This is a genomic window from Dietzia sp. NPDC055340 (assembly GCF_053645335.1).
In genome coordinates this window covers 57,672-98,579 of the sequence record NZ_JBSHML010000016.1, presented here as the reverse complement: position 1 = coordinate 98,579, position 40,908 = coordinate 57,672, and the positions used below count along the sequence as shown (strand labels likewise).

The 40,908-nt window shown below is 69.4% G+C and carries 37 protein-coding genes; 36 read left to right on the top strand and 1 reads right to left on the bottom strand.

Translation table 11 applies throughout. The features are described 5' to 3' along the window. Nucleotides 1–36: 36 nt before the first annotated feature. Complete coding sequence (locus ACWIFB_RS12930; RefSeq protein ID WP_452099063.1) at nucleotides 37–1,347, bottom strand: alkaline phosphatase family protein; 1,311 nt, start codon at nucleotides 1,345–1,347, stop codon at nucleotides 37–39. 170 nt (nucleotides 1,348–1,517) lie between these two features. Between ACWIFB_RS12930 and ACWIFB_RS12925 the strand changes: the two genes are divergently transcribed. From ACWIFB_RS12925 to ACWIFB_RS12750, 36 genes are all read left to right on the top strand, one after another. Then, complete coding sequence (locus ACWIFB_RS12925) at nucleotides 1,518–2,885, top strand: replication-associated recombination protein A (RefSeq protein WP_454058449.1); 1,368 nt, start codon at nucleotides 1,518–1,520, stop codon at nucleotides 2,883–2,885. Nucleotides 2,886–3,012: 127 nt separating this feature from the next. Continuing rightward, entirely contained in the window at nucleotides 3,013–5,673 is a 2,661-nt protein-coding gene (gene alaS, locus ACWIFB_RS12920) for an alanine--tRNA ligase (protein WP_454058448.1), read from the top strand. Continuing rightward, on the top strand, nucleotides 5,670–6,170 hold the full coding sequence (ruvX, locus tag ACWIFB_RS12915; protein WP_295648208.1) for a Holliday junction resolvase RuvX: 501 nt from the start codon (nucleotides 5,670–5,672) through the stop codon (nucleotides 6,168–6,170). The genes alaS and ruvX overlap by 4 nt, the downstream gene beginning before the upstream one ends. Before the next feature lie 156 nt (nucleotides 6,171–6,326). Further along, nucleotides 6,327–7,436 (top strand): endolytic transglycosylase MltG, encoded by a 1,110-nt coding sequence (locus ACWIFB_RS12910; protein WP_454058447.1) that lies wholly within the window; start codon nucleotides 6,327–6,329, stop codon nucleotides 7,434–7,436. 16 nt (nucleotides 7,437–7,452) lie between these two features. Further along, on the top strand, nucleotides 7,453–8,304 hold the full coding sequence (locus ACWIFB_RS12905) for a shikimate dehydrogenase (protein WP_452099062.1): 852 nt from the start codon (nucleotides 7,453–7,455) through the stop codon (nucleotides 8,302–8,304). Between the two features lie 46 nt (nucleotides 8,305–8,350). Beyond that, a complete protein-coding gene (gene aroC / locus ACWIFB_RS12900) occupies nucleotides 8,351–9,565 on the top strand; it encodes a chorismate synthase (RefSeq protein WP_452098928.1) in 1,215 nt (404 codons plus the stop codon). Beyond that, on the top strand, nucleotides 9,562–10,113 hold the full coding sequence (locus ACWIFB_RS12895) for a shikimate kinase (protein ID WP_454058446.1): 552 nt from the start codon (nucleotides 9,562–9,564) through the stop codon (nucleotides 10,111–10,113). Before aroC ends, ACWIFB_RS12895 begins: the two co-directional genes overlap by 4 nt. A gap of 169 nt (nucleotides 10,114–10,282) precedes the next feature. Beyond that, nucleotides 10,283–11,410 (top strand): 3-dehydroquinate synthase, encoded by a 1,128-nt coding sequence (gene aroB, locus ACWIFB_RS12890; RefSeq protein ID WP_452098926.1) that lies wholly within the window; start codon nucleotides 10,283–10,285, stop codon nucleotides 11,408–11,410. Further along, the gene (locus ACWIFB_RS12885; protein ID WP_454058445.1) at nucleotides 11,407–12,507 is read left to right on the top strand and encodes a M24 family metallopeptidase; all 1,101 of its coding nucleotides are present in this window, start codon (nucleotides 11,407–11,409) and stop codon (nucleotides 12,505–12,507) included. Before aroB ends, ACWIFB_RS12885 begins: the two co-directional genes overlap by 4 nt. A 73-nt stretch (nucleotides 12,508–12,580) precedes the next feature. After that, a complete protein-coding gene (gene efp, locus ACWIFB_RS12880; RefSeq protein ID WP_454058444.1) occupies nucleotides 12,581–13,144 on the top strand; it encodes an elongation factor P in 564 nt (187 codons plus the stop codon). Nucleotides 13,145–13,146: 2 nt separating this feature from the next. After that, nucleotides 13,147–13,773, top strand: a complete 627-nt coding sequence (gene nusB, locus ACWIFB_RS12875; RefSeq protein WP_454058443.1) for a transcription antitermination factor NusB — start codon at nucleotides 13,147–13,149, stop codon at nucleotides 13,771–13,773. Between the two features lie 69 nt (nucleotides 13,774–13,842). Next, a complete protein-coding gene (gene pyrR, locus ACWIFB_RS12870; RefSeq protein ID WP_344991164.1) occupies nucleotides 13,843–14,433 on the top strand; it encodes a bifunctional pyr operon transcriptional regulator/uracil phosphoribosyltransferase PyrR in 591 nt (196 codons plus the stop codon). Then, nucleotides 14,430–15,371, top strand: coding sequence for an aspartate carbamoyltransferase catalytic subunit (locus tag ACWIFB_RS12865; protein WP_454058442.1), 942 nt, complete (start codon nucleotides 14,430–14,432; stop codon nucleotides 15,369–15,371). Before pyrR ends, ACWIFB_RS12865 begins: the two co-directional genes overlap by 4 nt. Continuing rightward, nucleotides 15,368–16,684, top strand: coding sequence for a dihydroorotase (locus ACWIFB_RS12860; protein ID WP_454058441.1), 1,317 nt, complete (start codon nucleotides 15,368–15,370; stop codon nucleotides 16,682–16,684). The genes ACWIFB_RS12865 and ACWIFB_RS12860 overlap by 4 nt, the downstream gene beginning before the upstream one ends. Beyond that, the gene (locus ACWIFB_RS12855) at nucleotides 16,681–17,229 is read left to right on the top strand and encodes a PH-like domain-containing protein (protein WP_454058440.1); all 549 of its coding nucleotides are present in this window, start codon (nucleotides 16,681–16,683) and stop codon (nucleotides 17,227–17,229) included. The genes ACWIFB_RS12860 and ACWIFB_RS12855 overlap by 4 nt, the downstream gene beginning before the upstream one ends. Then, nucleotides 17,226–18,437, top strand: coding sequence for a glutamine-hydrolyzing carbamoyl-phosphate synthase small subunit (gene carA, locus ACWIFB_RS12850; protein ID WP_454058439.1), 1,212 nt, complete (start codon nucleotides 17,226–17,228; stop codon nucleotides 18,435–18,437). The genes ACWIFB_RS12855 and carA overlap by 4 nt, the downstream gene beginning before the upstream one ends. Then, complete coding sequence (gene carB / locus ACWIFB_RS12845; protein ID WP_454058438.1) at nucleotides 18,437–21,799, top strand: carbamoyl-phosphate synthase large subunit; 3,363 nt, start codon at nucleotides 18,437–18,439, stop codon at nucleotides 21,797–21,799. Before carA ends, carB begins: the two co-directional genes overlap by 1 nt. Beyond that, the gene (pyrF, locus tag ACWIFB_RS12840; RefSeq protein ID WP_454058437.1) at nucleotides 21,796–22,647 is read left to right on the top strand and encodes an orotidine-5'-phosphate decarboxylase; all 852 of its coding nucleotides are present in this window, start codon (nucleotides 21,796–21,798) and stop codon (nucleotides 22,645–22,647) included. Before carB ends, pyrF begins: the two co-directional genes overlap by 4 nt. A 418-nt stretch (nucleotides 22,648–23,065) precedes the next feature. After that, on the top strand, nucleotides 23,066–23,389 hold the full coding sequence (gene mihF / locus ACWIFB_RS12835) for an integration host factor, actinobacterial type (protein ID WP_182633042.1): 324 nt from the start codon (nucleotides 23,066–23,068) through the stop codon (nucleotides 23,387–23,389). Nucleotides 23,390–23,396: 7 nt separating this feature from the next. Then, nucleotides 23,397–23,996: a guanylate kinase gene (gmk, locus tag ACWIFB_RS12830; protein ID WP_230928880.1), complete on the top strand. Its 600-nt coding sequence runs from the start codon at nucleotides 23,397–23,399 to the stop codon at nucleotides 23,994–23,996. Between the two features lie 90 nt (nucleotides 23,997–24,086). Continuing rightward, complete coding sequence (gene rpoZ / locus ACWIFB_RS12825; RefSeq protein WP_061228655.1) at nucleotides 24,087–24,371, top strand: DNA-directed RNA polymerase subunit omega; 285 nt, start codon at nucleotides 24,087–24,089, stop codon at nucleotides 24,369–24,371. A 26-nt stretch (nucleotides 24,372–24,397) separates the two neighbouring features. Next, complete coding sequence (gene coaBC, locus ACWIFB_RS12820; RefSeq protein ID WP_454058436.1) at nucleotides 24,398–25,612, top strand: bifunctional phosphopantothenoylcysteine decarboxylase/phosphopantothenate--cysteine ligase CoaBC; 1,215 nt, start codon at nucleotides 24,398–24,400, stop codon at nucleotides 25,610–25,612. Nucleotides 25,613–25,708: 96 nt separating this feature from the next. Next, entirely contained in the window at nucleotides 25,709–26,923 is a 1,215-nt protein-coding gene (metK, locus tag ACWIFB_RS12815; RefSeq protein WP_454058435.1) for a methionine adenosyltransferase, read from the top strand. 43 nt (nucleotides 26,924–26,966) lie between these two features. Further along, nucleotides 26,967–29,012 (top strand): primosomal protein N', encoded by a 2,046-nt coding sequence (locus tag ACWIFB_RS12810; protein ID WP_454058434.1) that lies wholly within the window; start codon nucleotides 26,967–26,969, stop codon nucleotides 29,010–29,012. 85 nt (nucleotides 29,013–29,097) lie between these two features. After that, nucleotides 29,098–29,652 carry a peptide deformylase gene (gene def / locus ACWIFB_RS12805; protein WP_452098912.1) on the top strand — a complete coding sequence of 185 codons (555 nt, stop codon included), beginning with the start codon at nucleotides 29,098–29,100 and terminating at the stop codon, nucleotides 29,650–29,652. 2 nt (nucleotides 29,653–29,654) lie between these two features. Beyond that, entirely contained in the window at nucleotides 29,655–30,608 is a 954-nt protein-coding gene (fmt, locus tag ACWIFB_RS12800; protein WP_452098911.1) for a methionyl-tRNA formyltransferase, read from the top strand. Further along, nucleotides 30,605–32,128 carry an RsmB/NOP family class I SAM-dependent RNA methyltransferase gene (locus ACWIFB_RS12795; RefSeq protein WP_452098910.1) on the top strand — a complete coding sequence of 508 codons (1,524 nt, stop codon included), beginning with the start codon at nucleotides 30,605–30,607 and terminating at the stop codon, nucleotides 32,126–32,128. The genes fmt and ACWIFB_RS12795 overlap by 4 nt, the downstream gene beginning before the upstream one ends. A 100-nt stretch (nucleotides 32,129–32,228) precedes the next feature. After that, on the top strand, nucleotides 32,229–32,897 hold the full coding sequence (gene rpe / locus ACWIFB_RS12790; protein ID WP_452098909.1) for a ribulose-phosphate 3-epimerase: 669 nt from the start codon (nucleotides 32,229–32,231) through the stop codon (nucleotides 32,895–32,897). A 2-nt stretch (nucleotides 32,898–32,899) separates the two neighbouring features. After that, on the top strand, nucleotides 32,900–33,979 hold the full coding sequence (ribD, locus tag ACWIFB_RS12785; RefSeq protein WP_454058433.1) for a bifunctional diaminohydroxyphosphoribosylaminopyrimidine deaminase/5-amino-6-(5-phosphoribosylamino)uracil reductase RibD: 1,080 nt from the start codon (nucleotides 32,900–32,902) through the stop codon (nucleotides 33,977–33,979). Continuing rightward, a complete protein-coding gene (locus ACWIFB_RS12780) occupies nucleotides 33,979–34,602 on the top strand; it encodes a riboflavin synthase (RefSeq protein ID WP_452098906.1) in 624 nt (207 codons plus the stop codon). Before ribD ends, ACWIFB_RS12780 begins: the two co-directional genes overlap by 1 nt. Nucleotides 34,603–34,677: 75 nt before the next feature. Beyond that, nucleotides 34,678–35,952 (top strand): bifunctional 3,4-dihydroxy-2-butanone-4-phosphate synthase/GTP cyclohydrolase II, encoded by a 1,275-nt coding sequence (locus ACWIFB_RS12775; protein ID WP_454058432.1) that lies wholly within the window; start codon nucleotides 34,678–34,680, stop codon nucleotides 35,950–35,952. Continuing rightward, on the top strand, nucleotides 35,949–36,425 hold the full coding sequence (gene ribH, locus ACWIFB_RS12770) for a 6,7-dimethyl-8-ribityllumazine synthase (protein WP_452098904.1): 477 nt from the start codon (nucleotides 35,949–35,951) through the stop codon (nucleotides 36,423–36,425). Before ACWIFB_RS12775 ends, ribH begins: the two co-directional genes overlap by 4 nt. After that, nucleotides 36,422–36,934, top strand: a complete 513-nt coding sequence (locus tag ACWIFB_RS12765; RefSeq protein WP_454058431.1) for a PH domain-containing protein — start codon at nucleotides 36,422–36,424, stop codon at nucleotides 36,932–36,934. Before ribH ends, ACWIFB_RS12765 begins: the two co-directional genes overlap by 4 nt. 6 nt (nucleotides 36,935–36,940) lie before the next feature. Continuing rightward, a complete protein-coding gene (gene uvrC, locus ACWIFB_RS12760) occupies nucleotides 36,941–39,022 on the top strand; it encodes an excinuclease ABC subunit UvrC (RefSeq protein ID WP_454058430.1) in 2,082 nt (693 codons plus the stop codon). Continuing rightward, the gene (rapZ, locus tag ACWIFB_RS12755; RefSeq protein WP_230928893.1) at nucleotides 39,012–39,899 is read left to right on the top strand and encodes an RNase adapter RapZ; all 888 of its coding nucleotides are present in this window, start codon (nucleotides 39,012–39,014) and stop codon (nucleotides 39,897–39,899) included. Before uvrC ends, rapZ begins: the two co-directional genes overlap by 11 nt. A gap of 7 nt (nucleotides 39,900–39,906) precedes the next feature. Continuing rightward, entirely contained in the window at nucleotides 39,907–40,896 is a 990-nt protein-coding gene (locus tag ACWIFB_RS12750; RefSeq protein ID WP_344991231.1) for a gluconeogenesis factor YvcK family protein, read from the top strand. Nucleotides 40,897–40,908 lie beyond the last annotated feature (12 nt).

Here is a 40,908-nt window from a genome sequence, read left to right as displayed (position 1 = left end):
GTCGTCTACCGCGGGATTCGGGCGGCCTCGCTGCTATCAGAGGTCGAAGGCCTCGACCGCCGGGGAGCCGTCCATGTCGTCGTGGCTCAGACCGAAGAGGTGGGCGACCGTCGGGGCCACGTCGCGGGTGGTGACCGGGCGGTCTATCACCTGGCCGTGGCGCACCATCCGGTGGCCACCGCTGATGAAGAACGGGATCGGCAACGTCACCTCGTGACCGTGGTTGCCGGGGATCGGGTTGGACAGCGGCGTCGGGTCGGAGAAGCGCCAACCCGGGTGGCAGGTGGCGACCAGGTCTCCGGCGCGGTCGCCGAGACGCAGATCGGCGGGGTCGTACAGGCTCTTGACGCCCGGGATCCCGGCGACCACCTGCCGGAGTCGGGCCAGCGCGGCGTCGCGCTCGGCCGGGTCGCCGAGGAACGTGAAGGTGTCGGCGCCCCCGTTCTGGGCGATCCCGAAGCGTCCACGCAGCGCCGGGTCGGCATCGAGTGCGCCCTGGGCGCTGATGACGTTCTCCGGCACCGACCAGTCCATGGAATGGTCGGCCAGGACCATGATCACCGAACGCTCCCAGCGTCCGGTGTCCCGCAGGAAGCGCTCGAACTGGTAGAGCTTGTGGTCGGAGTTCCACACGGCCTGGTTCCGCGCGGCGCGGAGGGAGTAACCGGTGAGGTCCATGTGCCCGAACCGGTCCATGTCGCCGAGGTTGACGAACGTGAACCGTGGGTTGTGGTCGGTCACCGTCCGCTTGAGCGCCTCGACCGTGAACTCGTCCAACGAGTGATCGGTGATGGGCACCAGCGGGAAGGGTGCCCACTGCACAGAGGCCCGGCCGGAGAAGATGCCGTGCAGGTAGTCCTTGCTCAGCACGCTCGCGGTCGTCAGGCCCGCCTCGACCCGGACCCGCTCCAGAACGGTCGGGTAGGTGATGTCATCGACCCGGTCCATCGTCCGGTCCTCACCGGCCGCGTGGTCCCAGATGCTGTTGGAGGGCACGCCGTTGCGCTCAGGGAAGACCCCGGTCATCATCGCGGCGTGGTTCGGGAGCGTCTCTGCGATCATGTGGGCCTGCGCCGAGGTGTATCGCGTGCCGTGCTCGGCCCACCGGTTCAGCGTGGGCGCCTGGGCGGGGTTGAGTTCGCCCGGGTTCATCCCGTCGGTGACGATCACGTACAGGTCCAGGTCGTCGGCCACCGGGCGAGTGGGTCGGGCCCACGCCTTCACCGGCGTACCGAGGACGGTCGCACCGACCGCGGCGAGCAACCCGGCACCGCCTGCGGCGAGGGCGGTTCGCCGCGTGATGGTCGTGAGGTCCCGGGGGGAATGGTGACGATCGATCTGGCACATGGTCTCGCCGCTGGCTTTCCTGTCACTGGTGAACATGGGGTCACCGATCCGATGCTCCAGTCAAGCGCATAGGCGTCATCTGCGGAAGCGTTCCGCCCGATAGTTGGACCAACGTTCACCTGTCGGGCACGTGGACGCGGCGTGTCGGAGCGGCCCGGTAACCTGACCGTGTGACTGACGAGGCCGGATTGTTCGCCACGCCCGGGTCGCCCGGAGCGGCCGGGACGGGTTCCGGCTCCCCGCTCAGCGGGGGGCGGGTCGTCGACCCCTCGGCACCGCTGGCCGTCCGCATGCGGCCACGTGCGCTCGAGGAGGTCATCGGTCAGGACCACCTGCTGCGGGACAACTCGCCGCTTCGACGCCTGGTCGAGGGCCGCGGTGGCTCGTCGGTGATCCTGTACGGCCCGCCGGGCACCGGTAAGACGACTCTGGCGAACCTGGTCGCGAGCACGTCGGGTCGGCATTTCGTGGCGTTGTCAGCGCTGAGCGCCGGGGTCAAGGACGTCCGTGCGGTGATCGACGACGCCCGGACCCGCCAGATCCACGGTCAACGCACCGTCCTGTTCATCGACGAGGTGCACCGGTTCTCCAAGAGTCAGCAGGACGCGCTCCTGGCCGCCGTGGAGAACGGGATCGTTCTACTGGTGGCCGCGACCACGGAGAACCCCCACTTCTCGGTGATCGCCCCGTTGCTCAGTCGATCGCTCATCGCAGAGCTCCGGGGACTCGACGACGAGGGGGTGCAGACCGTACTGCGTCGCGCGGTGGCGGACGAGCGAGGTCTGGGCGGGCAGGTAAACGTCACGGACGAGGCGGTCGCTGACATCGTCCGCCTCGCCGGAGGGGACGCCCGTCGTAGTCTGACGATCCTCGAGGCCGCCGCCGGCGCCGCGGAGGACGGTTCGGTGACGCCGGAGATCGTGGAGCTGAGCCTGGATTCGGCCCCAGTGCGATACGACCGCGACGGTGACCAGCATTACGACGTCACGAGCGCGTTCATCAAGTCCATCCGCGGGTCCGACGCGGATGCCGCGCTGCACTATCTCGCCCGCATGCTGGTCGCCGGCGAGGATCCCCGTTTCATCGCCCGCCGATTGATGGTGCACGCGAGCGAGGACATCGGGATGGCCGATCCCACGGCGTTGTTGGCAGCCACCGCGGCCGCGGAGATCGTCCAGAAGGTCGGCCTGCCCGAGTGCCGCCTGGCCCTGGCCCAGGCGACGGTTCACCTCGCGACGGCGCCCAAGTCCAATGCGATCATCTCCGCGATCGATGCCGCGATGTCCGACGTGCGGGCAGGGGGAGTGGGTGAGGTTCCCAAGCACCTGCGGGACGGGCACTATGCGGGCGCGAAGGGCCTGGGCAACGGGGTGGGGTACCGGTATGCACACGATGCACCGGCCGGTGTCGCCACGCAGCAGTATCCGCCCGACGAACTGGTGGGCAGGGACTATTACGCGCCGAGCGGTCACGGCCATGAGCGTGAACTCGCGGCCCGCCTGGCCAGGCTGCGTTCGATCACCCGGGGCGGGTCGTAGGGCCGAGAAGCCGGGCGCACACGGCTTTGCCGGCCGCGGCACCGGGCATCTCGGTCGTTCTCGGCGTCAGCGGTAGTCTGGGGAGTCGACCGATACGTCCTTTCGTAGACCCCAGCGAGGCTTCCCAGTGCAGACCCATGAGATCCGGCGCCGTTTTCTCGACCATTTCGTCAAGGCCGGACATACCGAGGTCCCCAGTGCGTCGCTGGTGCTCGACGATCCCAATCTGCTGTTCGTGAACGCGGGCATGGTCCCGTTCAAGCCGTACTTCCTCGGGCAGGAGACCCCCGCCTACGCCACGGCGACATCCATCCAGAAGTGTGTGCGCACCCTCGACATCGAGGAGGTCGGCATCACCACGCGTCACAACACGTTCTTCCAGATGGCCGGCAACTTCTCCTTCGGTGACTACTTCAAGGAGGGGGCGATCCGCCACGCGTGGTCGCTGCTCACCACGCCCGTCGACGAGGGCGGGTTCGGGATCGATCCGGCTCTGCTGTGGGTCACCGTCTATCTCGACGACGACGAGGCCTTCGGTATCTGGCGTGATGTGATCGGTCTGCCGGAGGCCCGGATCCAGCGTCGTGGGATGGCGGACAACTACTGGTCGATGGGCGTCCCGGGCCCCTGCGGTCCCTGCTCGGAGATCTTCTACGACCGCGGGCCGGCGTACGGGGTCGAGGGCGGCCCGGAGGCGGACGAGGACCGGTACATCGAGATCTGGAACCTCGTGTTCATGCAGAACGAGCGCGGCGAGGGCACCGGCAAGGACGCGTTCGAGATCCTCGGGCCGTTGCCCAAGCAGAATATCGACACCGGCATGGGCGTGGAGCGCGTCGCGTTCCTTCTCCAGGGGGTGGAGAACGTCTACGAGACCGACCTGCTGCGCCCGGTGATCGACACCGCCGAGCGCCTGTCGGGCGCGAGGTATGGCGTGGACGGCGCCGCGGACGTGCGGTTCCGTGTGATCGCCGATCACGCGCGCACCGCGTACATGCTGATCTCCGACGGGGTCACGCCGGGCAACGAGGGCCGCGGGTACATCCTCCGCCGGCTGCTTCGTCGCATCGTGCGCTCTGTCCGCCTGCTCGGGGCGTCCACGGAGACGATGGCCGAGTTCATGGCGACCGTCCGTGACGCCATCGGCCCCTCGTTCCCGGAGACGATCGCGGGCTACGACCGCATCGAGCGGATCGCAGTGGCCGAGGAGGCGGCGTTCCTCAAGACTCTCGAGTCCGGCACCCAGTTGTTCGAGCGCGCGGCGGAGGACGCCCGCGGTTCCGGCGCCGCGGTCCTCTCGGGAAGCCAGGCATTCGCCCTGCACGACACCCACGGATTCCCGATCGACCTCACGCTGGAGATGGCGGCCGAGGCGGGCCTCGAGGTGGACGAGGACGGATTCCGGTCACTCATGGCCGAGCAGCGTGCCCGGGCCAAGGCAGATTCGCGGGCCAAGAAGCATGCGCACGCGGACCTGTCGGTGTATCGGGACTTCCTCGACGCCGGGGAGACCGTCTTCACCGGGTTCACGGACCTGTCCGACGAGGCGACGCTGCTGGGCATCGTCTCCAGGGGCGTCTCCGTGCCGGTGGCGAGCGAGGGCGACGAGGTCGAGTTCCTGCTCGACCGCACCCCGTTCTATGCGGAGTCGGGCGGGCAGATCGGCGACCGCGGGCTCATCTCGACCGCCGGTTTCCAGATGCGCGTCGACGATGTGCAGAAGATCGGTAAGAAGCTTTGGGTTCACAAGGGCGTCGTGACCGCCGGACAGGCCGAGGCGGGGCAGCTCGTCACCGCCGCGGTCGATCGGGACTGGCGCAAGGGCGCCACCCAGGGCCATTCGGCCACCCACCTCGTCCACGCCGCGCTGCGCCAGATCCTCGGGCCGGAGGCCGTGCAGGCGGGCTCGCTGAACAAGCCCGGGTACATGCGGTTCGACTTCAACTGGAGCGGCTCGATTCCCTCCGACGTCCTCGCGCAGGTCGAGGAGGTCACCAACACCGCCGTCGATGCGGACTACACCGTCAACACGGTGGAGACCTCGCTGGACGAGGCCAAGCGGATGGGTGCGATGGCCCTGTTCGGGGAGAACTACGGGTCTCAGGTCCGGGTCGTCGAGATCGGCGGGCCGTTCTCGATGGAGCTGTGTGGTGGAACCCACGTGGCGAACTCGGCGCAGATCGGCCCGGTGAGCCTGCTCGGTGAGTCATCCGTCGGCTCCGGCATCCGTCGCGTCGAGGCCTTCGTCGGTATGGACGCCTACCGCCACCAGGCGAAGGAGCGGGCGCTCGTGTCCGGGCTCGCCGCGTCGCTCAAGGCTCCCACCGACGAGGTGCCGGATCGCGTGGCGGCGCTGGCCGCGAGACTGCGTGAGGCCGAGAAGTCGCTGGATGCGCTGCGTGCCGCCCAGCTCACCGCCCAGGCCGCGGGCCTCGCCGCCGCTGCGGAGGATCTGGGCGGGGTCCGCTTCCTCGCCCATAACGCGCCGGGGGCCGCTGCCGGCGATCTCCGGACGCTCGCTTCCGACCTCAAGGGTCGACTCGGCTCCGAGCCCGCCGTCGTGTTGCTCACGGCTCCGGGCGAGGGGAAGGTGCCGTTCGTCATCGCCGTCACCAAGACCGCGCAGGAGCGGGGTCTCAAGGCCGGCGACCTGGTCAAGGCCATCGCCCCGGCGATCGGGGCCCGCGGCGGAGGAAAGCCCGACATGGCCCAGGGCGCGGGTACTGATCCGACCGGGATCGACGCTGCGGTGGCGGCGCTGCGCACCGCTGTACAGGACGCCGTGTGAGTGCCGCCGGCCACGGCCCGGTCGGCGGGAGCGACGTCACGCCGGCGGCGGGATGGACGCGGGGTCGCCGGGTGGGTCTCGACGTGGGGACCGCCCGGATCGGGGTCGCCTCGTGCGACCCCGACGGGATCCTCGCCACTCCTGTAGAGACGATCCGGGTCGTCGACGGGGACCCGGGCTGGGGGGCGGAGATCCGCCGTCTGTCCGACCTCGTCGAGGAGTACGACGCGGTCGGGGTGGTGGTCGGACTACCGACCTCGCTGAAGGGGCGGGAGACCGCCTCCACCGCGATGGCCCGCTCGTTCGTGGCTGCTCTGTCCACGTCGTCCCCGGGGCTGCCGGTGGAGTTCGTGGACGAGAGGCTCACCACGGTGACCGCGGGGGCCGCGCTCCATGGAGCCGGCCGAAACACCAGGAAACAGCGCGATGTCATCGATCAGGCGGCGGCCGTGGTCCTGCTCCAGGCCTGGATCGAGTCGCGGCGCGCCCGAGGGTGATCGGCGCGTCGCACCTGCGGGCTGGATAAACTCGCCGCCGAGCACGATGCTGTCCGCGGGACAGCTCCCTCTAATCCCTGACCGAGGAGCATGATGTCTGCGGCACGAGGACGACCACGCACGGGGGGTACCACCCGGTTCCTCCTCCTGGCGGCCGTGATCGGAGTGGTCCTGGCATTCGGGTTCATGGCATTCCGCAATATCAACAACCAGACCGGTGCGGCTCCGGACTTCGACGGCTCGGGCACCGGGAACGCCTTGTTGCATGTCGAGGCCGGCGATTCACTGGGCATGGTGGGTGACCGCCTCTACGACGTCGGCGCCATCGCGAGCACGCGGGCATTCACCGCCGCGGCCACCGGGACGCCTGTAGAGGGCATACAGCCGGGCTACTACCAGGTGCAGCAGAAGATGAGTGCCGCCGCCGCGGTGGAGGCGTTGTCGGATCCGGAGAACCGTGTTGGATTCATCGACGTCAAGCCCGGTGGCCGTCTTCTTGACACCGTCGTCGTCGGTGGTGGTACGGAGAAGGGGATATACACCCTGATCGCGGACGCGACGTGTACCCGTGACCTCGATTCGCCGGACAGCGAGCCCGCCTGCCGACAGCCGCAGGAGATCGTGGACGCCGCGGTCCAGATCGACCCCGCAGCGCTGGGGGTCCCGGCCTGGGCGATCAACGAGGTCCAGGCGGCTCCCGATCCGGTACGTCGCCTCGAGGGCCTGGTGTCGCCCGGCGTGCACAACATCGATCCGCACGGCGAACCCGCGGAGATCCTCCGGCAGCTGATCGAGTCCTCCACGGCGTCCTACGACGCCACCGGCCTGACTCCGTCCGCCGAGAGGATCGGTCTGACGCCGTACCAGTTGCTGACCTCGGCTTCGCTCGTCGAGAAGGAGGGCACTCTCCAGGACTTCGACAAGGTGGCGCGGGTCATCCTCAACCGTCTGGCCGAGCCGATGCAGCTCCAGTTCGACTCGACGGTGAACTATGCGCTCGCCGATCAGGAGATCGCCACGACCGACGACGACCGCGCGGCGGCCACGCCCTGGAACACCTACGCGATGGACGGGCTGCCGTACGGCCCCATCGGCTCGCCGGGCCTCGATGCGCTGCGTGCGATGGAGAACCCGGCCGAAGGCGCCTGGCTCTACTTCGTCACGGTCGACATGCAGGGCACGACCAGGTTCGCCGACGACTACCCGGAGCACGAACGCAACCAGAGTGAGGCCATCGCGAACGGGGTCCTGGCAAGTGGGCGCTGAGCTGCCGCCCGACGTCATCGGGGCGGGCGGCGGCCCGGTCGCGCCGGGGGGGCCGCGGTCTGCAGCGGTCCTCGGCCACCCCGTGGATCATTCTCTGTCACCGGTCCTGCACGGAGCGGCCTACCGCGCCCTCGGATTGGCGGGCTGGACGTACGAGCGAATCGATTGCGACGAGGCGATGCTCCCTGCCGTCGTCGACGACTCACCCGGTCATCGGATCGGCTACTCGGTCACCATGCCGGGGAAGTTCGCGGCGCTGGAATACGCCTCGGCGGTGAGCGAACGCGCTCGGATCGTGGGGAGCGCCAATACGCTCGTCCGGCGGGACGGCGGCTGGTTCGCCGACTGCACGGACGTCGACGGCGTGACGGGCGCGCTCGCCGCGTTCGGTGACCTGCCCGCCTCGCCGTCGGCGGTCGTTCTCGGGGTGGGCGGGACCGCACGGCCGGTCCTGGCGGGCCTGGCCGCCATGGGTGCCAACCGGGTGGTCCTGGCCTCACGCCGGGACAATTCCGGCCCCGCCGCCGACTGTGGGCGCGAACTCGGGTTGGAGGTGACCACGGTTCTCCTCCGCGACGCGTCGCTGCCCGCGGCCATCGCGGACGCCGACGTCCTGGTCAACACTGTTCCCGAGCCGGGCGTCAGGGAGATCGTCGATCTGGTCTCCCGTTCGCATCGACTGTTCGACGTGCTGTACGACCCGTGGCCCACCGCCGCCGGCGCCGTTGCCGCCGCAGCCGGGATCCCGGTGGTGGGCGGGGACGTGATGCTGCTCAATCAGGCCTTCGGTCAGGTCGAACTGTTTACCGGGCTGCCCGCACCTCGAGACCAGATGGCCGCCGCTCTCGCGGAGGCACTCGGCCGGTGAGGCCCCTCCGGCGGGCCTGATGTGCCTGGGCACACGAGGTCATGGGATGATCGGCGACGTGCTGAAGTGGACCACCGCCGGAGAATCCCATGGCCAGGCCCTCGTGGCGATCATCGAGGGCGTCATCGCCGACGTGGAGGTGACGAGCGAGGAGATCGCTGCGCAGCTTGCGCGGCGTCGTCTCGGGTACGGCCGTGGCGCGCGGATGAAATTCGAGGCCGACGCGGTGCGCGTCCTCGGCGGTGTGCGACACGGTCGCACGATGGGCTCGCCCATCGCGATCGAGGTCGGAAACACCGAATGGCCGAAGTGGGAGCAGATCATGTCCGCCGACCCGGTCGATCCCGAGTCGATCGATGACAAGGCGCGGGCAGCGCTCCTGACCCGTCCGCGTCCCGGCCACGCCGATTTCTCCGGAATGCTCAAGTACGACTTCGACGACGCCCGGATGGTTCTCGAGCGCGCCAGCGCCCGGGAGACCGCGGCCCGTGTCGCCGCCGGCACGGTGGCGCGCGCGGTACTGCGCGACGTGCTGGGCGTCGAGGTGCTCTCCCACGTGATCTCGATCGGCGCCTCGGATCCCTACGTCGGTGCCGAGCCCGGTTTCTCCGACCTCGAGGCGATCGACGCGAGCCCCGTGCGGGCGTTCGGCGCTGCGGCGGGGGAGTCGATGATCTCCGAGATCGAGGCGGCCAAGAAGGCCGGTGACACGCTCGGCGGTGTCGTCGAGGTGGTGGTCCACGGTCTACCCATCGGCCTTGGATCCCATGTGTCGGGGGAGGAGCGCCTGGACGCCCAACTCGCCGGTGCGCTCATGGGCATCCAGGCGATCAAGGGCGTCGAGGTCGGTGACGGCTTCGAGACCGCCCGTCGCCGCGGAAGTGTCGCCCACGATGAGATGGACCGGGGCGCCGGCGGCGTCGAGCGTCGCAGCAACCGTGCCGGTGGTCTCGAGGGCGGCATGACCAACGGGCAGGCGCTGCGGGTGCGCGCCGCCATGAAGCCGATCTCCACTGTTCCGCGCGCGCTGAGCACCGTGGATATGGCGGACGGATCCGCTGCGACCGCGATTCACCAGCGTTCCGACGTCTGCGCCGTCCCGGCCGCAGGTGTGGTCGCCGAGTCGATGGTGGCGCTGGTGCTTGCCCGTTCCGTGCTCCAGAAGTTCGGTGGCGATTCGCTCGGCGAGACCCGCCGGAACGTCGAGGGGTATCGTGCCGCGGTGGCCGAGCGTCTGAACTGGACGACGGACCAGGCATGAGCGTCCCGGCACGACCGGTCGCCGTGCTCGTGGGGCCGCCCGGTGCCGGCAAGACGACCATCGGACGGAAGCTGGCACGCCGCCTCGACGTCCCCTTCCGCGACGCCGATCACCTGATCGAGGACGCGGAGGGCCGCTCCATCCCCGATATCTTCGCGACCTGCGGGGAGCCGGAGTTCCGTCGCATCGAGGAGCGCGTCATCGGCGAGACTCTCGAATCATTCGACGGCGTCCTGTCCCTCGGCGGTGGCGCGGTGCTCTCCGAGGCGACGCGACATCGGCTGAGGGGCCTGAAGGTGGTGCACCTGACCATCGGTGTGGCCGAGGGCGTCCGGCGATCGCGTGGGCCGGGCCGGCCGCTTCTCGCGGGTGGCGACGCGACCGCTCGCTACCAGGCGCTGCTCACGGAGCGCTCACCCCTGTACCGCGAGGTCGCGTGGACCACGGTCAGCTCGGAGCGCCGTAGTTCCGGCAAGGTGGTGGCGGACATCGTCGACAGACTCGAGTCCGGTGACCCGCATCCGAGGCGGAGAGGCCGGCGGCCGTGACCGTGCGCCCGGCCATTCCCCCTAGCCTGGGCGTGGGGCCCGGGTGGAGCATCGGGAACGGGCCGGGTCGGCGAACTGTCCGGAGGGCGACGGCCCGGGACCGCCGGGGCCCACATATTCACCTTGAGACGAGCCGGAGACGGCGACAAGCGACGAGCGGGAGCTGCAGATGAACCACGAATCGAACACCAACGAGCCCGTAGTCGTGGAGGTGCGTTCGGAGTCCCCGTACCCGGTCGTCATCGGGCGTGGCCTGCTCCCCGAGATCATCGAGGCCTGTTCCGCGTCTCGGACGGTCGCGATCTTCTACCAGCCCCCGCTGGCACAGACCGCCGAGGCGGTCCGCGAGAAGCTCGAGGAGGCGGGCGTCAACGCACACCGCATCGAGATCCCCGACGCCGAGGCGGGCAAGGATCTCGCCGTGGCGGGGTTCTGTTGGGACGTGCTGGGGCAGATCGGGGTGAACCGGAAGGACACCATCGTCAGCCTGGGCGGCGGCGCAGCCACCGATCTCGCCGGGTTCGTCGCCGCCACCTGGATGCGGGGCGTGCGCGTCATCCACATCCCCACCACGCTCCTGGCGATGGTGGACGCGGCTGTCGGAGGAAAGACCGGCATCAACACCGACGCCGGGAAGAACCTCGTGGGCAGCTTCCACGAGCCGGCTGCGGTCTTCATCGACACCGCGACGTTGGAGACCGTTCCGCGCAACGAGTTGATCTCGGGAATGGCCGAGGTCGTCAAGTGCGGCTTCATCGCGGACCCCGAGATCCTCGATCTCATCGAGGCGGACCCCGAGGCCGCACTAGACCCGGGCGGCGAGATCATCGTCGACCTCATCCGCCGCAGCGTCCAGGTCAAGGCGGACGTAGTCGGCCAGGATCTGAAGGAATCCGGGCTCCGCGAGATCCTCAACTACGGGCACACCCTGGGCCATGCCGTGGAGCGGCGCGAGCAGTACCGGTGGCGGCACGGTGGCGCGATCAGCGTCGGGATGTGCTTCGTGGCCGAACTGGCCCGACTGGCCGGGCGGCTGGACGATGCGACGGCGGATCGCCACAGGTCGATCCTGTCCTCGATCGGTCTGCCGACCGGCTATGACGAGGACGCGTTCCCGCGCCTTCTCGAACTGATGGCCGGAGACAAGAAGAACCACTCCGGCTTCCTCCGACTGGTCGTTCTCGACGGGCTGGCGCGGCCCTCACGTATGGAGGCACCGGACCCCACGCTGATGACCGCCGCCTACGCCGCCATTTCAGAGGGCCGGAAGCCGAGCGGCGGGGGGATCCTGCTGTGACCGGGCGGTTCGTGGACCGGAGGGAGGCGGTCGGAGCAGCACTGGTGGACACCGGTGCCACCGCTCTGTTGGTCACCGATCCACGCAACATCGCCTATCTGACCGGTTTCCGAGGTTCGGGCGGGGCGGTCCTGGTCGAGACCGACGGGGGGGCGGTGCTGTGCACGGATTCGCGGTACGAACTGCAGGTCGTGGAACAGGCCCCGGATGTCGGACACGTGATCTCGCGCGAGTACGTGAGCGGTGTGCTCGGCCGTCGCCGGGGCCCGGCTGATGCACCGCTCGCGGTGGAGGCGGACGAGCTGACCCTGACGGCGGCTTCCGCGCTGCGGCGGGCGATGGCGGACGTCGGCGCCCCCGACACCGGGGTGATCGAGACCAGTGGCGTGGTCGAGCAGGTCCGTCGGCGAAAGGACGACTCCGAGGTCGCCCTCATCGAACGAGCCTGTGGTGTCGTTGATGACGCCTGGACGCACCTGCTGACCAGCGGCGCGATCGCAGCCGGTCGGAGCGAACGCGACGTGGCGGCCGACCTCGAGCACGCCATGCGCCGCGCGGGTTCCGACGGCGTCGCGTTCGAGACGATCGTGGCGAGTGGCCCCAACGGCGCGCACCCGCACCATGTCCCCGGAGACCGTCTGCTCGCCGACGGCGAACTCGTGGTGATCGACTTCGGCGCGATGGTCGGGGGATATTCGTCTGACTGCACGAGGACCGTGGCATTGGGACAGGCACCGGGCCGACTCGTCGACGCCTATGCCGTCGTACTGGAGGCGCAACTCGCCGGTGTGGCGGCCGTCCGGCCGGGGATCGCCTGCTCGGATCTGGACGCGGTCAGCCGCGGCATCATCGACTCCGCGGGCTACGGCGGTTACTTCGGTCACTCCCTGGGGCACGGTGTGGGGTTGGACGTGCATGAAGCGCCCGCTGTGTCCAGCAGGTCCACGAGTACACTGTCCGACGGCGATGTGATCACCATCGAGCCCGGAATCTACCTTCCGGACCTCGGCGGGATCCGAATCGAGGACACCGTGGCCGTCAGCGGCGGTGGCGGCAGGTCCCTGACGACTACCTCGAAGGCCTTCAGCGTTCTCTGAGGGCCAGATCCACGACTATCCGCGAGGCAGCTCTCCCGGCCGCCCGCGGACGACTTTCGAAGGAGTACCCACCATGGCGTCCACCGCCGACTTCAAGAACGGTCTCGTCCTCAAAGAGGAGGGCCAGCTGTGGCAGATCGTCGAGTTCCAGCACGTCAAGCCCGGCAAGGGCCCGGCGTTCGTGCGGACCAAGATGAAGAACGTGGTCTCCGGCAAGAACATCGACAAGACGTTCAGCGCCGGCGTGAAGGTGGAGACCGCCACCGTCGACCGCCGGGACATGACTTTTCTGTACCGCGATGGTGAGGACTACGTCCTCATGGACGAGCAGGACTTCGACCAGATCAACGTCTCGCCGGTCGTGATGGGGGACGGCGCGCGCTTCCTGCTCGAGAACACCAGCGTCCAGGTCTCGATGCACGAGGGCCTGCCGCTGTTCGCCGAGATGCCGGTCGCGGTCGACCTGGTCGTCCAGCACACCGATCCGGGCCTGCAGGGTGACAGGTCGACCGGCGGCACCAAGCCGGCGACCCTCGAGACCGGTGCCGAGGTCCAGGTTCCGCTGTTCATCAACACCGGCGACAAGCTGCGCATCGACACCCGTGACGGCCACTACCTCAGCCGGGTGAACGACTGATCATGGCGGAAGAGGTCGATCACCGGAGCCGGGGGTCCCGGTACCGGGCGCGCAGGCGTGCCGTCTCGCTCCTGTTCGAGGCGGAGCTGCGCGATGCCGATGTCGTCGAACTCGCTGAGGAGCGTCGCCGGATGGGCGAGGACTCCCAGGAGTTCCACGATGTCGCACCATTCACCATGGAGATCGTGGCAGGCGTCGCCGAGCGCCTGGACCGGCTCGATTCGATGATCTCCGAGCACCTACGTGAGTGGACGCTCGAGCGTCTGCCCGCGGTGGACCGTGCCGTGCTCCGTGCAGGCGCATGGGAGCTGCTGTTCGGGACCGAGCAGGTCGAATCGGCCATCGTGATCGATCAGTCGGTTCTGCTCGTGTCGGATCTGTCGGCTGAGAAGTCGGTGCCGTACGTCAATGCCGTCCTGGACCGGATCGCCGGCCTCGCCGAGCACATCCGGGCTGCCGAGCAGGCGGTCTCGGTGCTGGGGTCATCGTCGGGTGCGGCGTCGGCGTCGGCGTCCGAGTCGGTCGGGTCGGCAGAGTCGGCAGAGGATACTGCGGAAGCGGATCCCGACGTGTCGGAGGACGTGTCGGAGGCCACTTCCACAGAACCCGGAGCGGGGACCGCGGACTGATAGAGTTCGGTATCGAAAACTATCCCTTTAACGAGCCGTCCAGTGAGGCGGACAAGGAGGTGGTGATCGGTGAGCGCTGAAGGTTCGGATACGAACGCGAACTCGGTGTCACTCTTCACGTCCGAAGACGTGGCCAGGACGGTGTCCCGCCTGGCCCATCAGATCATTGAACGTACCGCCGCGGACTCCCCGGACGCGGGCTCCGTCGTTCTGCTCGGCATTCCCACGCGCGGCGTCCCACTTGCCGCCCGGCTGGCGGATCGAATCCGCGAGTTCAGCGGAGTCGCCGTCCATGCGGGATCGATCGACGTCACGTTGTACCGCGACGACCTGGCCGGCGGTCCGCACAGGCCGATGAACCCGACCAGGGTTCCCGCCGAGGGCATCGATGGCGCGACGGTCATCCTCGTCGACGATGTCCTGTTCTCCGGGCGGACGATCCGCGCGGCATTCGACGCGCTGCGGGATCTCGGCCGCCCCGCCCGCGTCCAGCTGGCCGTGCTGGTCGATCGGGGCCACCGCGAACTACCCATCCGGGCGGACTACGTAGGCAAGAACGTCCCCACGTCGCGGGATGAGGGCGTGTCGGTGCAGCTGAGCGAGATCGACGGGGCCGACGCGGTGGTACTCCGGCGCCCCGTCCCGGAGGAAAACCGATGAAGCACCTGCTCTCCGCCGCCGAGCTCGACCGGGACACTGCGCTGTCGATCCTCGACGAAGCCGGCAGGCTCAAAGAGACGCTCCTCGGCCGCGAGGTCCGCAAGCTTCCGACCCTGCGCGGCAAGACCGTGCTCACGGTGTTCTACGAGAACTCCACCCGGACCCGCGTCTCGTTCGAGACCGCGGGCAAGTGGATGAGCGCCGACGTCATCAACGTGTCGGCGAGTGCCTCCTCCGTGCAGAAGGGCGAATCACTGCGCGATACCGCCCTGACCCTCACGGCGATCGGCGCCGACGCACTGATCGTGCGGCACCCGGCCTCCGGATCGTCCACGCAGATCGCACGATGGGTGTCTCCGGGCGGCGTCGGGCCGTCGGTGATCAACGCCGGTGACGGGATGCACGAGCATCCGACCCAGGCTCTCCTCGATGCGATGACGCTCCGGGAGCGGCTGGGGGGCATCGACGGTCGTCGGGTCGTGATCGTCGGGGACATCCTGCACTCACGCGTGGCCCGCTCCAACGCACTGCTCCTGTCGACCCTTGGCGCCGAGGTGGTCCTCGTCGCCCCGCCGACCCTGCTGCCCGTGGGCGTGGACGGCTGGCCCGTCCGCGCGTCCACCGATCTGGACGCCGAACTCGCCGGCGCGGACGCGGTGATGATGCTCCGGGTCCAGGCCGAGCGGATGAACGGCGGATTCTTCCCGTCCGCCCGCGAGTACGCGGTGCGCTACGGACTGGGACCCGCTCGCGCCGCTCGCCTGGGCGAGGATGTCGTGGTCCTGCACCCCGGGCCGATGGTCCGGGGAATGGAGATCGGCTTCGACGTGGCTGATGCCCCGTCCTCGGCGATCCTCCAGCAGGTGACCAACGGCGTCCACCTCCGCATGTCTGTTCTCCTCCACACTCTCGTCGGAACGGAAGGAACCACCGAGTGACCGTCCCCGAACCCCCGATCCTGCTGCTGCGTCGGGTCCGTCCCTACGGCGAAGGGGACCCCGTAGACGTCCTCATCCGGGACGGGCGCATCGCGGCGCTCGGGCCCGGCGCCGGCGAGGGGGCCCCCGCCGACGCGGAAGTCCACGATCTCGACGGCGCGGTCCTCCTCCCGGGTTTCGTCGATCTGCACACGCACCTGCGCGAGCCGGGCCGCGAGGACACCGAGACCATCGCCTCGGGATCCACCGCCGCAGCACTGGGCGGCTACACCGCCGTCTTCGCGATGGCCAACACGCAGCCACCCCAGGACAACCAGACGGTCACCGACTCCGTGTGGCGGATCGGGCGCGAGGTCGGGTTGTGCGACGTCCATCCCGTCGGAGCGGTCACCGTCGGACTCAAGGGCGAGCAGCTCACAGAGATGGGGCAGATGGCCGACGGTGCGGCGAAGGTCAAGATCTTCTCGGACGACGGCATGTGCGTATACGACCCGCTGGTGATGCGTCGGGCCCTCGAGTATTCGGCCGGGCTCGGTGTCCTCATAGCCCAGCATGCCGAGGAGCCGCGGCTCACCCGTGGCGCCGTCGCACATGAGGGTCCGACCGCGGCACGCCTCGGTCTCACCGGATGGCCCCGGTCCGCCGAGGAGTCCATCGTCGCCCGTGACGCGATCCTGGCGCGGGACGCCGGCGCGCGCGTGCACATCTGTCACGCGTCGACGACCGGGACTGTGGAACTGCTCGCGTGGGCGAAATCCCAGGGCATCTCGATCACCGCCGAGGTCACCCCCCATCATCTACTGCTGGACGACTCGCGACTGGAGACCTACGACGGCGTCTACCGGGTCAACCCCCCGCTTCGCGAGGCACACGATGCCCGCGCGCTCCGCGAGGCGCTGGTTTCCGGGGTCATCGACTGCGTCGCGACCGATCACGCACCCCACGCAGCCCAGGAGAAGTGCTGTGAGTTCGCCGCGGCCCGCCCGGGAATGCTGGGCCTCGAGACCGCGCTCCCGATCGTCGCCGCACTTCTGATCGACACCGGCGACATGACCTGGCGTGATCTCGCCCGCGTCATGAGCGTCCGGCCCGCCGAGATCGCCGGTCTGACCGACCAGGGGCGACCGATCGAGGTGGGGGAGCCCGCAAACCTCGCCGTCGTCGACCCCGATTCCTCCTGGACGGTGATCGGCGAGGACCTCGCCAGCCTGTCCGCCAATACCCCCTACGAGGGGATGACATTCGCGGCGAGGGTGGTGGGCACCGTCTACCACGGGCGCATGACCAGCCGCGACGGGAAGGTACTCGCATGAACCAGGACTTCTGGACAGCGCTCGTGATGATCGTCCTGCTGCTCCTCCTGATCGGCCTGATGACGCTGGGATGGCGCAACCGCAGCCGGTCACAGGCGGGCCTGTTCGACTCGCTACCGCAGCCCCCCGCCCATCCCGGCGCCGTGGTGCTGGGACCGCTGACCGGCGTCTACGTCGGCAGCACGGTGGCCGGGGACTGGCAGGCCAGGATCGCGCGCCCACCGCTCGGGCACCGTTCGGCCGCGACCCTCACGGCATACACCGACGGGCTTCTCCTCGAACTCGCCACCGACGTGGTGTGGATTCCCCGCGCCGACCTGATCGGCGTGCGCCGGACCTCCGCGCTGGCGAACAAGACCGTCCCCGGCGGAGGCATCCTCGCCGCCCGGTGGCAGGTCACCGCACCAGGAGGACGCACGGTCATCGACTCGGGATTCCGGGCCGACGACAAAGACAGCTATCCGCGCTGGGAGGCGCTCCGCGGTGACGCCGCGCCCTCCGACCGGACCGACACCCCGACCTCCACCACCGAGGAGAAGCAGTGACATCGCAGAACAACACGCCCGCGAAGCCAGGAGCACGCGAGCCCGCCGCGCTCGTCCTCGAGGACGGTCGCATCCATCGCGGCACCGCCTTCGGCGCTCGCGGCACCACGCTCGGCGAGGCTGTCTTCACCACGGCGATGTCCGGCTACCAGGAGACGATGACGGACCCGTCGTACTGCCGGCAGATCGTCGTGACGACCGCACCCCAGATCGGTAACACCGGCTGGAACGACGAGGACGGCGAGTCGCTCCTCGACGGCGAGGACCGAGGCGGTCGGATCTGGGTGTCCGGCCTGGTCGTCCGCGATCTATCGCGACGCGCCTCGAACTTCCGCGCGGAGCGCACCCTCGAGGACGAGATGATCGCCCAGGAGATCATCGGCGTCGCCGACATCGACACCCGCGCGGTCGTACGACACATCCGCGACCGGGGCGCCATGAAGGCCGGCATCTTCTCGGGTGAGGACCTGGCCGATGACGAGTCGATGGTCGCGACCGTGCGTGCGCAGGAATCCATGGCCGGGGCGTCCCTCTCTGACGAGGTCACCACGGAGAACGCGTATGTAGTGGAGCCGGCCGAGGGCGAGGCACGCTACTCGGTTGCCGCGCTGGATCTGGGAATCAAGTCCAACACCCCGCGGATGCTCGCCGAGCGCGGTGTGCGGGTCCATGTCATCCCCGCCTCGTCGACGCTGGCGGATGTGCTCGACCTGGACGTCGACGGCGTGTTCCTGTCGAACGGCCCCGGCGACCCCGCGACCGCCGACGCCGCGGTGCACCTGACCAAAGAGGTCCTGAGCCAGGGCATCCCGTTCTTCGGCATCTGCTTCGGTAACCAGATCCTCGGCCGCGCACTGGGCCTGGAGACCTACAAGATGCGCTTCGGCCACCGGGGAACCAACATCCCGGTGATCGAGAAAGCCACCGGCAACGTGGCGATCACCTCGCAGAACCATGGTTTCGCGCTCCGTGCACCCGAGTCCGAGACCTGGCAGACGCCGTGGGGGTCGGCGAAGGTCACCCACATCTGCGCCAACGACGGGACCGTCGAGGGCGTCGCGCTCGCAGACGGCAGCGCGTTCTCCGTCCAGTACCACCCCGAGGCCGCGGCCGGCCCGCGTGACGCCGCCAACCTCTTCGACCGCTTCGTCGACCTGCTCGGTTCGTCCGACGCCGGTTCCGCAGACACCAGAAAGGGCGCCCTCTGATGCCCCGCCGCACAGACATCAACCACGTCCTCGTCATCGGCTCCGGCCCGATCGTCATCGGGCAGGCGTGCGAGTTCGACTACTCGGGCACGCAGGCCTGCCGTGTCCTGCGCTCCGAGGGCCTGCGGGTCACGCTGGTCAACTCGAACCCGGCCACGATCATGACCGACCCGGAGTTCGCCGACGCCACGTACGTCGAGCCGATCACTCCCGAGTACATCGACAAGATCTTCACCAAGGAAGCATCCGAGGGACACCCCGTCGACGCCGTCCTGGCGACGCTCGGCGGTCAGACGGCCCTCAACGCCGCGATGCAGCTCGACGCGCAGGGGATCCTCGCCAAACACGACGTCGAGCTCATCGGCGCCGACATCCCGGCCATCAACCGGGGCGAGGACCGTCAGATGTTCAAGGACATCGTCGCCGGTGTCGGTGGGGAGTCCGCCCGCAGCGCGGTCTGTCACACCATGGAGGAGGTGCACGCGACCGTCGCCGAGCTCGGACTGCCGGTCGTCGTGCGTCCGTCCTTCACCATGGGCGGCCTCGGTTCGGGCCTCGCGTACACCATGGACGACCTCGAGCGGATCGCCGGCGGCGGCCTCGCCGCCTCGCCGACCGCGAACGTCCTCATCGAGGAGTCGATCCTCGGGTGGAAGGAGTTCGAGCTCGAGCTCATGCGCGACAACAAGGACAACGTCGTCGTGATCTGCTCGATCGAGAACGTGGACGCGCTGGGCGTCCACACCGGTGACTCGGTGACCGTCGCGCCGTCGATGACGCTCACCGACCGCGAGTTCCAGAACATGCGGGACATCGGTATCGACATCCTCCGCGCCGTCGGCGTGGACACCGGCGGGTGCAACATCCAGTTCGCGATCAACCCGGTGGACGGCCGTCTCGTGGTGATCGAGATGAATCCGCGTGTGTCCCGCTCGTCGGCACTGGCCTCCAAGGCCACGGGATTCCCCATCGCGAAGATCGCGGCGCGCCTCGCCATCGGCTACTCGCTGGATGAGATCACCAACGACATCACGGGCGAGACTCCTGCGAGCTTCGAGCCCACCCTCGACTACGTCGTGGTGAAAGCACCGCGCTTCGCGTTCGAGAAGTTCCCCGGAGCCGACGACACGCTGACCACCACGATGAAGTCGGTCGGCGAGGCCATGAGCCTGGGACGCAACTACCGCGAGGCGCTGGGGAAGGTCATGCGCTCGCTCGAGACCAAGGCCGCCGGATTCTGGACCCTGACCGACGAAGCGATCGCCCCGGGTCGGTCCACGGACGTGGCGGCTGTTCTCGACGACCTGCGTCGCCCGACCGAGGGCCGCATGTACGACGTCGAGCTCGCGCTGCGCCTGGGTGCCACGGTCGAGCAGGTTTACGAGGCCTCGTCGATCGACCCGTGGTTCCTGTACGAGGTCGAGGAGCTCGTCGCCCTCCGCCGCGAGATCGTCGACGCCCCGGTCGTCGATGAGAGCCTTCTGCGCAGGGCCAAGCACAACGGCCTCTCCGATGCCCAGATCGCGGCGCTCCGTCCTGAGTTCGCCGGCGCCGAGGGGGTTCAGCGGCTGCGTCACCGGCTCGGGGTCCGACCGGTCTACAAGACGGTCGACACCTGTGCGGCCGAATTCGAGGCGAAGACGCCGTACCACTATTCGACCTACGAACTGGACCCGGCGGCCGAGTCCGAGGTGGCCCCGCAGACCGAGCGCGAGAAGGTCATCATCCTGGGCTCCGGCCCCAACCGGATCGGCCAGGGCATCGAGTTCGACTACTCGTGTGTCCACGCCGCGCTCACACTCTCCGAGGCCGGCTACGAGACGGTCATGGTCAACTGCAACCCGGAGACCGTCTCCACCGACTACGACACGGCCGACCGTCTGTACTTCGAGCCGCTGACGTTCGAGGACGTCATGGAGGTCTACCACGCTGAGTCGGAGTCCGGGACCGTGGCCGGCGTGCTCGTCCAGCTCGGCGGCCAGACGCCTCTGGGTCTCGCCGCGCAACTCGAGGACGCGGGCGTTCCGATCGTCGGGACCAGCCCGTCCGCCATCGACCTCGCCGAGGACCGCCGTGAATTCGGCGAGGTGCTCGTCAAGGCCGGCCTGCCGGCGCCCGCCTTCGGCACCGCCATCAACGCCGACGAGGCCACCGAGATCGCCGGGAACATCGGCTATCCGGTGCTCGTCCGTCCCTCGTACGTCCTCGGGGGACGTGGGATGGAGATCGTGTACGACGAGGACTCGCTCCGGTCCTACATCGATCGCGCCACCGAGATCAGCCCGGACCGTCCGGTCCTGGTCGACCGCTTCCTCGATGACGCGGTGGAGATCGACGTCGACGTGCTGTGCGACGGCACCGAGGTCTACCTGGGGGGCGTCATGGAGCACATCGAGGAGGCCGGGATCCACTCCGGCGACTCCGCGTGTGCGCTCCCGCCCATCACCCTGGGTCAGGACGACATCGACCGGGTTCGCCGCTCGAGCGAGGCACTCGCCTTCGGAATCGGCGTCAAGGGTCTGATGAACGTCCAGTACGCGATCAAGGACGACATCCTGTATGTCCTCGAGGCGAACCCGCGCGCCAGCCGCACGGTGCCGTTCGTGTCGAAGGCGACGGGTGTCCACCTGGCCAAGGCGTGCGCGCGCATCATGATGGGCGAGTCGATCGCCGACCTGCGTGCGGAAGGTCTGCTGCCCGCGGACCGCGACGGTGGCTCGCTGCCCTCCGACGCCCCTGTCGCGGTCAAGGAAGCGGTTCTGCCGTTCAACCGTTTCCGCACCCCGGAGGGGGACACCGTGGACTCCCTCCTCAGTCCTGAGATGAAGTCCACCGGCGAGGTCATGGGAATCGGCCCGGACTTCGCCGTGGCCTTCGCCAAGGGCCAGCTTTCCGCGGAGGGCGTCCTGCCGACGTCGGGCACGGTCTTCGTCTCCGTCGCCAACCGCGACAAGCGTTCGATGGTGTTCCCGGCCCAGCGCCTCGCGGCTCTCGGGTTCACCGTCCTGGCCACCGAGGGCACGGCTCTGATGCTCCGCCGATACGGGATCGCGTGCGAGACCGTCGCGAAGCTCACCGAGTCGGGCGCGGGACCGGTCGACGCCGACGGTGGGCCGGTTCGGACCATCGTCGATCGGATCAACGCGGACGAGGTCGACCTGATCCTGAACATCGCCTCGTCGACGGGCGGCACGCGCGCGGACGGTTACGAGATCCGTTCCGCTGCGATCTCACGCCGGGTCCCGTGCGTCACCACCGTTCAGGGTGCCACCGCCGCAGTGCACGGCATCGAGGCGATGCGTCAGGGCGACGTGGCGGTCAGCCCGTTGCAGCAGCTGCACTCGTGGTTCGCCACGCGATGACCGAAACCGACCCCCGGGCCTCGTTCGGTGCTCGCCTCCGGTCCGCAGTCGCCGACCGCGGGAACCTGTGCGTGGGCATCGATCCGCACCCGGCGCTGCTCGAGGCCTGGGGGTTGGGGGTGGGCCCGGCCGGCGTCGCCGAGTTCTCCCGACGCGCGCTGGAGGCATTCGGCGACCTCGTCCCCGCGATCAAGCCCCAGGTGGCGTTCTTCGAGGAGCACGGTTCCGCTGGTATCGCCGTGCTCGAGGAGGTGCTCTCCTCGATCACTACCGCGGGAGCCCTCTCCGTCGCCGACGCCAAGCGTGGCGACATCGGGTCCACCATGGCGGGATACGCCCGGGCGTGGCTCGCCGACGGATCACCGCTCGCGTGTGACGCGCTCACCGTGTCGCCCTATCTCGGCGTGGGGTCGTTGGATGCCGCGTTCGACGCCGCGGCCTCGACCGGGCGCGGGCTGTTCGTGCTGGCACGTACGTCCAATCCGGAGGCCGGCGGGCTCCAGGGTGCGGTGGGGACGGACGGCACCGTCGCGCAGTCGGTGGTCGACGAGATCGGGCGTCGGAACACCGGTGCGTTCCCGGATGAAGTGGGTTCGTTCGGCGTCGTCGTGGGTGCGACCGTCGCGGACCCGCCCGTCCTCGAGCGGCTCCGCGGCCCGGTTCTCATGCCGGGGGTGGGGGAGCAGGGCGGCACACTCGCGGACGTGCGACGAATCGCCGGCCCGGCACTGCCCGCCACCCTGGTGAACGTCTCCCGGCACGTCCTGCGGGCGGGCCCCGACGTCGGCGCGATGCGCGCTGTCGTCACGGATCTCTCGGGGCAGTTCAGCTTTGCCGACGCCCCCTGAGCACCGTTTTCCTCTCGGTACCCACCTCTCACAGCGGTAACGACCGCCGGGGCGTCGAGGAGATCATCGACTGCAATTTTCAGGCGTTTCGAGTCGCATCCACGAGCACGCAGGGCTAGTCTGCCTCTAACCTCAAAACGTCAAACCGCATGTCAGGCAGGGTTCCACACGGGACCCCGTGCGGGTGCACGGCCAACCGGCCGCGTACTGTTGCTGAGGTCATCAGGCCCGATGCGGTCGCCGGCTCCGTCAGGGAGGCGGTACCGCCCGGGTACGGTGAGCACGAGGGAGCGCCCGCTTCCGGAACGATCCGCAGCCCGCGGACGCGCCGGGGACGGTCACCGCACACCAGACGCTGGTGTCCTACCTTGGACATCCGCGTGAGTCATGAGACACACACGAACGAGACGGAGGAATTGTGGCCCTTCCCCAGTTGACCGATGAGCAGCGCGCTGCTGCTCTGGAGAAGGCGGCTGCGGCCCGTCGTGCCCGGGCTGAGCTCAAGGAGCGCCTGAAGCGCGGCGGCACCGACCTCAAGCAGGTGCTCAAGGACGCTGAGACCGATGAGATCCTCGGCAAGATGAAGGTCTCGGCGCTGCTCGAGGCTCTGCCCAAGGTCGGCAAGGTCAAGGCTCAGGAGATCATGACCGAGCTGGAGATCGCGCCCACGCGTCGCCTGCGTGGTCTCGGTGACCGCCAGCGCCGCGCGCTGCTCGAGCGGTTCGACTTCACGGTCGACTGATCGACGCATGAACACACCGTCGCCCGGGGCGAACAACCCGGAGACGACGGCGATGAGGGGCCGGCTGATCGTCTTGGCCGGCCCCTCCGCTGTCGGCAAGTCAACCGTTGTAGCCCGCCTTCGCGAGCGCGTCTCGGATCTCTACTTCAGCGTCTCGATGACCACCCGGGCCCCGCGCCCCGGTGAGGTCCACGGGCACGACTACTTCTTCGTGTCGACGGACGAGTTCCGGGACGCCGTTGCCGAGGGCCGCATGCTGGAGTGGGCGGAGATCCATCGAGGACTCCAGTTGTCCGGCACCCCCGCCGAACCGGTCCACGAGGCACTGGAGGCGGGACGGCCGGTTCTCATCGAGGTCGACCTCGAAGGCGTCCGCCAGATCCGCGAGTCGATCCCGGAGGGGCGAACGGTCTTCCTGGCCCCGCCGTCCTGGGAGGAACTCGAGCAGCGGCTTCGCGGTCGCGGCACGGAGCCGAACGAGGTCGTGGCGCGCCGCCTCGAGACCGCGAAGGTCGAAATGGACGCTCGCGGCGAGTTCGACGAGGTCGTCGTCAACGACGAACTCGAGACCGCAGTCGATCAATTGGTATCATTGCTGGTCGGCTAGTGCCGTCGCCCGGGCACCACGTCAGTGTGGCCCGGGCCACGGCCGAAACTTCCCGCATCACCCAGGCTTGTACCCAGAGGAGAACCCATAGTGGCCACCACCGAAGCCGCAGCGGCCACCCCGCTGTACGACACCCCGATCGGCATCACCAACCCCCCGATCGATGAGCTTCTCGAGCGGGCGTCCTCCAAGTACGCACTCGTGATCTTCGCCGCGAAGCGCGCTCGGCAGATCAACTCGTACTACAACCAGATCGAAGAGGGGATCCTCGAGTACGTCGGACCGCTCGTCGATCCCGGTCTCCACGAGAAGCCCCTGACCATCGCCCTGCGCGAACTCCACTCCGACCTTCTCGACTGCGCCGAGGGCGAGTGACCCCCGAGGGGGACGACAGACGCGCGATGCGTGTCGTCGTCGGCGTCGGAGGCGGGATCGCCGCCTATAAGTCCTGTGGCCTCATCAGGCTCCTCACCGAGTCCGGTTGCCACGTCGACGTCGTCCCCACAGAGGCGGCCCTGAACTTCGTCGGGGCCGCCACCTTCGAGGCACTGTCCGGGAACCCGGTGTCCACCGGTGTGTTCTCGGATGTTCCCTCCGTCCGGCACGTCGCCCTGGGGCAGAAGGCCGATCTGGTCGTCATCGCCCCTGCGACGGCGGACCTGATGGCCCGTGCGGCGTCCGGCCGCGCTGATGATCTGCTCACCTCCACCTTGTTGACCGCGAGGTGCCCGGTGTTGCTCGCTCCGGCGATGCACACCGAGATGTGGGAGCACCCGGCGACGCAGCGGAACGTCGAGACCCTGCGCGGAGACGGACTCCACGTGATGCCCCCGGCCCGCGGCCGACTCACGGGAGCGGATACCGGCGCGGGGCGGCTGCCCGAGCCGGCCGACATCGCCCGACTGGCGCGGTTGCTTCTCGACGGCGGTTCGCTTCCCTGGGACCTGGCCGGAAAACACATCGTCGTCACCTCCGGCGGGACGCGTGAGGAGATCGACCCGGTTCGATTCCTCGGCAATCGCAGTTCCGGAAAACAGGGACATGCGCTGGCGGCACTCGCGGTCGCCCGGGGCGCCGAGGTGACACTGGTGACCTCCGCGGACCTCCCGACACCGCCCGCGGTCACCGAGGTGCGGATCGAATCGGCCCGCGAGCTCCGCGAAGAGACGCTGCGCGCGGCAGCCACGGCCGACGTCGTGATCAAGGCGGCCGCTGTGGCCGATTTCCGGCCCAGTCACGTGTCGGAATCGAAATTGAAGAAGGGGACCGGCGCGGAACCGGCCGAGATCCGACTCGAGCGCAACCCCGATATCCTCGCTGATCTCGTCGCCGCGCGCGGCCGCGGCGAGGTGCCCACCTCGTGTCTGCTCGTCGGTTTCGCCGCGGAGACCGGTGACGCGTCCGGGTCCGTCCTCGAGCACGGTCGGGCGAAACTGGCGCGAAAGGGGTGCGACCTCCTCGTCGTCAACGAGGTCGGTCGGAACACCACATTCGGCAGAGACCACAACGGGGGTTGGATTCTCGATTCCGACGGCGGGGAGATACTCGTCGACCGCGCGAGCAAGGACGTCCTCGCCGGGCGCATCCTCGACGCGGTGGTGGAACGGTCCCGCTGACGGACCGCGCGCAGTGACGTGGGACGCACCGACTAGTCTGTTCTCACGCGGTCGGCGACGACCGCACGCGATCCGACGATGGAAGAGAGAATCACTGTGACGCAGGCACGTCGGCTGTTCACCAGCGAGTCCGTGACCGAGGGGCACCCGGACAAGATCTGTGACGCGATCTCAGACGCGATTCTGGACGCGATGCTGGAGCAGGATCCGGCGGCCCGGGTGGCCGTGGAGACGATGGTCACCACCGGCCAGGTCCATGTGGCCGGCGAGGTCAAGACCACCGGGTACGTCGAGATCCCCCAGCTGATTCGCGACAAGATCGTCGAGATCGGCTACGACTCGTCCGACAAGGGTTTCGACGGCATCTCCTGTGGTGTCTCGATCTCGATCGGACAACAGTCGCCCGAGATCGCGATGGGAGTGGATACCTCACACGAGGCCCGCACCTCGGTGGAGTCCGTCGAGGACGAGATCGCGCGTCAGGGCGCCGGTGACCAGGGTCTGATGTTCGGTTACGCCTGCTCGGATACCCCTGAGCTGATGCCGCTGCCGATCGCGCTCGCGCATCGACTGTCGCGCCGCCTGACGGAGGTTCGCAAGAGCAGCACTCTGGCCTACCTGCGTCCGGACGGCAAGACCCAGGTCACCGTCGAGTATGACGGCGACAAGGCGGTCCGGCTCGACACGATCGTGATCTCGACCCAACATGCGGACGGGATCGATCTGGAGACCACGCTTCGCGACGACCTGACCGAGCATGTGATCAAGCCCGTACTGGCAGAGGAAGCCGCCCTGGCGATCGACCAGAGCGATTACCGGCTCCTGGTGAACCCGACCGGCCGGTTCGTCCTGGGCGGGCCGATGGGTGACGCCGGCCTGACCGGCCGCAAGATCATCGTCGACACCTACGGCGGAATGGCCCGCCACGGGGGCGGCGCGTTCTCGGGCAAGGATCCGTCCAAGGTGGACCGGTCGGCTGCGTACGCCATGCGTTGGGTCGCCAAGAACATCGTCGCCGCCGAGCTGGCCGAGCGTGTCGAGGTACAGGTCGCGTACGCGATCGGCAAGGCCGCTCCGGTCGGCCTGTTCGTCGAGGCGTTCGGGACCGAGAAGGTCTCCCTGGACACGCTCCAGCAGGCCGTGTCCGAGGTGTTCGATCTCCGTCCGGGTGCGATCATCCGGGATCTGGACCTCAAGCGGCCGATCTACGCACCCACGGCTGCCTACGGGCACTTCGGCCGTACCGATATCGACCTCCCCTGGGAGCGGACCGATCGTGTCGACGAGCTGCGTAAGGCCGCAGGACTCTGACTCGACCTCTCGTCTGTCGTAACGGGATGCGAGGATCCCGTACGTGACGACCACACGGCCAGCGACCCGGGCCCCGGCGGCTGACGCCCCGGTGGCCCGGGTCCTGCCTCTGCTCGGGGTGCCGCATCTGGACCGCGAGTTCGACTATCTGGTGCCCGAGTCCCTGACGGGGCAGGCCCTGCCGGGCACGCGTGTAAGGGTTCGCTTCGCCGGTCGGTTGGTCGATGGATTCGTCATCGCGCGGTCGGAGGAGTCGGAGCATCGGGGCGAGTTGGCGTGGTTGGAGCGCGTCGTCTCGCCGGAGGCTGTGCTCACGCCCGCGTTGTTCGGGTTGGTGGAGGCGGTCGCGCGCCGGTGGATGGGCATGCGTTCGGATGTCATCCGGTTGGCGGTCCCTCCTCGACACGCCGCCGCGGAGAAGTCCGTGCCGGAGCCCCTCGAGCCGCTCGGGGTGACCACGGGCCCGGTCGAGCTCCCCGAAGGCTGGGACGACCACCCGATGGTCACCAGATTCCTCGAAGCCGCCACCGCCGGGATCCCCGCGCGAGCGGTATGGACGGCCCCGCCCGGCCGGGATTGGGCCACGGCTCTGGCGTCACTGGCGGACTCGGTCAGACGCAGGGGCCTGCAGGTTCTGCTGATCGTTCCGGACCAGCGGGATGTCGACCGTCTCACGGAGGCGTGTCGGGCGGCCGTGGGGGGAGGAGCGGCCGGCCGGGATCTCGTCGCGGACCTGTCCGCGGGTGTCGGCCCTTCCGCGCGCTACCGGCGCTGGCTGAGGGCGACCCGGGGGCATGCGCGAATCGTCGTGGGCACCCGGAGCGCGGTGTTCGCCCCGCTTCCGGAACTCGGTCTGATCGTCCTGCACGATGACGGCGACGATTCCTTCGTCGAACCGCGGGCGCCGTATCCGCATACGCGTGAGGTGGCGGTTCAGCGTTCACTTCTCGACGAGACCCCGCTCATGTTCAGTTCTGTCGACCGGACGCCGGAGGTCGCGGAGTACGTCCGGTCGGGCTGGGCCCACGAGGTACGTCCGCGGACGGGTCTCATCAGGGAACTCGCTCCGCGCGTCACCGCGGTGACCGATGCCGATCCGATCCAGGCGAGGGACGTGGCCGGGGGTCGCACCAGGTTGCCGGCCGTCGCGCTCACCATGGCGCGGGAGGCGATCGACGTGGATGCGCCGGTGCTGGTCCAGGTTCCGCGTAAGGGATACATTCCCACCCTGCTGTGCGGTTCATGTCGTGCGCCCGCGCGGTGCCGACGGTGCAACGGCCCCGTCAGGGCCGGCCGCATGGACGAGGTCTACGGGCCGGTGGATCTCGCGTGTGGTTGGTGTGGCGCACCGGAGACCGGATTCCGGTGCGTCGCGTGCGGGTCCAGGGCACTTCGTGCCGGCGTGGTCGGCGCCGGAAGGACCGCCGAGGAACTCGGACGGATGTTTCCGGGGGTGAGGGTGCGGACGAGCAGGGGAGGAGAGACCCTCGATTCCGTCCCCGCCGCCCCTGCGATCATCGTGTCGACCCCGGGGGCTGAACCGGTCGCCGAGGGTGGGTACGGGGCCGCGCTACTACTCGACTCGTGGGCCCTGCTCGGCAGGCCTGACCTGCGTGCGGTCCAGAAGGCACTGAGGCTCTGGATCGGCGCGGCGGGCCTGGTCCGCCCCGCCGAGGAAGGTGGCCGGGTCTTTCTGTCGGCGGATTCCGAATCGCCGGTGTCGCAGGCGCTGGTGAGATGGGCTCCGCAGGCCTGGGCGGAGCGTGAGCTGGCGGACCGGGCCGAGGTGGGGTTCCCGCCGGCGGTGCACATGATCGCCGTCGACGGCCCGGCCACCGCGCTTTCCGAGTTCCTCGATGGCTTCCGGCTCATCGATCGTGTCGAGGTACTGGGCCCGGTGGACCTCCCTGAGGGTGAGGAGCTTCCGGGTCAGGAGCAGATCGAGGATCCGGAACGACTACTGCTACGGATCCCTCCCGCCGACCTCCCCGTGGTCGTCACGGAGGTGCGGGCGTTCGTGGTCGGTCGATCCGGCAGGCGCAGTTCAGAGCCGGTCCGTGTGCGGCTGGACCCGGTCCACATCGGTTGACCGTACCGGCGCTCGTTCGGTCGGCGGGATTACCCCTAGAATGGACCGTCACCACCACCAGTGCTCGCGAGGAGACCAGATACGCATGCCCGTCCTTCCCGTCCGGCTCTTCGGCGACCCGGTACTCCGGACTCCGACCGACCCGGTCACGTCCTTCGATGACAGGTTGGAACGGGCGGTGACGGACCTGATGGACACCGTCCGCCACGAGGACGGCGCCGGGCTGGCGGCCCCACAGATCGGGTTGTCCATCCGGGTGTTCGTCTACAGCTGTGGAGGCCGGGAAGGACATCTCGTCAACCCGGAGTGGGAGCCGATCGGTGACGACAGGACCCACGTGAACGAGGGGTGCCTGTCGATCCCCGGGGTGTCCGAGCCGACGGAGCGATTCGCCCGCGTGCGAGCGCGAGGCCGGGACCTCCATGGCCGGCCGGTGAGCTTCGAGGCCGACGGCATCCTCGCGAGGGCCGTCCAACACGAGACCGATCACCTCGACGGGATCCTGTTCCTCCAGCGCCTCGCTCCCGAGCAGAGGAGGTCGGCCATGGCACAGATCCGCTCGTCCTCCTGGTTCGGCAGTGCCGGGATCAGCGCGGGCGTTGTCCATGATCAACTGTCCGAGACGACGGGGGCGAGATAATCATGCGGCTCGTCTTTGCCGGGACGCCGGAGGTGGCGGTCCCCTCGCTCAGGGCGCTGTTGGACAGCGATGCACACGAAGTGGTGGCGGTTGTTTCCCGGCCGGACGCCAGGACTGGGCGGGGACGGGGTCTTTCCCGCAGCCCCGTCGCTGCGGCGGCGGATGCCGCGGGCATCGAGGTCCTGACACCTCCCAGTGCCCGCGACCCCGAGTTCGGTGAGCGTCTCCGAGAACTGGCTCCGGATGCGGCACCTGTGGTCGCCTACGGCCACCTCGTGCCCCGGCCGGTGCTCGAGATCCCCACGCATGGGTGGATCAACCTCCATTTCTCCCTACTGCCGGCCTGGCGGGGCGCTGCCCCCGTGAACGCCGCGATCGCGGCCGGGGATGAGGTCACCGGTGCCACGACCTTCCGACTCGACGAGGGCATGGACACCGGGCCGGTGCTGGGGACCATGACCGAGACCATCCGGCCGCGCGACACGGCGGGGGAGCTCCTGGGCCGATTGGCCGATGCGGGCTCCGGGTTGTTGTTGGCCACCCTCGACGGAATCGAGGCCGGGCGGTTGCGCGCCGAGCCGCAACCGCAGGACGGCGTGTCCTACGCGGGGAAGATCACCGTCGCTGACGCCCGCGTGCGGTGGACGGATCCGGCCATCGCGGTGGATCGTCATATCCGCTCCGTGACCCCGGCTCCGGGCGCGTGGACGACCATGGGGGGTGAGCGCGTCAAGATCGGGGTCGCGCGCCCGGCCGATCAGACCGAGATCGAGGCCCTGGGGCTCGAATCCTCGCTCGCACCGGGACGTATCCGGTGGGGCAAGCGAGCGTTCCTCGTGGGGACAGCGTCGGCCCCGATTCTCATCGAGAAGGTGCAGCCTCCGGGTAAAAAGATGATGGACGCGCTGGACTGGGCGCGCGGTGCACGGCTCGAGTCCGGGACGGTGTTCGAATGAGCGCCGACGATTCACGCGGCCGGGGACAGTCGCCTCGGGGCCGCGGCAAGGGCTCAGGACAGCGTCCACGCGGCGGCGCCGGTGGTCAGGGAACTCGACGGGACAGCGCGCACGGTCGGCGGGGGCCGCAGGGTCCGGGCCAGAACAAGCGTCCGCAGCCGCAGGCGCCCCGCCCCGACGCCCGGGCGGTCGCGCTGGCGGTCATGACCGCCGTGCGGGAACGCTCCGCGTACGCGAACCTCGCCCTCCCGGCCGAACTGCGCCGGGCCCGGCTGGACGCGAGGGACTCCGCCCTCGCGACGGAGCTCACCTACGGAACCCTGCGTGCGCAGGGCCTACTCGACCGCATCATCGCACTCGCGGCGTCACGTTCCGTCGACGAGATCGACCCTCCCGTGTTGGACCTGGTCCGGCTCGGTGCGTACCAGCTGCTGTTCACCCGAATCGGTGCCCACGCGGCGGTCGACACCACCGTGGAAGCCGCGCGGACCGAAGGTCTGGGCCGCGCGGGCGGATTCGTCAACGCGGTTCTGCGCAAGATCGCGGCGCGCACGACCGAGGAGTGGATCGACGCCCTCCGGGAGGCGGTGGCGGATCCGATCGCCCGGATGGCGATCGGCACGGCGCACCCGGAGTGGATCGCCCGGGCCTTCGCCGAGTCACTCGGTTCCGCGGCAGGCGAGCTTCCCGAACTGTTGGCGGCGGACGACGCGAGGCCCAGGGTTCATCTGGCCGCGCGCCCGGGTGCGATCACCGGCGAGGAACTGGCACTGGTGACAGGCGGACGGGAAGGGCGGCTGTCTCCGTACGCCGTGCACCTGGATTCCGGGGATCCGGGATCCCTCGACGCCGTCCGCGAGGGCATGGCCGCGGTACAGGACGAGGGGAGCCAGCTCGTCGCGCTGGCCGCTGCCGGGCTGCCGGTCCTCGGCGAGGACGGCGGGCGTTGGCTGGACCTGTGCGCGGGCCCGGGCGGTAAAGCCGTCCTACTCGGGGCGCTGGCGGAGATCGAAGGCGCCTCACTCACCGCGGTGGAGGTGTCCGAGCACCGTGCCGCTCTGGTGCGTGAGGCGACCAAGGATCTCCCGGTCACGGTGCACACCGCCGACGGTCGGAAACCGGGGCTCGAGCCGGGCTTCGATCGCGTGCTCCTGGACGCACCGTGTTCGGGACTGGGGGCCCTGCGTCGTCGTCCCGAGGCGCGCTGGCGCAAGACCGCGGCGGACGTTCCCGAGCTCGTGTCGCTGCAGCGCGCGCTCCTCGACTCGGCGTTGGATCTGGTCCGGCCGGGCGGGGTGGTGCTGTACGCCACGTGTTCGCCGCACCTGTCGGAGACGGTGTCGGTGGTCCGCGAGGCGGGGCGGCGGGCGGACGTGGAGACGCTCGACGTGCAGGAGGTGCTGGCCGGGATCTGCGTGGAGCCGATCGATGGTCTCGGTACCGGGCCGTGGGCCCAGCTCTGGCCTCACCGGCACGGGACGGACGCGATGTTCATGGCCGCGCTGCGCCGCGTCGGCTGATCAGGGGCGTTCGGCTGAGCGACAGCACGGAACGCCCCTGTCGGGCACGGGCCGCGGGCGAGAATCGAAGCAGCCGTACGCGAGGCCTAGACTGGACGGCATGTCGTACCAGCCGCTCATCGCGCCGTCGATCCTGTCCGCCGACTTCGCCCGTCTCGACCGCGAGATCGAGCGGATCCCGTCCGCCGACTGGATCCACGTCGACGTGATGGACGGCCACTTCGTCCCCAATCTCTCCTTCGGCGCGCCGGTCGCCAAGGCGGTCGGCGCGGTCACGGACAAGCCGATGGACTGCCACCTCATGATCGAGGACCCTGCCCGCTGGGTCGGCGATTACGTGGACGCCGGCGCGTTCAACGTCACCTTCCACGTGGAGGCGACCGACGACCCCGCGGGCGTGGCCGAGCTGCTGCACGCAAAGGACTGCAGGGCGGGGATCTCCCTCAAACCGGACACCCCGGTCGAGCCCTACCTGGAGCTTCTCGACCATGTCGACCTGGTGCTCGTGATGAGCGTCGAGCCCGGCTTCGGCGGCCAGAAGTTCATGCCCGAGATGCTCGACAAGGTCCGCACCCTGCGTGCGGAGATCGATCGTCGTGGGCTCGACGTGCTGATCCAGATCGACGGCGGGATCGACGCCGCCACGATCGGTGAGAGCGCCGCGGCGGGAGTCGACGTCTTCGTCGCCGGGTCGGCCGTCTACGGCGCGCCCGACCCCGACGCGAAGGTCGAGACCCTCCGCGCGGAGGCTCTGGGCGCCCGGGCGTGACCATGGCTGGATCCCCGGGCGCGGGCCGGGAACGCGAGCGGGCGGCACTCGCCGAAGCACTGGCGGTGTCGCGGTCGGCGCTCGGGGTCTCGACGCCCAATCCCCCGGTGGGTGCCGTGGTGCTCGACGCCGCCGGCGCGATCGTCGGACGCGGCGCGACCGAGGCCGCGGGAGGCCGGCACGCCGAGGTCGTGGCACTCGACGAAGCCGGGACCCGGGCTCGGGGCGGGACGTTGGTGGTGACGCTCGAACCCTGCTCGCATCACGGCCGTACCGGCCCCTGCACGACGCGGGCGATCGAGGACGGGATCGCACGGGTGGTGTACGCGGTGCCGGATCCGACGCCTGATGCGGCCGGCGGGGCGGAGACGTTGCGGCGGGCGGGAGTCGAGGCAGTACTCGTCGACGACGACGAGACGGCAGCCGCCCGGTCGGGCCCACTGAAGGCGTGGCTCCACCGGCAGTCCCGGGGCCGGCCGTTCGTGACCTGGAAGTACGCGGCCAGCCTCGACGGTCGAGTGGCCGCGACCGACGGGAGCAGCATGTGGATCACCGGGCCCGAGGCCAGGCGACATGCACATGCCCGACGGCAGGAGATGGACGTCGTCATCGTCGGGTCAGGGACGCTCCGCACCGACGACCCGGCACTGACCGCCCGCCTCGACGACGGCACGTCCGCCCCACGGCAACCACTCCGCGTCGTCATGGGGCTCACGGACGTACCCCGGGATGCCCGGGTGCGCGGCACCGACGGGCGGTTCCGCCACCTGGCGACGCGGGACCCGGGCGCGGCGCTGGACATGCTCGGTGACGTCCAACACGTCCTGATCGAAGGGGGCCCGCACCTGGCCGGGGCGTTCCTCGCGGCCGGGCTGGTCGACGAGGTGGACGCGTACCTGGCGCCCCTCGTCCTCGGCGACGGGCTGTCCGCGGTGGCCGGGGCCGGGGTCACCACCCTCCTCGAGGCGCACCGTTTCACCGTGCTCGAGTACAGGACACTGGGCGTCGACGTGCACCTACGGATGACCACAGATCGACACACCGCGGCATCACCGGCCGCGCAGACGGAAGGACCCCGCTGATGTTCACCGGAATCGTCGAGGAGCTGGGCACGCTCGAATCCGTCGAACGGATGGGGGACTCGGCACGCCTGCGGATCCGGGGCCCGGTCGTGACCTCGGATGCCGGGCACGGCGACTCGATCGCCGTCAACGGTGTCTGCCTCACGGTCACCGGACACACCCCCGGCGAGACCTTCGACGCCGACGTGATGGCGGAGACCCTCGACCGCACCGCTCTCGGGGCGCTCGCCCCCGGCGACAGGGTCAACCTCGAGCGGGCGATGCGCGCCGACGCCCGGTTCGGTGGCCACATCGTGCAGGGGCACGTCGACGGCACCGGCGAGCTGCTCAGCCGGGTCGAGCACGAACACTGGCAGGTCGTCCGCTTCTCGCTGCCGGCCGCGCTCGCGAAGTATGTGGTGGAGAAGGGGTCGATGACGGTCTCGGGGACCTCGCTCACCGTCTCCGCGGTCAGTCACGCCGGCGCTACCGAGCCGTGGTTCGAGGTGTCCCTCATCCCGACGACGCTCGAGGCGACCGTCCTCGGGGCGTTGGCCGCAGGAGACACGGTGAACCTGGAAGTGGACGTGCTCGCCAAGTACGTCGAGAGGCTGCTCGGTGGACGCGGTGGCGGGGCCGGCTGACCTGATGCGCCATACTTGAGCCCGCGCCCGCGGCCGACGCGCGGGACACGATCAGACACAGGAGTACCCGAAGCAGTGACCATCTTCGACGGCATAGATCGCGCCATCGCCGACATCGCGGCGGGGAAGGCCGTGGTCGTCGTGGACAGCGAGGACCGGGAGAACGAGGGCGACCTGATCTTCGCCGCCGAGCTCGCGACCCCGGAGCTCATGGGCTTCCTCGTCCGGTACTCGTCCGGGTACGTGTGCGTGGCGCTCGAGGCCGAGGACTGTCTGCGGCTCGACCTGCCGCCCATGCGCGCCATCAACGAGGATCGTCACGACACGGCCTACACGGTGACCGTCGATGCCCGGACAGGCGTGTCCACCGGTATCTCCGCCTCGGACCGTGCGCGCACTTCACGGCTGCTCGCGTCGGGCGAGACCGTGCCGGGGGACTTCACCCGGCCCGGCCACGTCGTCCCGCTGCGCGCCCGGCCCGGCGGTGTGCTCACCCGCCCGGGCCACACGGAGGCCGCCGTGGACCTGGCCCGGCTCGCCGGGCTGCGCCCGGCCGGCGTGATCTGCGAGCTCGTGTCCGAGGACGATCCCACGACCATGGCCCGCACCCCCGAGCTCCGACGGTTCGCCGATGAGTACGGGCTGGCGATGGTCACTATCGAGGCGCTCCAGGCGTGGCGCCGGGCGCACGAGATCCAGATCGTGCACGAGGCCGCCGCCCGCATCCCGACCCCGTCCGGCACCATGACCGCGCACGGGTACCGCGACGCCCTCGACGGTGTCGAGCACGTGGCGATGGTGGCCGGCGACATCACGGGCGACGAACCGGTGTCCGTGCGGATCCACTCCGAATGTCTCACCGGGGACGTCTTCCACTCACTGCGCTGCGATTGCGGCCCCCAGCTCGACGCCGCGGTGGCCGCGGTCTGCGAGGAGGGCAGGGGGGTGGTGCTCTACATGCGCGGTCACGAGGGCCGGGGTATCGGCCTGGTCCAGAAGCTCCGGGCCTACCAACTGCAGGACGAGGGCCGCGACACGGTCGACGCGAACCTCGATCTCGGTCTGCCGGCCGACGCCCGCGACTTCAGCCTCGCCGCCCAGATGTTGCGTAACCTCGGTGTCAGCCGGGTGCGCCTGATGACCAACAATCCGGTCAAGGCCGACGCGCTCCGCGCCGGCGGCGTGGAGGTCGTCGAGCGGGTTCCGACGCCCACGGCTGTCACCCCGGAGAACTTGCGATACCTGCGCACCAAGCGCGACCGCATGGGGCACCTGCTCGAGGGACTCGACGACGAGCTCGACGAGACCCCGACCGATGCGCCCGGAACCGACGGAGAGGAGCTGCGATGAGCGGCAGCGGTAGGCCTGAGCTGGTGATCCCCGACGCTCAGGGCCTGCGGCTCGGGATCGTCGCCGCGACCTGGCACGACGAGATCTGCACCCAGCTGCTCGATCGGGCACTGGCCGTGGCGGGCTCTGCCGGGGCCGCGGTGACCGTGGCGCGCGTGACCGGCGCGGTGGAGCTGCCGGTGGTGGCCCAGGAGCTCGCCCGGACACATGACGCCGTCGTGGCGCTCGGGGTCGTCATCCGGGGCGAGACCCCGCACTTCGACTATGTCTGCGGGTCCGTGACGGACGGACTCACCCGCATCGCGCTCGACGAGTCCACCCCGGTGGCCCACGGCGTGCTCACGACCGACACCGAACAGCAGGCCCGCGATCGTGATGGTCACGAGGGCGCCGTCGAGGACAAGGGTGGAGAGGCCGTCGCCGCGGCGCTCGGCTCCGCCGTCGTGCTCCGGGACCTCAGGAGCGGACGATGAGCGGACAGTCCATGGGCGGAGACGCCGCGGCCAGCGCGGCCGACACCTGGGAATTCGACCATCGCCCAACGCGTATGCGCCAGATCGTCGTCGGGCTCGCCGTCGTGATCGTCATCGTCCATGTCATCTGGGCAGTCATCCTCGTCCGGGGCGACACCGGCGTGACGGTCGGCGTTCCGGACCAGCTCGCGTTCGTGGTGACCGGGTTCATCTTCGCCGGGGTGCTGCTCACCCTGCTCCGCATCCGTGTCCGTGCCGGTGCTCCCGGCGTGGAGATCACCGGCCCGTTGCGTTCGCGGCTGTGGCCGTGGGAGGACGTCGTCGGGCTCACCTTCCCCCGCTCGAGCTACTGGCCGCGGCTCGAGCTACCGGCCTACGAGCACGTGGGGATCTGGGCGATCCAGACCTTTGACGGCGCTGACGGGGTGACGGCCATGTCCCGCCTCCGCGAGGTCGTCCACGCGCACAAGCCGTCCGCGGCCGACCCCGAGACCGTCGCAGACCGCTGATCCGCAGTGGCCGACCCGCGCAGCTACCGTCCGGCCCCCGGTTCCATCCCCACGGAACCGGGGGTCTACCGGTTCCGTGACGAGCACGGTCGTGTCATCTATGTGGGCAAGGCCAAGAACCTCCGCAGTCGACTCGGTTCGTACTTCGCCGACCTGACGCTGCTGCATCCACGGACCCGGCAGATGGTGACCTCGGCGGCCGGCGTCCAGTGGACCGTCGTCTCAACAGAGGTAGAGGCGCTCCAGCTCGAGTACACCTGGATCAAGAAGTATGACCCGCGGTTCAACGTCCGTTACCGCGACGACAAGACGTACCCGATGCTCGCCGTGACCGTGGGCGAGGAGGTTCCGAGGGCCTTCGTCTACCGCGGCCCGCGCCGTCCCGGCACCCGTTACTTCGGTCCCTACTCCCACGCCTGGGCGATCCGCGACACGCTCGACACCCTGCAGCGGGTCTTCCCGGTGCGGTCGTGTTCGGCGGGGGTGTACAAGCGTCAGGCACAGCTCGGACGGCCCTGCCTGCTCGGGTACATCGACAAGTGTGCGGCCCCCTGCATCGGTCGGGTGACCCCGGACGAGCACCGCGAGATCGTCAACGAACTGATCGATTTCCTGGCCGGCCGGACCGACGCGATCATGCGCCGGATCGAGAAGCAGATGCTCGAAGCCTCCGCGGATCTGGATTTCGAGCGGGCCGCCCGCCTGCGCGACGACCTCGGGGCGATGCGACGTGCGATGGAGAAGCAGGCTGTCGTCCTCGGTGACGGTACGGATGCGGATGTGGTGGGCGTCGAGGCGGACGAGCTCCAGGTCTCGGTTCAGGTGTTCCATGTCCGCGGGGGACGAATCCGTGGCCAGCGCGGCTGGGTCGTCGAACACTCCCATGGTGTCGACGACGAGGGGCATTTCGACGCACAGAAGGCCGTCCCCGGTGTCGTCTCCGACTACCTCGCGCAGTTCTACGGCGGCGAGGCAGATCTCGCCGAGTCCGCCGAGTCCGGTGATATCGCCGCGGCCGTGCCCCGCGAGGTACTCGTTCCGGCGTTGCCCGAGGACTCGGACGAGCTGACCGACTGGTTGTCGGGTCTGCGGGGCTCACGGGTGTCACTGCGGATCCCGCAGCGCGGGGACAAGCGTGCCCTCGCCGAGACGGTCCATCGCAATGCCGTCGAAGCGCTCACCCAGCACAAGCTCCGCCGGAGCGGGGACCTCACGGCCCGCTCCGCCGCGCTGCAGGAGATCCAGGAGACTCTCGAGCTCGATTCCGCGCCGCTACGGATCGAATGTGTGGACATCTCGCACATCCAGGGCACCGACGTGATGGCCTCGCTGGTGGTGTTCGAGGACGGCATGGCGCGGAAGAGCGACTACCGGCTCTACCGGATCCGTGAGGCCGCCGGCGACGGCCGGTCGGACGACGTCGGCAGTATCGCGGAGGTGACCCGGCGACGGTTCCGCCGTCACCACGAGGATCCCGCTCTCACCCCCGACGAGACCGACGGCCCGGTCGACGACGAGTCGGGCCCCGATGCGAAAGCGACCCCGGCGCGGAGGTTCGCCTACCCTCCGCAGCTGTACGTCGTCGACGGCGGGCGGCCGCAGGTCGAAGCCGCGGCCGAGGTGCTGTCAGAACTCGGGGTCAACGACGTACCGGTGATCGGAATCGCCAAGCGCCTCGAGGAGATCTGGCTCCCCGGCGAGGAGTACCCCGTGATCTTCCCCCGACACGGCGAGGGACTGTTCCTGCTGCAGCGACTCCGAGACGAGGCGCACCGCTTCGCGATCCGGGCGCACCGCGGCGCACGATCGAAGCGGATGACCGCCTCCGTGCTCGACGACGTCCCCGGTCTGGGACCCTCACGCCGTGCAGCTCTGACGGAGGCGTTCCCCACCGTCTCGGCGTTGCGGAAGGCCTCGACCGAGCAATTGTGCGCGGTACCCGGGATCGGCCCCGGCGTCGCGGCCGCCATACGCTCGGTGCTCGGCGCCGATGCCCGGGACACGGACACGGCCGCCGCCGGCGTGACAGACTCGACCGCACAGAGCGAGGGTGGGACCGATCAGAACGGCACAGACGATGCGAGGTGACACGATGGTCGACGGCGGGGACAAGCGCGAACTGCTCCTGATCAGCGGGATGTCCGGAGCCGGCAAGGGCACGGCCTCCAAGGTTCTCGAGGAGTTCGGCTGGTACGTGGTGGACAACCTGCCGTTGTCGTTCATGAGCGACTTTCTGGAGCGGATCAGCGAATCCGAGACCGGCCCGCAGCGACTTGCCATGGTGGTCGACACCCGCAGCATCGGTTTCGACGAGCACCTCGACGACCTGCTGGGCCACTTCGACGGTTCCGCGGGCGGCCGCATCCTGTTCCTCGAGGCCTCCGACGAGGCGTTGGTCAGCCGCTTCAACAACGTCCGCCGCTCCCACCCGCTGCAGTCCGGCGGCGGGCTCGTGGACGGGATCGTGCGCGAACGACGGATCCTCGAGGGACTGCGGGGGCGGGCCGACGTCGTCGTCGACACCTCCTCCCTCAGCGTCCACGACCTACGACACCGGCTGGAGACGCCCTTCGGCGACCTCGGGTTCGACTTCCACCTCACCGTCGAGTCCTTCGGCTTCAAATACGGCGTCCCGGTGGACGTCGACATGCTGCTCGACATGCGCTTCCTGCCCAACCCACACTGGATCCCCGAGCTGCAGCCGCACACCGGGCGCGACAAACCGGTGCAGGACTATGTGCTGGCCGACGAGTCGATCGAGGAATACCTGCGATCGGCCGAGACCATGATCCGCCTGGCCATGAAGGGCTACCGGCGCGAGGGCAAGCGGTACATGACGATCGCCGTCGGCTGCACCGGCGGCAAGCACCGGAGCGTCGCGATCTCCGAGTCGCTGGCCGGACGCCTGAGCGCACTGGACGCGGTCGAGGTCCACGTGCGCCACCGCGACCTCGGTCGGGAATGAGTCGGTCATGACCGAAGGCAGCACCTCACGGGTCTCATCGCTGGTCGCTCTGGGCGGGGGACACGGACTGTCCGCCACCCTCCGGGCGGCGCGGCTCGTCGCCGACGACGTGACCGCGGTGGTCACCGTCGCGGATGACGGTGGATCCTCGGGTCGGCTACGACGTGAGCTCGGGATCCTGCCCCCCGGCGACCTGCGGATGGCACTCTGTGCCCTGGCCGGGGAGGACGACGAACACGACCGTCTGACCCGGCTGTTCCAGCACCGGTACGGGGGCACCGGTGCGCTCGCCGGGCACGCCGTCGGCAACCTGGTGTTCGCGGGCCTGTGGGAGCTTCTCGGTGATCCGATAGAGGCTCTCGACGCGGTGCGGTCGATCCTCGGTGTGGACGGCCGCGTCCTGCCGATGTCACCGGTGGCGCTGGACATCGCCGCGGAGGTGGTGGGACTCGAGGCCGATCCGCGCGTCGTGCGGACGATCATCGGACAGGTCGCGGTAGCCACCACGCCGGGGAGTGTGCGACGGGTGCGGCTCATCCCACCCGACCCGCCCGCCGCCGCCGGTGTGGTGGAGGCGATCGACTCCGCCGATCTGGTCGTACTCGGGCCGGGCTCCTGGTTCACCAGCGTGATCCCCAACGTTCTGATCCGGGAGATCGCCGAGGCACTGGCCCGCACGTCCGCGACCAAGGTGCTCGTCCTCAACCTCGCACCGCAGCCGGGGGAGACGGCCGGGTTCTCCGCCGAGCAGCACCTGCACGTCCTGCGTCAGCATGCGCCCGACATCGACTTCGACTCGGTCCTGGTCGACCCGCGGATGCCGCTGAGCGCAACCGAACGTGAGCACCTCGAACGCGCCGCCGCAGGACTGGGGGCCCGGGTCGTGACCGCGGAGATCGCGCGGACCCGGGCGGATGGGACCATGATGGCCGTCCACGACCCGGTCCTGCTGGCCTCCGTGCTGGCCGCCTCGACGTCCGCACCCGCGGGCGAGTGAACACAAGAATGA

What these genes read in the sequence shown, in the direction of transcription:
- carB (WP_454058438.1), top strand. Translation starts at nt 18,437, where the DNA reads ATGCCCCGCCGCACAGACATCAACCACGTCCTCGTCATCGGCTCCGGC.
- ACWIFB_RS12865 (WP_454058442.1), top strand. Translation starts at nt 14,430, where the DNA reads ATGAAGCACCTGCTCTCCGCCGCCGAGCTCGACCGGGACACTGCGCTG.
- fmt (WP_452098911.1), top strand. Translation starts at nt 29,655, where the DNA reads ATGCGGCTCGTCTTTGCCGGGACGCCGGAGGTGGCGGTCCCCTCGCTC.
- rapZ (WP_230928893.1), top strand. Translation starts at nt 39,012, where the DNA reads ATGCGAGGTGACACGATGGTCGACGGCGGGGACAAGCGCGAACTGCTC.
- gmk (WP_230928880.1), top strand. Translation starts at nt 23,397, where the DNA reads ATGAACACACCGTCGCCCGGGGCGAACAACCCGGAGACGACGGCGATG.
- ACWIFB_RS12930 (WP_452099063.1), bottom strand. Translation starts at nt 1,347, where the DNA reads ATGTGCCAGATCGATCGTCACCATTCCCCCCGGGACCTCACGACCATC.
- ACWIFB_RS12780 (WP_452098906.1), top strand. Translation starts at nt 33,979, where the DNA reads ATGTTCACCGGAATCGTCGAGGAGCTGGGCACGCTCGAATCCGTCGAA.
- coaBC (WP_454058436.1), top strand. Translation starts at nt 24,398, where the DNA reads ATGCGTGTCGTCGTCGGCGTCGGAGGCGGGATCGCCGCCTATAAGTCC.
- aroC (WP_452098928.1), top strand. Translation starts at nt 8,351, where the DNA reads ATGATCGGCGACGTGCTGAAGTGGACCACCGCCGGAGAATCCCATGGC.
- def (WP_452098912.1), top strand. Translation starts at nt 29,098, where the DNA reads ATGCCCGTCCTTCCCGTCCGGCTCTTCGGCGACCCGGTACTCCGGACT.
- ACWIFB_RS12795 (WP_452098910.1), top strand. Translation starts at nt 30,605, where the DNA reads ATGAGCGCCGACGATTCACGCGGCCGGGGACAGTCGCCTCGGGGCCGC.
- ACWIFB_RS12855 (WP_454058440.1), top strand. Translation starts at nt 16,681, where the DNA reads ATGAACCAGGACTTCTGGACAGCGCTCGTGATGATCGTCCTGCTGCTC.
- ACWIFB_RS12765 (WP_454058431.1), top strand. Translation starts at nt 36,422, where the DNA reads ATGAGCGGACAGTCCATGGGCGGAGACGCCGCGGCCAGCGCGGCCGAC.
- ribH (WP_452098904.1), top strand. Translation starts at nt 35,949, where the DNA reads ATGAGCGGCAGCGGTAGGCCTGAGCTGGTGATCCCCGACGCTCAGGGC.
- ACWIFB_RS12750 (WP_344991231.1), top strand. Translation starts at nt 39,907, where the DNA reads ATGACCGAAGGCAGCACCTCACGGGTCTCATCGCTGGTCGCTCTGGGC.
- rpe (WP_452098909.1), top strand. Translation starts at nt 32,229, where the DNA reads ATGTCGTACCAGCCGCTCATCGCGCCGTCGATCCTGTCCGCCGACTTC.
- nusB (WP_454058443.1), top strand. Translation starts at nt 13,147, where the DNA reads ATGGCGGAAGAGGTCGATCACCGGAGCCGGGGGTCCCGGTACCGGGCG.
- ribD (WP_454058433.1), top strand. Translation starts at nt 32,900, where the DNA reads ATGGCTGGATCCCCGGGCGCGGGCCGGGAACGCGAGCGGGCGGCACTC.
- efp (WP_454058444.1), top strand. Translation starts at nt 12,581, where the DNA reads ATGGCGTCCACCGCCGACTTCAAGAACGGTCTCGTCCTCAAAGAGGAG.
- pyrF (WP_454058437.1), top strand. Translation starts at nt 21,796, where the DNA reads ATGACCGAAACCGACCCCCGGGCCTCGTTCGGTGCTCGCCTCCGGTCC.
- ACWIFB_RS12895 (WP_454058446.1), top strand. Translation starts at nt 9,562, where the DNA reads ATGAGCGTCCCGGCACGACCGGTCGCCGTGCTCGTGGGGCCGCCCGGT.
- aroB (WP_452098926.1), top strand. Translation starts at nt 10,283, where the DNA reads ATGAACCACGAATCGAACACCAACGAGCCCGTAGTCGTGGAGGTGCGT.